This is a genomic window from Mycobacterium sp. E787 (assembly GCF_001668725.1).
Lineage (GTDB): Bacteria > Actinomycetota > Actinomycetes > Mycobacteriales > Mycobacteriaceae > Mycobacterium.
Window position 1 is genome coordinate 111974 of record NZ_LZKL01000055.1, and the last position, 56479, is coordinate 168452.

59 protein-coding genes (2 of these 59 cut by a window edge) are annotated in these 56479 nt (G+C 70.1%); 39 read left to right on the forward strand and 20 right to left on the reverse strand.

From position 1 onward, the window contains the following. Positions 1-553 carry the end of an FGGY-family carbohydrate kinase gene (locus tag A5705_RS11600; protein WP_068277574.1) on the forward strand. The gene continues 806 nt to the left of window position 1, outside the view, so only the last 553 of its 1359 coding nucleotides appear in the window; its start codon lies beyond the left edge, outside the window; its stop codon occupies positions 551-553. Between the two features lie 9 nt (positions 554-562). Next, on the forward strand, positions 563-1228 hold the full coding sequence (locus A5705_RS11605; protein WP_067873435.1) for a GNAT family N-acetyltransferase: 666 nt from the start codon (positions 563-565) through the stop codon (positions 1226-1228). Between the two features lie 195 nt (positions 1229-1423). Here A5705_RS11605 and A5705_RS11610 read toward each other — a convergent pair whose 3' ends face one another. After that, positions 1424-2329 carry a class I SAM-dependent methyltransferase gene (locus A5705_RS11610; RefSeq protein WP_068277576.1) on the reverse strand — a complete coding sequence of 302 codons (906 nt, stop codon included), beginning with the start codon at positions 2327-2329 and terminating at the stop codon, positions 1424-1426. Positions 2330-2523: 194 nt separating this feature from the next. Here A5705_RS11610 and secY point away from each other — a divergent pair, with 194 nt between their 5' ends. The 11 genes from secY to A5705_RS11665 are packed head-to-tail and all read left to right on the forward strand — an operon-like array spanning position 2524 to position 12168. Further along, positions 2524-3849, forward strand: coding sequence for a preprotein translocase subunit SecY (gene secY / locus A5705_RS11615; RefSeq protein WP_067873441.1), 1326 nt, complete (start codon positions 2524-2526; stop codon positions 3847-3849). Then, entirely contained in the window at positions 3846-4391 is a 546-nt protein-coding gene (locus A5705_RS11620) for an adenylate kinase (RefSeq protein WP_067873444.1), read from the forward strand. The genes secY and A5705_RS11620 overlap by 4 nt, the downstream gene beginning before the upstream one ends. Positions 4392-4393: 2 nt before the next feature. Then, on the forward strand, positions 4394-5194 hold the full coding sequence (gene map, locus A5705_RS11625) for a type I methionyl aminopeptidase (RefSeq protein WP_067873448.1): 801 nt from the start codon (positions 4394-4396) through the stop codon (positions 5192-5194). 48 nt (positions 5195-5242) lie between these two features. Next, the gene (locus A5705_RS11630; RefSeq protein WP_082956421.1) at positions 5243-5788 is read left to right on the forward strand and encodes a sigma-70 family RNA polymerase sigma factor; all 546 of its coding nucleotides are present in this window, start codon (positions 5243-5245) and stop codon (positions 5786-5788) included. A gap of 46 nt (positions 5789-5834) precedes the next feature. Continuing rightward, positions 5835-6602, forward strand: coding sequence for an anti-sigma factor (locus A5705_RS11635; protein ID WP_067873454.1), 768 nt, complete (start codon positions 5835-5837; stop codon positions 6600-6602). A gap of 57 nt (positions 6603-6659) precedes the next feature. Continuing rightward, positions 6660-8378, forward strand: coding sequence for a thiamine pyrophosphate-binding protein (locus tag A5705_RS11640; RefSeq protein ID WP_156763097.1), 1719 nt, complete (start codon positions 6660-6662; stop codon positions 8376-8378). Next, on the forward strand, positions 8359-9006 hold the full coding sequence (locus tag A5705_RS11645; RefSeq protein ID WP_067873457.1) for a hypothetical protein: 648 nt from the start codon (positions 8359-8361) through the stop codon (positions 9004-9006). Before A5705_RS11640 ends, A5705_RS11645 begins: the two co-directional genes overlap by 20 nt. 3 nt (positions 9007-9009) lie before the next feature. Continuing rightward, positions 9010-10029: a 3-oxoacyl-ACP synthase III family protein gene (locus tag A5705_RS11650; RefSeq protein WP_068277581.1), complete on the forward strand. Its 1020-nt coding sequence runs from the start codon at positions 9010-9012 to the stop codon at positions 10027-10029. Beyond that, positions 10029-11081, forward strand: coding sequence for an aminotransferase class I/II-fold pyridoxal phosphate-dependent enzyme (locus tag A5705_RS11655; RefSeq protein WP_068277586.1), 1053 nt, complete (start codon positions 10029-10031; stop codon positions 11079-11081). The genes A5705_RS11650 and A5705_RS11655 overlap by 1 nt, the downstream gene beginning before the upstream one ends. 8 nt (positions 11082-11089) lie before the next feature. Further along, entirely contained in the window at positions 11090-11599 is a 510-nt protein-coding gene (locus tag A5705_RS11660) for a MarR family winged helix-turn-helix transcriptional regulator (protein ID WP_067873463.1), read from the forward strand. 20 nt (positions 11600-11619) lie between these two features. Beyond that, entirely contained in the window at positions 11620-12168 is a 549-nt protein-coding gene (locus tag A5705_RS11665; RefSeq protein WP_068277589.1) for a TIGR03086 family metal-binding protein, read from the forward strand. Positions 12169-12178: 10 nt separating this feature from the next. Here the strand turns inward: A5705_RS11665 and mmsB are convergent, their stop codons facing one another. From mmsB to A5705_RS11685, 4 genes are all read right to left on the reverse strand, one after another. After that, positions 12179-13063, reverse strand: a complete 885-nt coding sequence (gene mmsB / locus A5705_RS11670) for a 3-hydroxyisobutyrate dehydrogenase (RefSeq protein WP_068277593.1) — start codon at positions 13061-13063, stop codon at positions 12179-12181. Positions 13064-13075: 12 nt separating this feature from the next. Then, complete coding sequence (locus tag A5705_RS11675) at positions 13076-14245, reverse strand: acyl-CoA dehydrogenase family protein (protein ID WP_067873472.1); 1170 nt, start codon at positions 14243-14245, stop codon at positions 13076-13078. A gap of 5 nt (positions 14246-14250) precedes the next feature. Continuing rightward, complete coding sequence (locus A5705_RS11680) at positions 14251-15771, reverse strand: CoA-acylating methylmalonate-semialdehyde dehydrogenase (RefSeq protein WP_068277596.1); 1521 nt, start codon at positions 15769-15771, stop codon at positions 14251-14253. A gap of 79 nt (positions 15772-15850) precedes the next feature. Then, on the reverse strand, positions 15851-16747 hold the full coding sequence (locus A5705_RS11685) for an SDR family oxidoreductase (RefSeq protein WP_068277599.1): 897 nt from the start codon (positions 16745-16747) through the stop codon (positions 15851-15853). Between the two features lie 83 nt (positions 16748-16830). On the opposite strand from A5705_RS11685, the gene A5705_RS11690 reads away from it, so the two are divergent. The 6 genes from A5705_RS11690 to A5705_RS11715 all read left to right on the forward strand — a co-directional run bounded on the left by A5705_RS11690 (position 16831) and on the right by A5705_RS11715 (position 20522). After that, the gene (locus A5705_RS11690; protein WP_067873482.1) at positions 16831-17403 is read left to right on the forward strand and encodes a TetR/AcrR family transcriptional regulator; all 573 of its coding nucleotides are present in this window, start codon (positions 16831-16833) and stop codon (positions 17401-17403) included. A 65-nt stretch (positions 17404-17468) separates the two neighbouring features. Continuing rightward, positions 17469-18005: an RNA polymerase sigma factor gene (locus A5705_RS11695; RefSeq protein ID WP_067873485.1), complete on the forward strand. Its 537-nt coding sequence runs from the start codon at positions 17469-17471 to the stop codon at positions 18003-18005. Next, positions 18002-18700, forward strand: coding sequence for a Rieske (2Fe-2S) protein (locus tag A5705_RS11700; RefSeq protein WP_067873489.1), 699 nt, complete (start codon positions 18002-18004; stop codon positions 18698-18700). The genes A5705_RS11695 and A5705_RS11700 overlap by 4 nt, the downstream gene beginning before the upstream one ends. Before the next feature lie 15 nt (positions 18701-18715). Beyond that, positions 18716-19192: a cupredoxin family copper-binding protein gene (locus A5705_RS11705; RefSeq protein WP_067873491.1), complete on the forward strand. Its 477-nt coding sequence runs from the start codon at positions 18716-18718 to the stop codon at positions 19190-19192. After that, the gene (locus A5705_RS11710; RefSeq protein ID WP_067873494.1) at positions 19189-20118 is read left to right on the forward strand and encodes a metallophosphoesterase; all 930 of its coding nucleotides are present in this window, start codon (positions 19189-19191) and stop codon (positions 20116-20118) included. Before A5705_RS11705 ends, A5705_RS11710 begins: the two co-directional genes overlap by 4 nt. Beyond that, positions 20115-20522 carry a hypothetical protein gene (locus A5705_RS11715; RefSeq protein WP_067873497.1) on the forward strand — a complete coding sequence of 136 codons (408 nt, stop codon included), beginning with the start codon at positions 20115-20117 and terminating at the stop codon, positions 20520-20522. Before A5705_RS11710 ends, A5705_RS11715 begins: the two co-directional genes overlap by 4 nt. Positions 20523-20548: 26 nt before the next feature. Here A5705_RS11715 and A5705_RS11720 read toward each other — a convergent pair whose 3' ends face one another. From A5705_RS11720 to A5705_RS11745, 6 genes are all read right to left on the reverse strand, one after another. Beyond that, the gene (locus tag A5705_RS11720; RefSeq protein ID WP_067873499.1) at positions 20549-22003 is read right to left on the reverse strand and encodes a PecA family PE domain-processing aspartic protease; all 1455 of its coding nucleotides are present in this window, start codon (positions 22001-22003) and stop codon (positions 20549-20551) included. A 122-nt stretch (positions 22004-22125) separates the two neighbouring features. Further along, positions 22126-22971, reverse strand: coding sequence for an SDR family oxidoreductase (locus A5705_RS11725; RefSeq protein WP_068277601.1), 846 nt, complete (start codon positions 22969-22971; stop codon positions 22126-22128). Between the two features lie 18 nt (positions 22972-22989). Continuing rightward, complete coding sequence (gene rfbC / locus A5705_RS11730; protein WP_067873509.1) at positions 22990-23598, reverse strand: dTDP-4-dehydrorhamnose 3,5-epimerase; 609 nt, start codon at positions 23596-23598, stop codon at positions 22990-22992. 1 nt (position 23599) lies between these two features. After that, positions 23600-24595 carry a dTDP-glucose 4,6-dehydratase gene (gene rfbB / locus A5705_RS11735; RefSeq protein ID WP_067873792.1) on the reverse strand — a complete coding sequence of 332 codons (996 nt, stop codon included), beginning with the start codon at positions 24593-24595 and terminating at the stop codon, positions 23600-23602. Between the two features lie 28 nt (positions 24596-24623). Next, positions 24624-25490, reverse strand: a complete 867-nt coding sequence (locus A5705_RS11740; protein WP_067873510.1) for an LLM class F420-dependent oxidoreductase — start codon at positions 25488-25490, stop codon at positions 24624-24626. A gap of 20 nt (positions 25491-25510) precedes the next feature. Then, positions 25511-26365, reverse strand: coding sequence for an LLM class F420-dependent oxidoreductase (locus A5705_RS11745; RefSeq protein WP_067873513.1), 855 nt, complete (start codon positions 26363-26365; stop codon positions 25511-25513). A gap of 222 nt (positions 26366-26587) precedes the next feature. On the opposite strand from A5705_RS11745, the gene A5705_RS11750 reads away from it, so the two are divergent. Continuing rightward, positions 26588-28393 carry a serine/threonine-protein kinase PknD gene (locus A5705_RS11750; RefSeq protein WP_255400359.1) on the forward strand — a complete coding sequence of 602 codons (1806 nt, stop codon included), beginning with the start codon at positions 26588-26590 and terminating at the stop codon, positions 28391-28393. Positions 28394-28427: 34 nt separating this feature from the next. On the opposite strand, the gene A5705_RS11755 is transcribed toward A5705_RS11750, so the two are convergent. Continuing rightward, entirely contained in the window at positions 28428-29912 is a 1485-nt protein-coding gene (locus tag A5705_RS11755; protein ID WP_067873519.1) for an ATP-binding protein, read from the reverse strand. Further along, entirely contained in the window at positions 29909-31576 is a 1668-nt protein-coding gene (locus A5705_RS11760; RefSeq protein ID WP_067873522.1) for an FAD-dependent oxidoreductase, read from the reverse strand. Before A5705_RS11760 ends, A5705_RS11755 begins: the two co-directional genes overlap by 4 nt. Positions 31577-31826: 250 nt before the next feature. Here A5705_RS11760 and infA point away from each other — a divergent pair, with 250 nt between their 5' ends. The 8 genes from infA to truA all read left to right on the forward strand — a co-directional run bounded on the left by infA (position 31827) and on the right by truA (position 36535). Continuing rightward, complete coding sequence (infA, locus tag A5705_RS11765) at positions 31827-32048, forward strand: translation initiation factor IF-1 (protein WP_003418601.1); 222 nt, start codon at positions 31827-31829, stop codon at positions 32046-32048. A 42-nt stretch (positions 32049-32090) separates the two neighbouring features. Further along, positions 32091-32204 carry a 50S ribosomal protein L36 gene (rpmJ, locus tag A5705_RS27150; RefSeq protein WP_003879483.1) on the forward strand — a complete coding sequence of 38 codons (114 nt, stop codon included), beginning with the start codon at positions 32091-32093 and terminating at the stop codon, positions 32202-32204. Positions 32205-32378: 174 nt separating this feature from the next. Continuing rightward, positions 32379-32753 (forward strand): 30S ribosomal protein S13, encoded by a 375-nt coding sequence (gene rpsM / locus A5705_RS11770; protein ID WP_066907568.1) that lies wholly within the window; start codon positions 32379-32381, stop codon positions 32751-32753. 3 nt (positions 32754-32756) lie between these two features. Further along, positions 32757-33176: a 30S ribosomal protein S11 gene (gene rpsK, locus A5705_RS11775; protein WP_067873528.1), complete on the forward strand. Its 420-nt coding sequence runs from the start codon at positions 32757-32759 to the stop codon at positions 33174-33176. 10 nt (positions 33177-33186) lie between these two features. Beyond that, positions 33187-33792, forward strand: a complete 606-nt coding sequence (gene rpsD / locus A5705_RS11780) for a 30S ribosomal protein S4 (protein ID WP_067873530.1) — start codon at positions 33187-33189, stop codon at positions 33790-33792. A 128-nt stretch (positions 33793-33920) separates the two neighbouring features. Continuing rightward, positions 33921-34964 carry a DNA-directed RNA polymerase subunit alpha gene (locus A5705_RS11785; protein ID WP_067873533.1) on the forward strand — a complete coding sequence of 348 codons (1044 nt, stop codon included), beginning with the start codon at positions 33921-33923 and terminating at the stop codon, positions 34962-34964. 70 nt (positions 34965-35034) lie between these two features. After that, on the forward strand, positions 35035-35685 hold the full coding sequence (rplQ, locus tag A5705_RS11790) for a 50S ribosomal protein L17 (RefSeq protein ID WP_067873535.1): 651 nt from the start codon (positions 35035-35037) through the stop codon (positions 35683-35685). After that, complete coding sequence (gene truA / locus A5705_RS11795; RefSeq protein ID WP_082956422.1) at positions 35615-36535, forward strand: tRNA pseudouridine(38-40) synthase TruA; 921 nt, start codon at positions 35615-35617, stop codon at positions 36533-36535. Before rplQ ends, truA begins: the two co-directional genes overlap by 71 nt. Before the next feature lie 52 nt (positions 36536-36587). On the opposite strand, the gene A5705_RS11800 is transcribed toward truA, so the two are convergent. Both A5705_RS11800 and A5705_RS11805 read right to left on the reverse strand, forming a co-directional pair. Continuing rightward, positions 36588-37214: a cutinase family protein gene (locus A5705_RS11800; RefSeq protein WP_369803284.1), complete on the reverse strand. Its 627-nt coding sequence runs from the start codon at positions 37212-37214 to the stop codon at positions 36588-36590. Positions 37215-37264: 50 nt separating this feature from the next. Next, complete coding sequence (locus tag A5705_RS11805) at positions 37265-38104, reverse strand: cutinase family protein (RefSeq protein WP_067873544.1); 840 nt, start codon at positions 38102-38104, stop codon at positions 37265-37267. Between the two features lie 129 nt (positions 38105-38233). On the opposite strand from A5705_RS11805, the gene eccB reads away from it, so the two are divergent. Beyond that, the gene (eccB, locus tag A5705_RS11810; RefSeq protein ID WP_304442245.1) at positions 38234-39625 is read left to right on the forward strand and encodes a type VII secretion protein EccB; all 1392 of its coding nucleotides are present in this window, start codon (positions 38234-38236) and stop codon (positions 39623-39625) included. On the opposite strand, the gene mycP is transcribed toward eccB, so the two are convergent. Both mycP and eccD read right to left on the reverse strand, forming a co-directional pair. After that, positions 39590-40864, reverse strand: a complete 1275-nt coding sequence (mycP, locus tag A5705_RS11815) for a type VII secretion-associated serine protease mycosin (RefSeq protein ID WP_304528555.1) — start codon at positions 40862-40864, stop codon at positions 39590-39592. The two genes, eccB and mycP, sit on opposite strands and share 36 nt — an antisense overlap. A gap of 14 nt (positions 40865-40878) precedes the next feature. Beyond that, complete coding sequence (eccD, locus tag A5705_RS11820; protein ID WP_231982409.1) at positions 40879-42225, reverse strand: type VII secretion integral membrane protein EccD; 1347 nt, start codon at positions 42223-42225, stop codon at positions 40879-40881. Between the two features lie 129 nt (positions 42226-42354). On the opposite strand from eccD, the gene eccCa reads away from it, so the two are divergent. From eccCa to A5705_RS11865, 9 genes are all read left to right on the forward strand, one after another. Further along, entirely contained in the window at positions 42355-45975 is a 3621-nt protein-coding gene (gene eccCa / locus A5705_RS11825; RefSeq protein WP_067873551.1) for a type VII secretion protein EccCa, read from the forward strand. Further along, positions 45972-47216 (forward strand): type VII secretion-associated protein, encoded by a 1245-nt coding sequence (locus tag A5705_RS11830; protein ID WP_067873798.1) that lies wholly within the window; start codon positions 45972-45974, stop codon positions 47214-47216. Before eccCa ends, A5705_RS11830 begins: the two co-directional genes overlap by 4 nt. 50 nt (positions 47217-47266) lie before the next feature. Further along, positions 47267-47578, forward strand: a complete 312-nt coding sequence (locus tag A5705_RS11835; RefSeq protein WP_082956424.1) for a WXG100 family type VII secretion target — start codon at positions 47267-47269, stop codon at positions 47576-47578. A gap of 10 nt (positions 47579-47588) precedes the next feature. Then, entirely contained in the window at positions 47589-47885 is a 297-nt protein-coding gene (locus A5705_RS11840; RefSeq protein WP_067873556.1) for a WXG100 family type VII secretion target, read from the forward strand. 215 nt (positions 47886-48100) lie between these two features. Then, on the forward strand, positions 48101-48544 hold the full coding sequence (gene rplM / locus A5705_RS11845) for a 50S ribosomal protein L13 (protein ID WP_067873559.1): 444 nt from the start codon (positions 48101-48103) through the stop codon (positions 48542-48544). Next, positions 48541-49038, forward strand: coding sequence for a 30S ribosomal protein S9 (rpsI, locus tag A5705_RS11850; protein ID WP_082956425.1), 498 nt, complete (start codon positions 48541-48543; stop codon positions 49036-49038). The genes rplM and rpsI overlap by 4 nt, the downstream gene beginning before the upstream one ends. Positions 49039-49177: 139 nt before the next feature. Next, entirely contained in the window at positions 49178-50515 is a 1338-nt protein-coding gene (gene glmM / locus A5705_RS11855) for a phosphoglucosamine mutase (protein ID WP_067873561.1), read from the forward strand. A 45-nt stretch (positions 50516-50560) separates the two neighbouring features. Then, a complete protein-coding gene (locus tag A5705_RS11860) occupies positions 50561-50848 on the forward strand; it encodes a hypothetical protein (protein WP_067873564.1) in 288 nt (95 codons plus the stop codon). Positions 50849-50850: 2 nt separating this feature from the next. Next, positions 50851-52230 (forward strand): hypothetical protein, encoded by a 1380-nt coding sequence (locus A5705_RS11865; protein WP_068277612.1) that lies wholly within the window; start codon positions 50851-50853, stop codon positions 52228-52230. Positions 52231-52235: 5 nt separating this feature from the next. Here A5705_RS11865 and A5705_RS11870 read toward each other — a convergent pair whose 3' ends face one another. Genes A5705_RS11870 through A5705_RS11880 form a run of 3 tightly spaced genes read right to left on the reverse strand, consistent with a single transcriptional unit; the run spans position 52236 to position 54394 of the window. Beyond that, positions 52236-53279, reverse strand: coding sequence for an LLM class F420-dependent oxidoreductase (locus A5705_RS11870; RefSeq protein WP_067873569.1), 1044 nt, complete (start codon positions 53277-53279; stop codon positions 52236-52238). A 46-nt stretch (positions 53280-53325) separates the two neighbouring features. Next, the gene (locus tag A5705_RS11875; RefSeq protein WP_067873572.1) at positions 53326-54165 is read right to left on the reverse strand and encodes a dienelactone hydrolase family protein; all 840 of its coding nucleotides are present in this window, start codon (positions 54163-54165) and stop codon (positions 53326-53328) included. Positions 54166-54190: 25 nt separating this feature from the next. Beyond that, on the reverse strand, positions 54191-54394 hold the full coding sequence (locus A5705_RS11880; protein WP_068277614.1) for an Rv1535 family protein: 204 nt from the start codon (positions 54392-54394) through the stop codon (positions 54191-54193). A gap of 595 nt (positions 54395-54989) precedes the next feature. Between A5705_RS11880 and glmS the strand changes: the two genes are divergently transcribed. Further along, positions 54990-56479 carry the 5' portion of a glutamine--fructose-6-phosphate transaminase (isomerizing) gene (gene glmS / locus A5705_RS11885; RefSeq protein ID WP_068277617.1) on the forward strand. 388 nt of this gene lie beyond the right edge of the window, so 1490 of the gene's 1878 nt are visible here — the first part of the coding sequence; its start codon is at positions 54990-54992; the stop codon falls past the right edge of the window.

Sequence of the window (56479 nt, forward strand, 5' to 3'; positions counted from 1 at the left end):
GGGCGGCCTGTTCCTGGGCTGGGTGGATCGCGTTGTGGCGCAGGCGGATCCGGGTGCCGCCGATCCGCGGCGGGTGCCCGTCTGGTCGCCCTACATCCGCGGCGAGCGCACCCCGTTCCACGACCCCGATCGCCGGGCCGTGCTCGACGCGGTGGACCTCACCCACGACGCCGCCGCGCTGCGGCGGGCCGCCTACGAGGCGTCGGGCTTCGTCGTCCGGCAGCTGATCGAACTGAGCGGGGCGCCGGTGGCGCGCATCGTTGCGGCGGGCGGGGGCACCCGGGTCGCGCCGTGGATGCAGGCCATCGCCGACGCCACCGGGCGCCAGGTGGAGGTGTCCGCGGTCGCCGAGGGGGCGGCGCTGGGCGCGGCCTTCCTGGGCCGCATGGCCGCGGGCCTGGAGACGTCGATCGCCGACGCCGCGCGCTGGGCCCGCATCGAGCGCACGGTCGATCCCGATCCCGCGTGGGCAGCGGCGACCGCGGACCGCTACCAACGCTTCCTTCAGCTGGGAAACCAGAGATCGTGCGCCATACCCCCGGCGGCGTTCTAGGCTGGTGCAATGACTGACCAGGACCGCAAAGCCGCCCGCCGCGAAATCGCCGACGCCCTGCTGAAAGCCCTCGAGCGTCGGCACGAGGTGCTCGACCTCATCGTGGATTCCGAGGACACGGCGGCCGCGGTCGAGGCGATCGTCGCATTGCTCGACACGTCGCACGCGGGCGCCGAAGCGGTGATGGGCATGTCCTTCGACCTGCTCACGAAGGATTCCCGCAAGAAGATCCAGGCCGACCTGGAGGACCTGAACAAGCAGCTGAGCTTCACGCTCGGCGAGCGCCCGGCGAGTTCGGGGGAGACCCTCGAGCTGCGGCCCTTCTCCGCCGAGGCGGACCGGGACATCTTCGCCGCCCGCACCGAGGACATGGGCGCCGCCGGCGACGGGTCCGGCGGACCGGCCGGCAACCTCGACGACGAGATTCGTGCGGCGCTGGGGCGCGTCGACGACGAGGAGGCCGCCTGGTTCGTGGCCGTCGACTCGGGCGAGAAGGTCGGAATGGTGTTCGGCGAGCTGGTCGCCGGCGAGGTGAACGTGCGGATCTGGATCCACCCCGAGCACCGGAAGAAGGGTTACGGCACGGCCGCGCTGCGCAAGTCGCGCACGGAAATGGCGTGGTGCTTCCCCGCCGTGCCGTTGGTCGTCCGGACGCCGCCGGCCAGGCCCGCCTGAGCTACGACACCGCGATTGCGATGGCCACGGCGTCGAGTGTGAGCCCACGGCTTTCGGTGTGAGGCCAGGGCTTTCGCTGTGAGCCCAGGGCCGAAAACCGGCCCGAATCCCGCCCCATACGCACACTCAACGCCACCAGTGCACACCCAACGCCGTCATTTCACACGCGTTGTCGGCTGTCGCGATCGCGAGCCCCTAGCCCAGCGTGGCGGTGACGGCGATGATGTTGCGCAGCTGGGATTCCTCGTCGGCCGGGAACACGCGCCCGTAATCGGCGAAGAACTCGCGCCGCGGCCGGGTGGTCACCCGCCAGCCCCGCTCGCCCAGGTAGTCGACGACATTGCTGCGCTCGCCGTCGAAGAACAGCCCCGACAGGTCGACGTCGCACCCCAGGTTCGCCCACCGGTCGTTGAATTGCCGCGCGCGTTCGGTCATGGTGCGGCCCGAGTCGCCGTGGTACTCGGTGGCCAGCTTGCTGCCGGGCGCGCTGAGCTCGGTGATGTTGTCGAACAGCCGGTCCTGCGCCTCGGGCGGCAGGTACATCAACAGGCCTTCGGCGCTCCACGAAGTCGGTTGCGACGGGTCAAAACCGCCGCGGCGCAACGCTTCCGGCCAGTCGTCCCGCAGGTCGACGGCGACGGTGCGCCGGTCCGCGGTCGCCTCGGCCCCCAGGTTGGCCATGGCCGCGGTCTTGAACTCGACGACCTTGGGCTGGTCGACCTCGTAGACGACGCTGCCGGGCGGCCAGGCCAGCCGGTAGGCGCGCGCGTCCAGACCGGCGGCCAGGATCACCGACTGGGTGACCCCGTCGCGGGCGGCGTTGAGGAAGAAATCGTCGAAGAAGCGGGTGCGCACCGCGATCGAATCGGTCTCCAGTCGCAGGTCCCGTTCGCCGTCTTGCGGGTCCGACGGCAGCACGTCGCCGTCGACCAGGCGGACGAAGAAATCGAGGCCGACCGCCCGCACGAGCGGCGCCGCGAACGGGTCGTTGATGATGGCGTCCGGCTCCGCGCTGGCCAGCGCGCGGGCCGCGGCGACCATGGTGGCCGTGGCGCCGACGCTGGAGGCCAGATCCCAGGTGTCTTGTTCGGTTCGCGTCATGATGCCCCCACTTACTTAGCAAATGCAACGAGTCACCGAAACTCTACGCCTCGCCGGTGTCGGCAAAGGGTGTCGACAGGACCTCCCCCGTTCAGCTGTTAGTCTCGTACACGGTTTGACGCGCTTGTATATATGGCAGCCGTACGTCCTGGCCTGCGGGTGTTAGGCGCGTGACGCAGGACGCAGGAGGAAGAGTGCTTTCGGCTTTCATCTCATCGTTGCGGACAGTCGACCTGAGACGGAAGATCCTCTTCACGCTTGGCATCGTCCTTCTCTATCGGGTCGGCGCCGCTCTGCCGTCTCCGGGTGTGAACTACCCGAACGTGCAGCAGTGCATCAAGGAGGCCAGCGGCGGCGAGGCGGGACAGATCTATTCGCTGATCAACCTGTTCTCCGGCGGCGCGCTGCTCAAGCTCACGGTGTTCGCCGTGGGGGTGATGCCCTACATCACGGCCAGCATCATCGTGCAGTTGCTGACCGTGGTCATCCCGCGCTTCGAGGAGCTCCGCAAGGAGGGCCAGTCGGGCCAGGCCAAGATGACCCAGTACACCCGCTATCTGGCCATCGCGCTGGCCATCCTGCAGGCCACCAGCATCGTGGCGCTGGCCGCCAACGGCGGGTTGCTGCAGGGCTGCTCGCTGGACATCATCGCCGACCAGAGCATTTTCACCCTGGTCGTCATCGTCCTGGTGATGACGGCCGGCGCGGCCCTGGTGATGTGGATGGGTGAGCTGATCACCGAGCGCGGCATCGGCAACGGCATGTCCTTGCTGATCTTCACCGGCATCGCGGCGCGCATCCCCGCTGAGGGCAAGTCCATCCTGGACAGCCGCGGCGGGGTCATCTTCGCCGCCGTCTGCGTCGCCGCGCTGGTGATCATCGTCGGCGTGGTGTTCGTCGAGCAGGGCCAGCGCCGCATCCCCGTGCAGTACGCCAAGCGCATGGTGGGCCGGCGCATGTACGGCGGAACGTCGACGTATCTGCCGCTGAAGGTCAACCAGGCCGGCGTCATCCCGGTCATCTTCGCGTCGTCGCTGATCTACATCCCGCACCTGATCACGCAGCTGATCCGGAGCGGCAGCGGCGGCGTGGGCAACAGCTGGTGGGACAAGTTCGTCGGCAGCTACCTGTCCGACCCGAGCGACCCGGTCTACATCGGCATCTACTTCGGCCTGATCATCTTCTTCACCTACTTCTACGTGTCGATCACGTTCAACCCCGACGAGCGTGCCGACGAGATGAAGAAGTTCGGCGGGTTCATCCCCGGCATCCGGCCGGGCAAGCCGACCGCCGACTACCTGCGTTATGTGCTGAGCAGGATCACGCTGCCGGGCTCGATCTACCTGGGCGCGATCTCGGTACTGCCCAACCTGTTCCTGCAGATCGGGAACGGCGGAGCGGTCCAGAATTTGCCGTTCGGCGGAACTGCGGTTTTGATCATGATTGGCGTCGGTTTGGATACGGTCAAACAAATCGAGAGCCAGCTCATGCAGCGCAACTACGAAGGGTTCCTCAAGTGAGAGTGGTTTTGCTGGGACCGCCCGGGGCGGGCAAGGGTACGCAGGCCCAAAAGCTCGCCGAGAAGCTGGGGATCCCGCAAATCTCCACCGGGGAGCTGTTTCGGGACAACATCGAGAACGGAACCAAACTCGGGCTGGAGGCCAAGCGCTACCTGGACGCCGGCGACCTGGTGCCCTCCGACCTGACCAACCAGCTCGTCGACGACCGGCTGGACGATCCCGACACCGCCAACGGCTTCATCCTCGACGGCTACCCGCGCTCGCTCGAGCAGGCCAAGGCGCTGCACGAGATGCTCGACCGCCGGGGCACCGACATCGACGCCGTGGTCGAGTTCCGCGTCTCGCAGGACGAGCTGCTGCAACGGCTCAAGGGGCGCGGCCGCGCCGACGACACCGACGACGTCATCCTCAACCGGATGAAGGTCTACCGCGACGAGACCGCGCCGCTGCTGGAGTACTACAGCGGCGAGCTGAAGACGGTCGACGCGGTCGGCACGGTGGACGAGGTGTTCGCCCGCGCGCTGCGGGCGCTGGGCAAGTAATCATGAGCGCGCTGGCGCGGCTGCGCAGCCGCAGGGTCGTGCCGCAGCGCAGCCCCGGTGAGCTCGACGCGATGGCCGCGGCCGGCGCGGTGGTGGCCTCCGCCCTGCAGGCGGTCCACGCGGCCGCGGTCGCCGGGGCGTCGACCCTGGGCCTCGACGAGATCGCCGAGTCGGTGATCCGCGAGGCGGGCGCCGTTCCCTCATTCCTCGGCTATCACGGCTATCCGGCGTCGATCTGCGCGTCGGTCAACGACCGGGTGGTGCACGGCATCCCGTCCGCCGCGGAAATCCTTGCGCCCGGGGACCTGGTGTCCATCGATTGCGGTGCGGTGCTCGACGGCTGGCACGGCGACGCCGCGATCACCTTCGGCGTCGGGAAGCTGGACGCGGCCGACGAGGCGCTGTGCGATGCGACCAGGGAATCGCTGCAGGCCGGCATCGCGGCGATGGTCCCCGGCAACCGGCTGACCGACGTCGCGCACGCGATCGAGACCGGCACGCGCGCGGCCCAGGCCCGGTACGGAATCGCGTTCGGCATCGTGGAGGGCTACGGCGGCCACGGCATCGGCCGGCACATGCACATGGACCCGTTCCTGCCCAACGAGGGTGCCCCGGGCCGCGGCCCGCTGCTGGCGCCGGGCTCGGTGCTGGCCATCGAGCCGATGCTGACGCTGGGAACCGGCAAGACGCTGATTCTCGACGACGCCTGGACCGTCACGACCGCCGACGGGTCGCGCGCGGCGCATTGGGAGCACACCGTCGCGGTGACCGACGCGGGGCCGCGCATCCTGACACTTGCCTAGTTGAACTGGCCGCCCATTCGACTCGTTTCAGTAGTCGGAGGTGATCGAGTGGCCCGGGTTGCAGGAACTTGGGGCGCGTCCGGGGCTGCCGAGGCCGCTCTGATGAAGGCGCTCTACGACGAACATGCCGCGGTCTTGTGGCGCTACGCGCTCCGGTTGACCGGGGACGCGAGCCAGGCCGAGGACGTCGTCCAGGAGACGCTGCTGCGGGCGTGGCAGCATCCGGAGGTCGTCGGCGACACCGAGCGGTCGGCGCGGGCGTGGTTGTTCACCGTCGCCCGCAACATGATCATCGACGACCGGCGCAGCGCGCGGTACCGCAACGTGGTGGGTTCGCTGGACGAAGCGGGGGCACCCGAGCAGTCCACACCCGACGAGGTGAACGCGGCCCTGGACCGCCTGCTGATAGCCGAGGCCATGACGCAGTTGTCCACCGAACACCGGGCCGTGATCGAACGGTCCTACTACCGTGGTTGGACCACCGCGCAGATTGCTGCGGACCTGGAGATCGCCGAAGGAACGGTGAAGTCGCGATTACACTATGCCGTGCGGGCATTGCGGCTCACTCTGCAGGAACTTGGGGTCACGCGATGACCATCCGCATGGTCATCGACTCCGAATACTTGATGGGTGACAGGAGATGGACGAGATGAGGACGCCGCTGACAGGCATCGGCCCGCCCGGTGACAGCGAGGTGTTTGGCCTGACCACAGGGGATGACCACCGCTACGCGATGTGGGATGCCGCATACGTGCTGGGGTCGTTGTCTGCCTCCGACCGCCGCGAATTCGAGTCGCACATGGCCGGCTGCCCCGCATGCCGGGAGGCCGTCGCCGATCTGAGCGGCGTGCCGGCCCTGCTGTCGCAGCTTGACCGTGCCGAAGTGGCCGCGATGGACGAACCGGGCCGTGCCGGCGCGGCGACACCCGAGATGTCACCGGAGTTGCTGCCGGCGCTGTTGGCGACGGTGCGCTGGCGCCGGCGCCGCACCCGGGTGGCGACCTGGGTCGCATCGTCCGCGGCGGCCGCGGTGCTGGGGGTCGGCGTGCTGGTCGGAGTGCAAGGGTATGTCTCGTCGCCCGCGCAGCAGCCGGCCGCGTCCTCGCAAACCATGGCGCAGGTCGGCACGACCCTGCTGGCCTCCACGGTGCAGCTGTCCAGCCAGCACTGGGGGACGTCGATCAACCTGAAGTGCGTCTGCCTGGCACCGATGAACGCCCACCACGACACGCTCGCGATGGTCGTGGTCGGCCGCGACGGCAGCCAGACCCGGCTGGCGACGTGGACGGCCGAGCCCGGCCACACCGCGACCCCCGCGGGCAGCATCTCGACGCCCGTCGACCAGATCGCCGCCATCCAGGTGGTTGCGGCCGACAGCGGTCAGGTTCTGCTGCAGCGCTCGCTGTAAACCCCTGCCAACACGGCGCGCGGTGAACTGAATTCACCCGCGCGCCGTGTTACAGGCATGCCCAGGAAGCAGCGGGTGGTCGACCACATCGTCGAGCGGCTCGCCTCGGCCGGCGTCGACCACATCTTCGGGGTGGACGGCGCCAACATCGAGGACCTGTACGACGCCGCGCATTTCCGCTCCGGCATCACGGCCGTGCTGGCAAAGCACGAGTTCTCCGCGGCGGCCATGGCCGACGGGTACAGCCGCAGCGGGGCCGGACTGGGGTCCGGCCTGGGAGTCGTGGCGGCGACGTCGGGCGGCGGCGCACTGAATCTCGTTGCGGCCCTGGGTGAGTCGTTGGCGAGCCGGGTTCCGGTGCTGGCCCTCGTCGGCCAAACGCCCACCGCCATGGACGGCCGGGGCGGCTTTCAGGACACCAGTGGCGTCAACGGATCGCTGGATGCGCGGGCGGTGTTCTCCGCGGTGTCGGTGTCGTGTGAGCGGGTGCTCAACCCTGCCGACGCGCCGCCGGCGCTGTCCAGGGCGATCGCGGCGGCGCGTACCGGCGGTCCGGCAGTGTTGTTGCTGCCCAAGGACATTCAGCAGGGCTACCTCGACTGCGAGCGCACCGGGTACGCCGTGCAGTCTTTGCGGCCCATCGGTAACCCGACCCCGCTCGCCGGAATCCTGCGCGACGCGGACGGCCCGGTCACCATCATCGTCGGCGAGCAGGTGGCCCGCGACGACGCCCGCGGCGAGCTCGAGGCGCTGCGTGCGGTGCTGCGGGCCCGGGTGGCGACCGTGCCCGACGCCAAGGACGTCGCCGGCACCCCGGGCCTCGGGTCGTCGTCGGCGCTGGGGGTGACCGGTGTGATGGGCCACCCGGGGGTGGCCGAAGCGGTGGCGGCCAGCGCCGTCTGCCTGGTGGTCGGCACCCGGCTGTCGGTCACCGCGCGCACCGGCCTGGACGACGCGCTGGCGGCCGTGCCGACGGTGTCGATCGGCTCGGCGCCGCCGTACGTCCCGTGCACGCACGTGCACACCGACGACCTGCGCGGCTCGCTGCGACTGCTGGCCCGGGAGCTGTCGGGTACGCGACGGCCCACGCGCGTGCGGGTGCCCGACCTGGTCCGGCGCACCGAGCTGGCGCCGCCGCCGTGCGACGGGCCGGGGGTGCGCTACCGCGACGCGATGGCGGTGCTGGACGGCTGCCTGCCCGACGGCGCGGACATCGTCGTCGACGCGGGCAACACCGGAGCGGCGGCCGTGCACTACCTGCCGGCCCGGCGGGGCGGCAGGTTCGCGGTCGCGCTGGGCATGGGCGGCATGGGATACAGCTTCGGCGCCGGCATCGGGATGGCCTTCGGTCGCGCCGGCAGCGGACGCCCCCGCGGGCGCACCGTCGTGATCGCCGGGGACGGCGCGTTCTTCATGCACGGCATGGAGGTGCACACCGCCGTGCAGTACCGGTTGCCGGTGACCTTCGTGGTGTTCAACAACAACGCCCACGGGATGTGCGTGACCCGCGAGCAGCTGTTCTATGACGACCTCTACAGCTACAACCGCTTCCGGTCCAGCCGGTTGGGCGCCGGGCTGGCGGCGATGTTCCCGGGCCTGGCTTCCGTCGACGTCGCCGACCTCGACGGCCTGGCGTCCGCGATGCGTGCAGCGCTGGACACCGGCGGCCCCGCCGTCGTCAGCGTCGAATGCGCCGCCGACGAGATCCCGCCGTTCGCACCGTTTTTGACCCCGACCATCAAGGAGAACCGGACCGATGTCGTTGCCAGCGCTTGAGGACATCCCCACGCCCCTCGACGGCGTGACCCGCATCGAGACCAGCCCGCGGGAGCAGGCCACCCCGATCATCATGGACATGATGCGGTCGGTGTACCCGCACGACCAGGTCTTCGGGGACTACTGCACCGTCAACGCCTACGTCGAGTGTCCGCCCGACGACCTGTACGGGTACATGGCCGACACCCGCAGCCTCGAGGAGTGGACGTACAGCCTGCGCGGGTTCACCCCCACCGGCGAGCCCGGCCTGTGGGTGGCCCACGACCGGCTCGGCTCGGAGACCGAGATCTATACCCGGACCGTCGCCAACGAACGTTCCCGCACGGTCGACTACCACTGCGCGTGGGATCAGGGCGAGCACCTGTGGATGGTCTACCTGATGCGCGTCGTCGACGCGCAAGTGGTCATCGACAGGCCGGGTTCCGTTGTGCTGTGGACGAACTGCCATCACCCGTTCTACGACCGCAACCCTTATCCGCACACCGCCCCGCCGCAGCGCCCGGTGTGGGTCGGCGACTTCTGGGACATGTTCGGCGCCGGCCACCTGCTGGAGCTGAAGAACCTCAAGGCCATCGCCGAGTACCGCCACCGCAACGGTCTGCCGGTGACCCCGAAATGGATGGGGTGAACCATGAACCAGCCGAGCGTCAGCCTGATCGACGTCTCCACCTATCTGCCCGGCGACCCGATCGGCGCCGACTACTACGCGCGATTCGCCGAATCCGACGACCTGCGTGACAATCTCATGTTCCGCGCGCCGGCGTTCCGCCATCACGTCGCGCCGGAGGAGAGCTCGATCGACATGATCGAACGCGCGGCGCAGGGCCTGATCGAGCGGCACGGCCACGACGTCGTCGAGGGCGCCGACGTGCTGATCACCCACACCCAGGTGCCGGACATGGCGTTCTATGGGCAGGGGGGCGGCATCGCGCACCGGCTGGGCATGCGGCCGTCGTGGGTGCTCGACCTGAACAACGGGGGGTGCGCGGCGTTCGTGTTGGCGCTCAACGTGGCCCGCAAGCTGCTGTCGTCGGGGGAGGGGCACAGCGCGCTGATCGCCGTCGCGCAAAACGCCGCCGGGCAGTTCTTCGACCAGCCCACGATCCGCCGCAAGGCACAGTCGGCGGTGCCCGGCGACGGGGCCGCGGTCGGTCTGGTGACGCTGTCGGACCGATCGCCCATCCTCGGCGTCGAATGCCGCACCTACGGCGAGTACGCCGGCGAGATGACGCTGTCCTACGACCCGCCGCGCAAGTGGTGGCAGGCCGGGCCGGGCGAGGGCAGCATCGGCTTCACCGAGAGCAAGATCACCAAGGTGCTGGCCCGTGGCAACCGCCAGGTGCCCGAGGTGGCGCTGGCGGTCTGTGACCGGATCGGCTTGTCGTCCAAGGACATCGACGTTCTCGTCACCAACCAGCCCAACCGGGTGTTTCTGCGCAACTGGCGCGACGCGCTCGAGCTGCCCCCCGAACGCCACCGGGACACCTTCGACAAGTGCGGCAACCTGTTCGGCGCCGGGATCCCGGTCAACCTCGATCACGCGATCTCCGACGGTCAGGCGAAGCCCGGCGATCTGGTCATGATGGCGGCCTTCGCCCACGCCGGGGACTTCGCGGGCGCCGCGGCGGTGCGCTGGGGCGGGCGCGGCTGATGCAACCCGTGCGCGGCCCCTTCGCCGACGAGCTCGACGACGCCTTTCCCACCGCGATCGACCCGCTTGCGTTGTCGCTCAACGAGAATCCGTTCCCGCCGCTGCCGGCGGTGCGGTCGGCGCTGATCCGCTCCATCTACGCGGTCAACCGGTATCCGGAGTTCCTTCCGGAGCGGCTGCGCGGCGTGATCGCCGGCCACGCCGGCGTGCCCGCCGGGCAGGTGGTGCTCGGCGCCGGCGCCACGGGCGTGGCGTTGCAGGCCCTGCAGGCGCTGGCCACGCCGGGTGACGCGGTCGCGATGGCTTCGCCGACATTCGACGGCTATCCGATCATCGCGCGGATGGCGCGGCTGAATTCGCTGACCGTGCCGCTCGATACGCACGGCCACAACGACCTCGACGGGCTCGCCGACGCCGCGGCCACCGCCCGGGTGGTGGTGGTGTGTCGCCCGCACAACCCGACCGGTGTGCTGGACCCCGCGGCCCGGGTGGTGCGGTTCCTGCGCCGGGTGCCGCGCGACACCGTCGTGCTGCTCGACGAGGCCTACATCGAATTCGTCGCGCCCGAGCACCGCATCGACGTCCCCGAGCTGCTCGCGAGGTTTCCCAATGTCGTGGTGTTGCGCACCTTCTCCAAGGCGTACGGGCTGGCCGGGCTGCGCATCGGCTACGGGCTGGCGTCCCCCGAACTGGCCGGTGCCCTGTGGTCCCAGCAGCTGCCGTTCGGGATCGCGCTCACCGGCCTGCTCGCGGTCGCCGCCTCGTACGCGGCCGAAGAGCAACTGCTGCAACGGATTCGGGCGATCAACGCCGAGCGTCGCTATCTGCGGATGCGGCTGAGCGCGTTGGGCATCTACACCACCGACGCCCACGCGAACTTCGTGTACCTGCCTTCGAGGGGTGGGCCGTGGCACGAAGTTTTCGCGGGCAGCGGCCTGCAGGTCCGTCACTACGCCGACGGCGGCGCGCGGATCACCGTGGGTAACCGCGCGTCGACGCTGGCGGTGGTCTCGGCGGTCGGAAAGGCCACGGTTGCGCCGCAGATGCGGTAAGAAGGGGCGTGGCCCCATCAAGCTCCAAGCGCGATCCGATCGCCGCGGCGAGGGCCAACTGGGAGCGCGCCGGGTGGGGCGACGTGTCGCAGGGCATGGTCGCGGTCACGTCGGTGATGCGCGCGCACCAAATCCTGCTGGCCCGGGTCGAGAACGCGCTGCGGCCCTACGACTTGAGCTTCTCCCGGTTCGAGTTGCTGCGGCTGCTGGCCTTCAGCCGGACCGGGGCGCTGCCGATCACCAAGGCGTCCGACCGGCTGCAGGTGCACGTGACCAGCGTGACCCACGCCATCCGCCGGCTGGAGGCCGACGGGCTCGTCCAGCGGGTGCCGCACCCCACCGACGGGCGCACCACGCTGGTGCAGATCACCGAGCTCGGGCGCTCCACCGTCGAGGACGCCACCGTCACGCTGAACGAGCAGGTGTTCGCGGACATCGGAATCCGGCCCGCCGAGGCCGAAGCGCTGGTGTCGTCCATCGACACGCTGCGGCGCAACGCGGGTGACTTCTCAGACTGACACGAGAGAAAGGCAGGACAGTGGACCCATTAGTTGCGCATCAGCGCGCCCAGGAGGCGTTCGCCGGTGTCCTCGCCCGCGTCGACCCCGACGAGTTCGGCGCCCCGACGCCCTGTTCGGAGTGGACGATCGGGGACCTGATCGACCACGTCATCGGCGGCAACGAGCGCGTCGGGCTGTGGGCGGCCAACCCCACGGAGCCGCCGGCCCGGCCCGGGGACGCCGTCGCGGCCCACCGGGCCTCCGCCCTGGCCGCCCAGGACGTCTTCGCCGGACCGGACGGAATGACCGGCATGTACAAACTGCCGTTCGGGGAAGTCCCGGGGCAGGTCTTCGTCGGGATGCGCACCTCCGACGTGCTGACCCACGCGTGGGATCTCGCCTTCGCCACCAATCAGTCCACCGATCTCGACCCGGAGCTGGCGGCCGAACAGCTGGCCGCCGTGCGCGTGTACGTCAGGCCCGAGTTCCGCGGCCCGGGCCGGCCATTCGGCCACGAGCAGTCGTGCTCGGCCGAGCGCGTACCCGCCGATCAGCTGGCGGCGTTCCTCGGCCGGAAGGTGCAGTGACGCAAAGGCTTCAGCCGTCGCGGAGCGCCTCGATCACCGCGCTGAAGTCCTTGTCCGCGTGATCTGCGGCAAACTTGGCGTAGATCTCCGCGGCGTGGGTGCCCAGCGGCGCCGCCGAACCGGTTGACGTCACCGCGTCCATCGCCAGGCCGAGATCCTTGTTCATCAGCGCGGTCGCGAAACCGGGCTTGAAGTCGTTGTTGGCCGGCGACGTGGGCACCGGCCCCGGCACCGGGCAGTTGGTGTGCACGGCCCAGCAGTTCCCGGTGGCGCCGGTGATGACGTCGAACAGGGACTGCGCCGAAAGCCCGAGCTTCTCGGCGAGCACGAACGCCTCGCCGATCACGATCTGCTGCACCGCCAGCACCATGTTGTTGCACACCTTGGCCGCCTGGCCCGCTCCGGCGGCGCCGCAGTGAATGACCTTGCCCGCCATGGGCTCCAGCACCGGCCGGGCCCGGTCCAGCGCGGCGTCGTCGCCGCCCACCATGAACGCGAGCGTCCCCGCGACGGCGCCCTTCACCCCGCCCGAAACCGGGGCGTCCAGCTGGGCCATCCCACGGGATTCCGCGAGCGCGTGCACCTCGCGGGCGTCGTTGACGGAGATCGTGGAGCTGTCGATGAACAGCGCACCGGGGCGCGCCGACGGAAGCACCTCGGCGTAGCAGCGTTTGACCAGCTCGCCGTTCGGCAGCATGGTCATGACCACGTCCGCGTCGGCCACCGCGGCGGTGGCGCTGTCGAAACCGGTGACACCGTTGGCGGTCGCGGCGGACAGCGCCGCGGGCACGGGATCGAATCCGCGGACCGCATGGTTGGCGGCAACGAGATTCGCCGCCATGGGCGCGCCCATGTTGCCCAGGCCCAGGAACGCCACCGTCAAGTGCTCAGTCATCTCCGGACCCTTCTAGGCGGTGGCTTGAGCGGCCCGGCATCGTGCTGCCTCGGCCCGGCCGATGACCACCCGCATGATCTCATTGGTACCTTCCAGGATTCGGTGCACACGCAGGTCGCGGACGATCTTCTCCAGACCATACTCGCGCAGATAGCCATAGCCGCCGTGCAGCTGCAGCGCCTTGTCGGCGACCTCGAAGCAGGTGTCGGTGACGTAGCGCTTGGCCATCGCGCACAGCTCGACCTTGTCCGGGTCGTCGGTGTCCAGCGCGTTCGCGGCCCGCCACAACATCATTCGCGAGGTCTCGAGGCCGGTCGCCATGTCGGCCAGGGCGAACCGGATGGTCGGCTCGTCGAGCAGGGGGGAGCCGAACGCCCGCCGCTCGCGCACGTAGGCACCCGCCTTGTCGAAGGCGGACTGCGCGCCACCCAGGGAGCACGCGGCGATGTTGAGCCGACCGCCGTTGAGGCCGTTCATCGCGATGCCGAAGCCGGTGCCCTCCCCGTCGGCGCCGCCGAGCATCGCGTCGGCGGGCACCCGCACGCCGTCGAAGACCACCTGGGCGGTGGGTTGGGCGTGCCAGCCCATCTTCTCCTCGTGCGCGCCGAAACTCAGCCCCTGGGTGCCCTTTTCGACGACGAACGCGGAGATGCCGCGCGGACCATCGCCGCCGGTCCTGGCCATCACCACGTAGACGTCCGAGGCCCCGGCGCCGGAGATGAACTGCTTGACGCCGTCGAGCACGTAGTCGCCACCCTGCTTGACGGCGCGGGTGCTCAGCGCGCTGGCGTCCGACCCGGCGCCCGGCTCGGTGAGGCAGTAGCTGGCGATGACGTCCATCGCGGCCAGCCGCGGCACCCAGAACTTGCGCTGTTCGGCGGTGCCGTAGCTGTCGATCATCCATGTGCACATGTTGTGGATGGATAAGAATGCCGCGATAGTCGGGCAGGCGATGGCCAGCTGCTCGAAGATGCGCACACCGTCGAGCCGGCGCAGCCCGCTGCCCCCCACGTCCTCGCTGCAGTAGATCGCCGCCATGCCGAGTTCGGCGGCCTCGCGCAGCACGTCGGTCGGGAAATGCTTGGTGGCATCCCATTCCAGGGTGTTCGGTGCGATGCGCTTGGCGGCGAACGCGGCCGCCGTCTCGGTGATGACCCGCTCGTCCTCGTTGAGGGTGAACATCGCGCCTAATTCATTGTCGGAATCACGAATTCGGCGCCGTCCTTGATGCCGGACGGCCACCGCGACGTGACGGTCTTGACCTTGGTGTAGAACTGGATCGACGCCGGGCCGTGCTGGTTGAGGTCGCCGAAGCCGGAGCGCTTCCATCCGCCGAAGGTGTGGTAGGCCACCGGGACCGGGATCGGCACGTTGACGCCGACCATGCCCACCTGCACGCGGGACACGAAGTCGCGGGCGGCGTCGCCGTCGCGGGTGAAGATCGCCACGCCGTTGCCGTACTCGTGCTCGGATGGGAGCGCGACTGCTTCCTCATAGGTCTTGGCCCTGACGATGCACAGCACGGGCCCGAAGATCTCGTCGGTGTAGATCGACATGTCGGGGGTGACGTGGTCGAACAACGTTGGGCCGATGAAGAATCCGCCCTCGAGGTTGGCGTCACCGAAGGTCAGGTCGTCGCTGGCGCGGTCCCGGCCGTCGATGACCAGTTCGGCGCCCGCCTGCACCCCCTGGCCGATGTAGTCGCGCACCCGGCTCAGTGCGGCCTCCGTGACCAGCGGTCCGTAGTCGGCCTTGGGGTCCAGGCTGTGGCCCACCCGCAGGTTGTTGATCCGGTCGATGAGCCTGGCGCGCAGTCGATTTGCGGTCTGCTCGCCGACCGGCACCGCGACGCTGATCGCCATGCACCGTTCCCCCGCGCTGCCGTACCCGGCGCCGATCAGCGCGTCGACGGCCTGGTCGAGGTCGGCGTCGGGCATCACGATCATGTGGTTCTTGGCGCCGCCGAAGCATTGCGACCGCTTGCCGGTGGCCGCGGCGGTCGCGTAGATGTACTGGGCGATGTCGGAGCTGCCGACGAAACCGACCGCCTGGATGTCCCGGTGGTGCAGGATGGCGTCGACGGCCTCCTTGTCGCCGTGCACCACCTGGAACACGCCCGGCGGCAGGCCCGCCTCTATGAAGAGCTCGGCCAGCCGCACCGGGACCGACGGGTCACGCTCGCTGGGTTTGAGGATGAACGCGTTTCCGCACGCCAGCGCCGGCCCGGCCTTCCACAGCGGGATCATGGCCGGGAAGTTGAACGGGGTGATGCCGGCGACCACGCCCAGCGGCTGGCGCAGCGAGTACACGTCGATGCCCGGCCCGGCGCCCTCGGTGTATTCCCCCTTGAGCAGATGGGGGATGCCGATCGCGAACTCGATGACCTCGATGCCGCGCTGGACGTCGCCGCGCGAGTCGGCCACCGTCTTGCCGTGCTCGAGGGACAGCAGCTCGGCCAGCTCGTCGATGTGCTCGTTGACCAGGTCGACGAACCGCATCATCACCCGGGCGCGGCGCTGCGGATTCCATGCGGCCCAACCCTTTTGGGCTTCGACGGCCGAGGCCACCGCGGCGTCGACCTCGGCCGTGCCGGCCATCGGCACCCGCGCCTGCACCTCGCCGGTGCTGGGGTTGAAGACGTCGGCGGTGCGGGTGGACTGGCCGGCGGTGCGCTTGCCGTCGATGAAGTGCGGGATCTGTGTGGTCATGGGGCCCTCGAGTGTCGTTGACGCGCTGAAGCGGATACTTGCATATCCTAGTAACCGCACTCGGGGGTTGGCAAGGCGCCTACCAGCTCGCCACGGACGCCTCGGGGTAGTTTCCGGCCGCCAGGTCCTCGAGCAGGCTTGGATGAGTGGGCTGCCAGCCGAACAGCTCGCGGGTCAGCGCGCTCGACGCCGGCTGGTCCATCGCGAAGACCGCGCCGAGGAACCCGAAGCTTTCCCCCGGGACCGACGCGGTGGGGACGTTGAGCCCGCGCCCGATGGCCTCGGCGAGCGCGCGCATCGGGTCGCCCTCGTCGGCGACGGCGTGGGCCACGGTGCCGGGCTCGGCCCGCTCGAGCACCAGGCGGAAGAGGTGGGCGGCGTCGAGGACGTGCACGGCCGGCCAGCGCTGGCTCCCGTCGCCCACGTAGCCGGAGACCCCGGTTCGGCGCGCGGCCTCGACGAGCAGCGACGCGAACCCGCATGGCCCACCGGCCCGGTGCACGGACCGCGGGAGACGGACCACCGCCGACCGGACTCCCTTGGCGGCCAGGTCCAGCGCGGCCTGCGCGTTGCGGCCGCGCCCGCCGACGGGCCCCTCGATCGACATCGAGTCGCGTTCGGTGGCAACCCGGCCCGCGATGGGGGGTGTGCCCGAGGCCATGACGAACGGCTTGCCGCTCCCGGCGAGGGCGGCGCCGAACGTCTCGACGGCGGCGCCCTCCTGGGCGACGGCCGCCTCGAAGTCGCCGAAATGCAGGAAGGCGAGGTGGATGACCGCGTCGGCCCGGGTGGCGCCCTCGGCCAGGCTCTCCGGATCGTTGAGGTCGCCGCGCAGCACCTCGGCCCCCATGGCCGCGGCCGCCCGCGCCGACGCGTCGGAACGCGCCAGTGCGAGGACCTCGTGGCCCGCGCCGATGAGCTCGGGGACGACCGCCGAGCCGACCCCGCCGGTGGCGCCCGTGACGAAAACGCGCATGAGAAACTCCTCGAGTGATGGGACTGATGTCCTATCACATTAGCAGGGTAATGGGATAAAAGTCTCATCGCTACGATGACCCCATGCCCCGATGGGAACCCGATGCGCGGCTGCGGCTGGTCGAGGCCGCTCTGCAGCTGTTTTCCGACCAGGGCTACGACAAGACCACGGTCGCGGAGATCGCCGATCGCGCCGGGCTGACGCGGAGCACGTTCTTCCGTTATTTCCCGGACAAGCGGGAGGTGCTGGCGGCCGGTCAGGAGACCCTGTCGCGGCTGCTGGTCGACGGCATCTCGTCGGCGCCGACGGGCGCCACCCCGCTGGCCGCGGTGGCCGCCGGGCTGCAGCGCGCGGCCGGTTCGATGACGCCGTTCAATCGCGAGCTCGCCCCCCGGCTGAAGGCGGTCATCGCCACCAGCACCGAGCTGCAGGAGCGCGATGCGCTCAAGCAGGTGGGCCTCGCCGCCGCCATGGCGGGCGCGTTGCGGGCACGCGGCGTGCCGGACCGGGCGGCGGCCCTGGCGGCCGAGTTGGGGGGGCTCGCATTCAAAGAGGCGTTCGCCGAATGGGTTACGGCAAAGGGCGACCAGAGCCTGGGTGAACTGGTGCGCGCCGCGCTCGACGACCTCCGCGCGGCGGCGGCCGACATCGGGTGAACATCGGCCGACGGCCGACGACATCTCGTGTAACCCGAGCTGATACTTATCGGTGAAGGAGGCACGTGGCGGCTCACAGCGAACCCGGCCCGCGTCCGCTGCGCGCGGTGCCCGATGACGGCTACCCGGACTGGGAGGCCGTCTACTCCGACAACGCGTCCTGGGTGTACCGCACCCTGTTCGCCCGGGTGGGCAACCGCGCCGACGCCGAGGACCTCACCGCGGAGGTCTTTCTGGCCGCGCTGCGGCCGCTGCGCCTGACCGCGAGCGTCGGCGAGGTGCGCGCCTACCTGCGGGCCACGGCCAGGACGGTCCTGGCCGCGCACTGGCGGGAGACCATGGGCCGGGAGATAACCTCGATCGACGACATCGAACAACCTCCCGACAGCGAGGAGGCGATCAGCACCGCGCCCCAGCGGGTGGCCAAGGTTCTCGCCCACCTGCCGGACCGCTATCGCCGGATTTTGGAAATGCGCTTTTTGCAAGGTAATTCGATCAAGGAGTCCGCCGCCGAACTGGGGATCAGCGTCGCCAACGCCAAAGTGCTCCAGCACCGGGCCCTGCGGCTGGCGGCACAGGTCAACGATGGAGGTCAGCGATGAACGCGCGGGGAATGCGCCGCTATGTCGACGACCTGCTGCGGGGCCGCCGGCCCAGGCCGTTTGCGGCCGACGACTTCGAGGCGGCTCAGATCCGGACCGCGATCGAGCTGCGGGCGGCCGGGCAGGGCTCGGATTCCGGTGCCGAGCCGCGCCCGGAGTTCCTCGCCGACCTGCACGGCCGGCTCGCCGAGCAGATGAACGGCGCGCCCGCGCCGGCGGCGACCAGGCATCCCACGACGCGCCGCATGGTGATCGTCGGCACGTCGGCCGCCGCGGCGGCCGCGGCGGCGGCGGTGTCCGTAGATCGGGCGCTGATGGCGAATCCCACCGAAAGCCCGGCCGCCGCGGGCGAACTCACGCCCAACGACGGAAGCTGGCAGCGCGTCGCGGCCAGCTCGGACGTGCCCGATGGCGTCATGCATCCGTTCGATCTGGGAACGGTGACCGGCTTCGTGCGCCGCGTCGACGGCAAGCCCGAAGCGATATCCGGCGTCTGCACCCATCAGGGGTGCAAGCTGTGGTTCGACGCGCCGGACGGGGCGCTGCGCTGCCCCTGCCACACGACGTCGTTCTCGCCCAGCGGTCAGGTGCTCGCCCACCAGCTGCCGATCTCGCCAAAGCCCCTGCCCGCGCTGATGGTTCGCGAGGTCAACGGCGTGATCGAGGTGTTCGCCCCCGCGCGCCGCGAGGTGTAACCCGCCGCCCTATCTCTGGGCATGGATATCGCCAAGCTTCGAAAACATCTGGTCGCGGTGCCGGCCGCGGGCGTGCTGTTGCTGGCCGGTTGCTCGTCGTCGCACCCGGCCGCGCAGCCGTCGGTGACCTTCGGCCCGGGGGCCGGCGGCACGCCGGGGATGACGGGCATGAGCGGGATGCCCAGCGCACCGGGCCCGACGCCGGGCCCGGCATCGGCGACGGGGTCACCGGCGGCCGCCGCGGGCGACCAGGTCAGCATCGACAACTTCGCGTTCGCACCCGCCACCCTGACCGTCAAGGCGGGCGCCACCGTCACGTGGACCAACCACGACGAGGAACCGCACACCGTGGCCGCGAGCGACGGGTCGTTTCACTCGCCCGGAATGGGCACGGGGGCAACGTATTCGCACACCTTCGACAAGGCGGGGAAGTTCGACTACGTCTGCTCGATTCATCCGATGATGCACGGCACGGTGGTGGTGACGGGATGAGCAACGACCCCAACACGATGACCCGCCGCCAGCTGATCCGGCACTCGGCGTGGTTCGGCGCCGCGGTCGGGTTCGCCGTGGTGGGCGGCGAGGTCATCTCACACGTCGCCGGCACCGCGGCCGCCGAGCGGGCAAGCGCCCGGCCGACGCTGCGATTCGCCCAGGTGAGCGACAGCCACATCGGCTTCTCCGGGCCGCCGAATCCGGACGTGGCCGGCACATTCGGCCACGCGATCGACGAGATCAACAACCTCGGCTACACACCCGATTTCGTGATCCACACCGGCGACCTCACCCACCTGTCCAGCCCGGAGCAGTTCGACCAGGTGAAGCAGATGCTGACCAAGCTGCAGACGCCGCACGTCTTCACCGTGCCCGGCGAACACGATTCGGTCGACGACGCGGGACAGAAGTACCGCAGCGTCTTCGGCGCCGGAACCCGCGGCGACGGCTGGTACAGCTTCGACATCGCCGGGGTCCACGTGATCGCCCTGGTGAACACGCTGAACCTGAAGAAGCTCGGGCATCTGGGCACCGATCAGCTGGCGTTCGTCGAGAAGGACGTCGCGGGGTTGTCGAACGACACGCCCATCATCGTGTTCAGCCACATCCCGCTGTTCGCGATGTACCCGGACTGGGGCTGGGGCACCGACGACGCCGCCCAGGCGCTGAGCTACCTGAGCCGGTTCTCGTCGGTCACCTGCCTCAACGGGCATGTGCACCAACTGTTTTCCAAGACCGAGGGCAACGTGACGTTCTACAGCGGCACGACGACCGCCTACCCGCTGCCGCACCCCGGCGACGGGCCGGCGCCCAAGCCGGTCACGCTGCCGGCCGGCAAGCTGCGCGACGTCCTGGGGATTCGCGAGGTCAACTACACCAAGGGGCAGACCGCCCTGGCACTGAAGGAGACGACGCTGCAATGAAACTTCTGCTGCGACTCGGCCTGGCCGCCGCGCTGGCCGTCAGCGCCTTCAGCCACGCCTATCTGTACATTCATGGCTACCAACACATTCCGCGGATCGGCACCGCCTTCTTGGTCCAGGCCAGCGTCTCGTTCTCGCTGGCCCTGCTGATCGCCGCGGGCGGTCCGTGGTGGCTCTCGTGGGCCGCCGCCGCGATGGCCGGCGGCTCGCTGGTGGCCTTCGTCCTGTCGAGAACCGTGGGGCTGTTCGGGTTTTCCGAGCGAGGGTGGGACCCGGCGCCCCATGCGGCGCTCACCGTGGTGGCCGAGGTGCTGTGCGTGGCGCTGTGGGCGGCCGCATTCGTCCGGTGGCCGCGCCCGAGCGCGGCGGGCCTACGCGCGAAGGCGAGTGCCGCCGCACCGTAGCCGGCAAGCGGTAGGGTAGCGACACCTCACGCGTCGAAAATTGTTGTCCCGGTGCCTCCGGGGCTGTACGAGAGGTAGATCGGATCTTGTAGGAACGGAGCGATCCCGGTATTGAAGTTGCCACCCAGCAAACTCGACACGACGGACGTCTGTTGCGAACCGGCCGTCGTCGTGTACAGCAAGGTCGCCCCGTCGGGGGTGTAGACGGAAATGGTGGTTCCGGCCGGCAGGTAACCGCCGGCATTTGGAGGGTTGAGATTGTCCGGGACGTATCCGTACAGGCCGCCTGAATCGATGAACGCGCCGGAAGTCTGTTGGAGCGCCCCGTTGTTGATACGCACGTCCAGGGTGGCGGACGGGGCGCCGGTCACGGAGCCGATGGCGGGCAACGGGTTTGTGCCGAACTCCATTACGCCCTTGGGTTCATCGATCAGCACACCCTGACCGAAACTGCCGGGCAATGCCGTCACCGGGCTGCTGCCGAGTGGTCCGGGGGGATTGACCCCGACGCCCAAGATGGCCGGCACTTGCGAAGTCGGAACCGGATTGGAAAAGAACAAGTCGATGGTTTGGGTCGCGGAAGTGGCCACGGCGACGGTGGTCGGCCGGGTCACGATTCCATTCCCGAAATTCACTGTCGTGGTGTAGGTGTTGTAGTTCACGGTCAAGGTATTGCCGGGTTCGCCGTAGACGACGCTGCCGCTCCCGGTGGGCGGGCCGAGGGTCGCCGTGTTCACGTCCTGGGGCGGGAGAATGAGCCCCCGCGACCCGGTATCGACCACCACGGACGCGGTCGGTCCGCCGCCCACCGACAGGTTCGCCACGATGTCGTTGTTTTGCACCGTGATTGGGACCGTGGCAATGCCGGGGGCGCCGGCGGCGCCGGCCGCACCGCCCAACAGGCCGCCCCGGCCGCCGGCGCCGCCAAGCGCGGCGGGCCCACCCATCCCGCCGTTCCCGCCGTTTCCCCACAGGCCGGCGGACCCGCCCGCCCCGCCGGGCGCGCCGGTGGCGGTGCTGTTGCCGCCGTTGCCGCCGTTGCCGGACAGGAATCCGCCGGCGCCGCCGGGCGTCCCCACCCCTTGGGCGTTCGTCGTCCCGTCGGCGCCGTTGCCGATCAGTGGGCGTCCGAAAAGCGCGTTCGTCGGCGCGTTGATCAGGCCCAGCAGGTCGTCCTGGAGGGTCTGCAGCGGCGAAGCATTGGCGGCGTCGGCGGCGAGGTAGGCGCCAGCACTCGCGTTGAGCGTCTGCACCAACCGGGTGTGAAATGCCGCCGCCTGAGCACCCAGCGCGTGATACCCCGAGGCATACCGGGAAAACAGGGCCGCGACGGCTTTCGACACCTCATCACCGGCCGCCGCCAGCAACCCCGTTGTGGGTGCGGCCGCCGCGGCCTGGGCGGCGCTGATCGCCGAGCCGATGCTCGCCAAACGCGTTGCCGCATCGTCCATTACATCCGGAACCGCAAGTACAAACGACATCCGACCCCCTCCGAGCAATGGCTCACACGTGAAGCGGTCGCGGCCCGACTACAGCGACAAGCGTGATAGTAGCGCCGCTGGTTGGCGAAAGTGCTTGTTTTCAAGCGTGATTCGGTCGCGCTTCAGGAGGCGGTGGAATCCATTTTCCGCATGCGCCGCAGCGTGAGCCTGGCGGCCTGCGCCGACACGGCCGGGGAGAGGCGCTCCAGATACCACAGCGCCCTCCACCAGGCCGGCACGATGATGATCGCGTCCCCGCGCGCCACGGCACGAAGGACACGTTCGGCGAACCGTTCCGGCGCCATCGGCCGCATCGGCTCCCAGAATTTGAGCAGCGCCTCGTCGCCGGCGCCGGTCTTGGTCATCCGTCCGTACACGCCGCCGGTGAGGATCGGCGTCCGGATCGCCCCGGGGCACAGCACCGACACCGCGACGCCGTGGCGCCCGGCCTCCAGTCGCAACGCGCGCGACAGCGCGACGACGGCGTGTTTGGCGGCGGTGTAGCTGACGGCGCCGGGGGAGGCGAGCAGGCCGGCCATCGAGGCGGTGTTCACGATGTGGCCCGAGCGCTGCCGGATCATGATCGGGTACACCGCCTGGATGCCGTGCGCCACGCCGTGCAGGTTGACGTCGAACACGTCGTTCCAGTCCTCGAGCGCGTAGGAGTCGACCTCGCCGCCCACGCCGATGCCGGCGTTGTTGAACAGGTAGTCGATCCGCCCGGATTGGCGCACCGCCTCGGCGACGGCGCTCTCGAACGCCGGGTAGTCGCGCACATCGAGTTCGATCGCGTGCGCCTTCGCGTTACCGCTGCCCAGGCGTTCCGCCAGCTCCTGTGCCGGCCCGAGCTGGCGATCGGCGATCCAGACCTCGGCGCCCTCGTCGACCCGCCTGGTCGCCAGCGCCGCGCCGATTCCGGACGCGCCGCCGGTGACGAATGCGATCTTGCCCAGAAAGCTCGACGCCATGGGCGAGAGAATACTCGCCTATCTGTCGCGCAACCCGGCGACGAAAGCCTGGGTCTCCTCCCAGGTGGGCAGGAGGCCGGACGCCCGCACTTCCTCGAAGCTGGGCGCCGCGGCGTCGCGGTCGGACAGCGTGGGGGTGGCGCCGTCGACCAGCGGCCAGTCGATGGCCAGCTCCGGATCCGTCGCGCAGATGGTGTGCTCGCGGTGCGGGTTGTATTCCGACGAGCACAGATACATGATCGTCGAATTGTCTTGCAGCGCAAGGAAACCGTGGCCCAGTCCCTCGGAGATGTAGACCGTGCGGCGGTCCTCGTCGTCGAGCAATACGGAGTCCCACTGGCCGAATGTCGGGGAGCCGATGCGGGTGTCGACCACGACGTCGAAGACCGAACCCGACACGCAGGTCACGTATTTCGCCTGGCTCGGGGGCACCTGCGCGAAGTGCACGCCGCGCAGCACGCCGGCCGAGGACACCGAGCAGTTGGCCTGCCGGACGTCGAGCCGATGGCCGGCGAACTCGGTGAACGCGCGGTCGGTGAGCCATTCGAAGAACAGGCCACGGGAATCGCCGTGGATGGTCGGGGTGATCTCCCAGGCGCCGGGGACTTTGAGCTCGCGCACCGCCATGTCACTGACCCCGTTCTTCGTAGCGGCCCTCGGTGGCGTCCTTGAGGGGTCGCCACCACGACTCGTTGGCGCGATACCAGTCGATGGTGGCGCGCAGCCCTTCCTCGAAGTTGGCATGCTTTGGCGTCCAACCCAATTCGTTGTACAGCGACGTCGGGTCGATCGCGTACCGCAGGTCGTGGCCGACGCGGTCGGTGACGTGGTCGAAGTCGTCGGGGTCGCGTCCCAGCGCCTGCAGGATCGCGCGCATGACCGTCAGGTTGTCGCGCTCGCCCTCGGCGGCGATGAGGTAGGTCCGGCCGTTCTCACCCTTTTCCAGGATCCGCCGGACGGCGCTGTTGTGGTCGTCGACGTGGATCCAGTCCCGAACGTTGGTGCCCGCGCCGTACAGCTTGGGGCGGCGCCCGGTGAGCACGTTGGTGATCTGGCGCGGGATGAACTTCTCGACGTGCTGATACGGCCCGTAGTTGTTCGAGCAGTTGGAGATCGTCGCGCGCACGCCGTAGGACCGCACCCAGGCCCGGACCAGCAGGTCGCTGGCGGCCTTGGTCGCCGAGTACGGGCTCGACGGGTTGTAGGGCGTCGACTCGGTGAACCGGCTGGGCTCGTCGAGCTCCAGGTCGCCGTAGACCTCGTCGGTGGAGACGTGGTGCAGCCGGACGTCGTGCCGTCGCACGGCCTGCAGGATCGCGAAGGTCCCGACCACGTTGGTCTGCAGCGTCGTCCACGGGTCTTCCAGGGAGTTGTCGACGTGGGTCTCCGCGGCGAAGTGCACGACCGCGTCGGACTCGGCGACCAGCGCGGCGACCAGCGCGGCATCTGCGATGTCGCCCTTCACCACCGTGATGGCGTCCTCGATGTCGGCCAGCGACTCGCGCCGCCCGGCGTAGGTGAAGGCGTCGAGCACCGTCACGGCGTCCTCGGGGTGCTCGCGCACCGTGCTGTGCACGAAATTCGCGCCGATGAAGCCGGCTCCACCGGTGACCAGCAGTCGCATGGTCACCCACCCTAACCGAGCCGGGTGATCAGTTTGGGGGAGTTAGTCCCAACGGGCCGGCCAGCTCGCGCAGCGCCGACACCAGCGCCTCCTCGTTCGGCGCGCCGAGCACCTGGATCGCCACGTGGTCGGCGCCGGCCTCGCAATGTTCACCGAGGCGCCGCGCGATTGCCTCCGGGGTGCCGTAGGCCACCACCGCGTCGATCAGCCGGTCGCTGCCGGGCCTGCGCACGTCGTCCGGGGTGAATCCGAGCCGCAGCCAGTTGTTGACGTAGTTGCTCAGCCTCAGATAGCGCTCGGCCGTCTGCCGGCCGATCGCGCGGGCCTCGTCGGGGTCGGTGGTGAGTACCACCTTGTGCTCGGGCGCCAGGAACACCGAGTTGCCGACCTGTTCGCGCGCCTTGGCCGTGTGTTCCGGCGTGGTCAGGTACGGGTGGGCGCCGGCGCTGCGTTCGGCGGCCAGCCGCAACACGCGCGGCCCCAGTGCCGCGAGCACCCGCCGGCTGGTGGGCACCAGCGCGGCGTCGAGCGCGTCGAGGTAGCCGACCAGGGCGTCGTAGGGCTTGGTGTACTCCTCGGTGCTCTCGCGGTGACCCACCCCGACGCCGAGCAGAAACCGCCCCGGGTGGGCGCTTTCGATGCGCGCGAAGGATTCGGCGACCTCCGGCGCCGGCGCGGACCAGATGTTCACGATTCCCGTCGCCAGCTGCAGTGACGTGGTCTGCGCCAGGGCCGGGTCGACCCAGGCCAGGTCCGCGTCCGGCGAGCCGCCGACCCAGAGAGCGCCGTAGCCGAGCGACTCGATCTTTGCGGCCAGTTCGGGCGTGATCGACCGGGTGGGCAGCCACACCCCGAACCGCCCCAAATCGGGTTTCAGCGCCACTGCCTCGGTCATCGTCTCCCCCTCGATGTCTGTCAGCTCAGTCCGAGCGGCCCCGCCAATTCGGCCAGCGCCGAGACCAGGTTTTCATCCTTGGTCAGGACCTGCACGGGGACGTGGTCGGCGCCCGCGTCGAGGTGCTGTTTGAGCCGCGCGGCGATCTGCTCGGGCGTGCCGTAGGCGACCACCGAGTCGACCAGGCGGTCGCTGCCCGGGCGGGTGACCTCGTCGTCGGCGAAGCCCAGCCGCTTCCAGTTGTTGCGGTAATTGGCCAGGTTGAAGTAGATGTCGAGCGCCCGCCGGCCCACCGCGCGGGCCCGGTCGGCGTCGGTGGTGAGCACCACCTTGTGTTCGGGCGCCAAAAACGCCGACGCGCCGATCAGCTCGCGGGCCTGCGCGGTGTGCTCGGGCGTGGTGAGGTAAGGGTGGGCGCCGGCGGCGCGTTCGGCCGACAGCTTCAGCACCCGCGGACCCAGGGCCGCCACCACGCGCCGGTGGGCCGGCACACCATACTCGTCGAGCTGGTCCAGGTAACCCACCAGCGCGGCAAGCGCATCAGCGGGTTTGCGGTACTCGGTGTGCGCCTCGGGGTGGCCGACGCCGATGCCCAACAGGAAGCGGCCGGGATAGGCCTTGTCGATGCGGTGGAACGACTCGGCCACCGGCCCCGCGGCCGCCGTCCAGATGTTCACGATGCCGGTGGCCACCTGCAACGTCGTCGTGGCCTCGAGGAGGGGCTCCACCCAGGCCAGCTCGGCGGGCGGGGAACCGCCCACCCAGACGGCGCCGTAGCCCAGGGATTCGATTTCTTTGGCTTGCTGGGGCGTCACGCCGCGTCCGAACGATCCGAACCGGCCGAGATTGGGTTTACTGGGAGCGGAGTCGGTCATGGTTTTCCCAACCCGCCCGCCGCCCCGCCCTATTCCTTGCCGGATGCGCGGCTTGCCCGCGTGTCTGATTCGCGCGGTCGGGCAAATCCCGGTGCAATTCCCGCCGACCCCGCACAGCAGACCCGCCGAACACCTGCCACCATGGTCGGGGGCGCGTTATGGTGCTGAAACGGTGCTCCGGGAGGCGTTCTGCAAGAAATTTCGTTCGGGCGCTACCAGCTCATCGAAGTGCTGGGTCGTGGCGGCATGGGCTTGGTGTGGCGGGCTTACGACACCGTCATCGACCGGATTGTCGCGCTCAAAATATTGTCCGCCGACATTTCCCGCGATGAGGTCTTTCAGCATCGGTTCCGGCGCGAGGCCCATGCGGTTGCGCAACTGAACAGTCCGCACATCGTCCCGATCCACACCCACGGGGAGGTCGAAGGACGGCTGTTCCTGGACATGCGGCTGGTCGAGGGCCGAGACCTGCAGTCCGTCTTGGACAGCGGGCCGCTGACGCCGGCCCGGGCGGTGCACGTCATCGAGCAGATCGCCAAGGGACTGAATGCGGCCCACAGGGTGGGGCTGTTGCACCGCGACGTGAAACCGTCGAACATCCTGCTCGACGACGAGGACTATGCCTACCTGATCGATTTCGGGCTCGTCCGCACCGCCGACGAGCGGGGTTTGACGACGACGGGCGGCATGGTGGGGACTTTCCGCTACATGGCCCCGGAACGGTTCCAAACCGAAGACACCGGCGCCCCTGCGGTTGACGCCCGCTCGGATGTTTACGCGTTGGCCTGCGTTCTGTATGAGTGCTTGACCGCGGAGCACGCAATCGGGGGCTATACCCTGGAGCAACAGATCGGCAACCACGTGGTCGCCCCGCCGCCACGGCCGTCGGACTCCAACCCGGCGCTGCCGCGAGGCTTCGACGCGGTTATCGCCAAGGGCATGGCCAAGAGGCCGAGCGACCGCTACGACACCGCGCCGGAGCTGGCGGCAGCCGCCCGCGAGGCCCTCACCACGCCGAGCTCGCCGCCCCCGGTTGAGCCACTCGCGGCCCCGCACAACGCAGCCACTAAAAACAGTGAAAACCCCGAAAACATTGAAAACCCCGCCAACCCCGTCGACCGGCCGTCCCCGACGAGCGCACCTGCGGCGTCTTCGCGGGTCGCGCCGTCTCGCCCGTGGTGGGTGCGCAGATCTGTGCGCATCTCGGTAGCCGCCCTGCTCGCCGTCGTTGCCGTGGTGGTTGCTCTGGTTGCCGTCAGCGAGCGCGGTGGCGGCCCCCTGGAGACGGCCTTGCCCTTCAGCGGCCTGCGTGAGCCCGAAGGCGTCACGGTGGATCGTGGCGGCACCGTGTTCGTCGCCGACACGCTGCACAACCGGGTGCTGGGCTTGACCGCGGGTTCGAAGGAGCAGACCTTGCTGCCGTTCGAAAACCTGAGCTTTCCGACCGGTGTGACAACGGACGACACCGGCGCCGTGTACGTCAACGACGCCGGAAACAAGCGGGTGGTGGTGCTCGCCGCCGGCTCGAAGAAACAATTTCAGCTGCCGTTCAACGACCTCGGCAACCCGACCGGCCTGACCGTGGACCGCGCCCACACCGTCTACGTCACCGACACCCAAAAGAATCGGGTAGTTGCCCTTCCCGCCCACTCGACCACGGAAACCGTCCTACCCTTCACCGGTCTCAACGCTCCCACCGGTTTGGTGGTAGCCGACAACGGAACGATCTATGTAGCCGACGGCGGGAACAACAGGGTCCTGGCACTGGCCCGCGGCTCGACCGTCCAAAGCACGTTGCCCTTCACCGGCCTCTCCACTCCCGGCGGGGTGACGGTGGACACTCACGGTGCGGTGTACGTCACCGACAGTGCGCACAATCGGGCCCTGAAGCTTCCGCCGGGCTCGAGCGAGCAAGTCATCCTGCCGTTCGCCAGCCTGGACTATCCCTGGGGGCTCGCGGTTGGCGTCGACGGCACGGTCTACGTGGCCGGCCACAACAACAAGATCGTGGCGCTGCCGCAGCGATAGGGAATGGTCGTCCCCAACCCGCGCCGCGACGCCCCTATTCCGGAAGATCCGGCTCCTGGGCCGGCGGCGCGTCCAGCGGCAGCAGCACGATGAACCGCGTGTCGCCCGGAACCGATTCCACGCGCAGGTCGCCCCGATGGTTCTTGACGACGATGTTGAACGCGAGGTCCAGCCCCAGGCCCGTGCCTTCCCCGAACGGTTTGGTGGTGAAGAACGGTTCGAAGATGCGCTCGCGCACGTCGTCGGGGATCCCCGGCCCGGTGTCGCAGATCTCGATTCGGGCCATGTTGCCCTGCCGGCCGGTGCGGATGGTCAGTGTGCCGCCGCCGTCGCGCATCGCCGCGATCGCATTGTCGATGATGTTCGTCCACACCTGGTTGAGATCGCCTGGATAGCAAGGGATTTGGGGAAGCGACCGGTCGAATTCCTTGACCACCCGGACGGCTTTGTCCTTGTTCGGGTCCCGGCCCAACCGATCGGCGAACATCGTGAGCGTGCTGTGCAGCAGTTCGTGCACATCGGCCACCTGGAAGGGCGCCCGGTCCATCTGCGAATACTGCTTGGCGTCGGCGACCAGCGCCGAGATCCGCTTGCTCGCCTCGAGGATCTGGTTCAGCAGCAGTTCGCCTTCGACGGTGTAGGTCAGCCAGCGGACGGCCTTCTCCAGCGACGTCGACGCGCCGGGCTCCGCCGTCGCCGCGGCTATCCGTTCCAGCCAATCGGTGTCGATGCCGCCCTCGACGAAGGTCGGTGCGATGTCCCAACCGCCCTCGACGCCGTGGTCCTCGAGCCACTCACCGACCGCGTCCTCCAGGTCGGCCGTCTCGATCGCGGTCATGTCCCCCGAGGCGGACTTGGCGACCTGGGCGGCGACCTCCTCCTGCAGGCGCACCAGCGCGCGCAGCGCGTCCGGGGTGACCGTGCCGTCGGCGAGCATCGCGAGTTTCTGCCGCATCCCGGCGACCCGCTCGCGCAGCTCGGACGCCGCGCGGACGGTGGCCGCGGCCGGGTTGTTCAGCTGATGGGTCAGCCCGGCGGACAACTGGCCCAACGCGAGCAGCTTCTCCCGGTTGTCGATGATCCGGCGGGTGCGCTCCAGGCCGACCGCCATCCCGTCGAGCAGGTGGACGGCCATCGGGAACTGGTCCTTCATGAACTGGGCGAACGCGGGCGCGTCGAGCACGAAGAAGCGCGACGGCTTGGTGACCGACACCGACGCGTCGTAGCTCTGCCGGTGCAGCTGACCGGTGAACGCCCGCCACGCGCCGCAGTACACCCCGCGTTGCGAGGTCCGATTGGTCTCGATGTCCTGGCCGCCGGAGAGCTTCGACATCGCCAGCTCGCCCTCGATCAGGACGTACAAGCAGGTCGCCGGCTCACCCTCGACACAGATCGGGCCGGGCTCGTAGTTCTCGATGTGCCCGTTGGCGCACAACACCGCGAGTTGCTCGTCGGACAGGGCCTCGAAGAGGAACAGGCTGCGCAGCTCGTCGGGCTCGCAGGGCGTCTTGGCCGTCATGCTTCGGCGAGGTAGCGGTGCACCAGCATCACGGCCATCGATCCCTCGCCGACGGCGGCCGCGACGCGTTTGGCGGACTCGGCGCGCACGTCGCCGGTGGCGAACACGCCCGGCACGCTGGTCTCCAGGTGGTGCGGCGGGCGGTCCAGCGTCCAGCCGCACACGTTGCGCAGGTCCGGTCCGGTGAGGACGAAGCCGCGGTCGTCGCGGGCGACCACCCCGTCGAGCCACTCGGTGCGCGGCGCGGCGCCGATGAAGATGAACATCCGGGCGCAGGTGACGTCCTCGGTGGCGCCCGTCCGGTTGTCGACCAGGGTCAGCCTCTCCAGGTGGTCGGCGCCGACGGCGCGCTGCACCTCGGTGCAGGTGCGCACGGTGATGTTGGGTCGCTGCTTGATCTGTTCGATCAGGTAGTACGACATCGACGCGTCCAGCGACGGGGCGCGCACCACGATGGTCACGGACTTCGCCTCGCGGGACAGATACATCGCGGCCTGGCCGGCCGAGTTGGCCCCGCCGATGACGTACACCTCCTCGCCCGCGCACTCCGTCGCGACGGAGACCGCCGCGCCGTAGTAGACGCCGCGGCCGGTCAGCTCGTTGCATCCGTCGGCGCCGAGCTGGCGATACGCGACGCCGGTGGCCAGGATGACCGCGTGCGCGTCGACGGAGCCGCCGTCGGCGAACCGCACGGTGCGCTTGGAGCCGTTGACCTCCAGCGCCGTGGCGGCCCGCGCGGTGATCAGCTCCGCGCCGAACTTCTCGGCCTGCCGGCGCGCGCGTTCGGCCAGCTGGCCACCCGAGACCCCGTCGGGAAAGCCGAGGTAGTTCTCGATGCGCGAGCTCTGGCCGGCCTGACCGCCAGTCGCGGTGCGTTCGATCAGCACCGTGCGCAGGCCCTCCGAGGCGCCGTAGACCGCGGCGGCCAGGCCCGCGGGCCCGCCGCCGATGACGATCAGGTCGTAGAACTCCTGCGACGGCGTCGTGGTGAGGCCCAGCGTGTCGGCCAGCTGCGCGTCGGTCGGTTCGACGAGGGTGTCGCCGCGCTCGGTGACGACGACCGGAAGCCGCAGGCAATCCGCGCCGGCGGCCTTCAGCAACCGCTCGCCGTCGGGGTCGTCGGCCATGAACCACGAGTAGTGCAGCCCGTTGCGGGCCAGGAAGTCGCGCACCTGCCAGGATCGCGCCGACCACCGGTGCCCGATCACCTTGGTGTGCGGGATGGGATGTTCCGGCGCCGCCCGCCAGGCGTCCAGCAGCCCGTCGATGACGGGATAGAACTTCTCCTGCGGCGGGTCCCACGGCTTGAGCAGGTAGTGGTCCAGGTCCACGACGTTGATCGCATCGATGGCGGCGTGGGTGTCGGCGTAGGCGGTCAGCAGCACGCGCCGGGCGGCCGGGTAGAGGTCCATCGCCCGCTCGAGGAACTCGATGCCGCTCATCTGCGGCATCCGGTAGTCGGCGATGAGCACCGCGACGGTCTCGCCGCGCAGCTTGAGCTCCTTGAGCGTTTCCAGGGCGTCGGGGCCGGAGTCGGCGCGGACGATGCGGTGCCGGTCAGCGTATTGGCGGCGCAGGTCCCGGGCCACCGCGCGGGAGACCGCGGGGTCGTCGTCGACGGTCAGCAGCACGGGTTTGCGGGGGGCGGCGGCGGGATTCGTCATCGGCCTCAAGTATGCGCTCGTCAGGCGACGTGTGGCGGGTCGAGGAGGCGGCGCCGATTCAGCTGCCGGCGATTTTGGTGGGGGCGAATTACCAGGTATCGTGGACCAACGGTGCGGCATCCGCGCCGACTTTTTGCGTGCCCAGTCCCTAGGAATTTCCTGTCACCGGCTCACGTTTCAAGTCGGGCGAATGTTGCGCTCATCCGGGCGCTGACGTGAACGAAACGAATGACGAGGATTTCTGACAAGTATGGCCAAGAAGGACGGTGCCATCGAGGTCGAGGGCCGCGTGGTCGAACCCCTGCCCAATGCGATGTTCCGCATTGAGTTGGAGAACGGTCACAAGGTGCTCGCCCACATCAGCGGCAAGATGCGGCAGCACTACATCCGCATCCTGCCCGAGGACCGGGTGGTGGTGGAGCTGTCTCCCTACGACCTGTCCCGGGGCCGCATCGTGTACCGGTACAAGTGACAGCCCGAATTCGGACAACGAGAAGAACAGGATCGACCAGCCGTGAAGGTGAACCCGAGCGTCAAGCCAATCTGTGACAAGTGCAGGGTGATCCGTCGGCATGGGCGGGTCATGGTGATCTGCTCCGATCCGCGCCACAAGCAGCGCCAGGGCTAGAGCTCCCGCCTGCTGAACAACTAAATGATGACCTCCCAGCACCACTGAACGGCTGGCATATCCAGATATGGGCCAGTTCAGCCACGCCCGGACGGAGGCCGGGCCCCACCCCCGAAGGGGCCGGGAACGGGCTGGGATCAGACCTCCGCACGAGATTAAGAGGAAACGCCACCTATGGCTCGACTAGTAGGCGTCGATCTCCCACGCGACAAGCGGATGGAGATCGCGCTGACGTACATCTTCGGCGTCGGCCGTACCCGCGCCAACGAAATCCTGGCCGCCACCGGCATCGACAAGGACCTGCGCACGCGGGACCTCACCGATGACCAGGTGACCCACCTGCGTGACTACATCGAGGCCAACCTCAAGGTGGAGGGTGACCTGCGCCGGGAGGTCCAGGCCGACATCCGCCGCAAGATCGAGATCGGCTGCTACCAGGGTCTGCGGCACCGCCGCGGCCTGCCGGTGCGCGGCCAGCGGACCAAGACCAATGCGCGCACCCGCAAGGGCCCGAAGCGCACCATCGCGGGCAAGAAGAAGGCCAGGTAATCAATGCCACCGAAGAAGGCGAGCGGCTCGGCCCCCAAGAAGGGGCAGCACAAGACCCGGAAGCGGGAAAAGAAGAACATCCCGCACGGCGCCGCGCACATCAAGAGCACGTTCAACAACACGATCGTGACGATCACCGACCCGCAGGGCAACGTCATCGCCTGGGCGTCGTCGGGCCATGTCGGCTTCAAGGGCTCGCGCAAGTCGACGCCGTTCGCCGCGCAGCTGGCCGCGGAGAACGCCGCCCGCAAGGCCCAGGAGCACGGGGTCCGCAAGGTCGACGTGTTCGTGAAGGGCCCGGGTTCGGGCCGTGAGACCGCGATCCGCTCGCTGCAGGCGGCGGGCCTGGAGGTCGGGGCGATCTCCGACGTCACGCCGCAGCCGCACAACGGATGCCGTCCGCCGAAGCGCAGAAGGGTCTAGGGAAAGAATCATGGCTCGTTACACCGGACCCATCACGCGCAAGTCGCGCCGGCTGCGCACCGACCTCGTCGGCGGCGACCAGGCGTTCGAGAAGCGTCCCTACCCGCCCGGCCAGCACGGCCGCGCGCGGATCAAGGAGAGCGAGTACCTGCTGCAGCTGCAGGAGAAGCAGAAGGCCCGCTTCACCTACGGCGTGATGGAGAAGCAGTTCCGCCGCTACTACGAGGAGGCCGTCCGGCAGCCCGGCAAGACGGGTGAGGAACTGCTGCGCATCCTCGAGAGCCGGCTGGACAACGTCGTCTACCGCGCCGGCCTGGCGCGCACCCGACGGATGGCCCGCCAGCTGGTGAGCCACGGGCACTTCAGCGTCAACGGCGTGAAGGTGGACGTCCCCAGCTACCGGGTGTCGCAGTACGACATCGTCGACGTGCGGGACGGCTCGCTGAACACGGTGCCGTTCCAGATCGCGCGGGAGACCGCGGGTGACCGCCCGATCCCGGGCTGGCTGCAGGTCGTGGGGGAGCGGCAGCGCATCCTGATCCACCAGCTGCCCGACCGCGCGCAGATCGACGTGCCGCTCACCGAGCAGCTGATCGTCGAGTACTACTCGAAGTAAAGACCCCTGTACCAACCTGGTTCAGGTCTGCGACGATCGCAAGCGCGGCGAAGCCGGGCGCGGCGGGTCGGAGCGGACAACACGGCGGCATCAAATAGCGGGTGCCGAGAAGGAGAAGAAGAAACACCATGCTGATCTCACAGCGACCCACACTGTCCGAGGAAGTCCTCACCGACACCCGGTCCCAGTTCGTCATCGAGCCGTTGGAGCCGGGATTCGGTTACACCCTGGGCAATTCGCTGCGGCGCACGCTGCTGTCGTCGATCCCCGGCGCGGCCGTCACCAGCATCCGCATCGACGGCGTGCTGCACGAGTTCACCACCGTGCCCGGCGTGAAGGAAGACGTCACCGACATCATCCTGAACCTCAAGGGCCTGGTCGTGTCCTCGGAGGAGGACGAGCCGGTCACCATGTACCTGCGCAAGCAGGGTCCCGGCGAGGTCACCGCGGGTGACATCGTGCCGCCGGCCGGTGTGACCGTGCACAACCCCGACATGCACATCGCGACCCTGAACGACAAGGGCAAGCTCGAGGTCGAGCTCGTCGTCGAGCGCGGCCGCGGCTACGTCCCGGCGGTGCAGAACCGGGCCTCGGGCGCCGAAATCGGCCGCATCCCGGTCGATTCCATCTACTCGCCGGTGCTCAAGGTCACCTACAAGGTGGACGCCACCCGTGTCGAGCAGCGCACCGACTTCGACAAGCTGATCCTGGACGTGGAGACCAAGAGCTCGATCACCCCGCGCGACGCGCTGGCCTCGGCCGGCAAGACGCTGGTCGAATTGTTCGGCCTGGCACGCGAACTCAACGTCGAGGCCGAGGGCATCGAGATCGGGCCGTCGCCGGCCGAGGCCGACCACATCGCGTCGTTCGCGCTGCCGATCGACGACCTGGACCTGACCGTGCGGTCGTACAACTGCCTCAAGCGCGAGGGCGTGCACACCGTCGGCGAACTGGTCAGCCGCACCGAGTCCGACCTGCTGGACATCCGCAACTTCGGCCAGAAGTCCATCGACGAGGTGAAGGTCAAGCTGCACCAGCTGGGCCTGTCGCTCAAGGACAGCCCCGCGACCTTCGACCCGTCGGAGGTCGCCGGCTATGACGTCGCAACCGGCACCTGGTCCACCGAGGCCGCCTACGACGACCAGGACTACGCGGAAACCGAACAGCTGTAAAGGCCTACAACAGAATCCCGTCCCGGCCCTACCTGATACGGGGGTCGGCCCCCACTGAGGAGATAGTGCAATGCCCAAGCCCACCAAGGGCCCTCGCCTCGGCGGGTCGTCTTCGCACCAGAAGGCCCTGCTGGCCAACCTGGCCACGTCGCTGTTCGAGCACGGCCGGATCAAGACGACCGAGCCCAAGGCCCGTGCGCTGCGGCCGTACGCGGAGAAGCTGATCACGCACGCCAAGAAGGGCACGCTGCACAACCGTCGGGAGGTGCTCAAGAAGATCCGCGACAAGGACGTGGTGCACGCCTTGTTCGAGGAGATCGGGCCGTTCTTCGCCGACCGCAACGGCGGCTACACCCGCATCATCAAGGTCGAGGCGCGCAAGGGCGACAACGCCCCGATGGCCGTGATCGAGCTGGTGCGGGAGAAGACCGTGACCTCCGAGGCGGACCGGGCGCGCCGGGTGAAGGCGTCGAAGAAGACGTCCGACGCGCCGGTGGCGGCCGCGGCGGCGCCGCAGGCGGCGGTCGAGCCGGAGGCGGCGGAGGGCCCGACGGCCGACGAGCTGACCGAGCCCGCCGAAGAGGCCGTCGAGCCGGCCGAGACCGGGGCCGGCGAGGCCACGGAGGCCGAGGCCGCCGCCGCCGAGAAGCATGACGAGGCTGTGGCCGCGAGGGCCGAAGCCGAGGCCGCCGAGGCGAGCGACGAGGCTGACGAGAGTTAACGACCCGGATTCTCAGGTCCGTCTGCGGCTCGACATCGCCTACGACGGAACGGAATTCGCGGGCTGGGCGGCCCAGGCCGGGCAGCGGACCGTCGCCGGCGTCCTCGACGAGGCGCTGACGACGGTCTTCCGCGTTCCGGTGCGGCTCCGCGCCGCCGGGCGCACCGACACCGGGGTCCATGCCACCGGGCAGGTCGCCCACGTCGACGTGCCCGCCGACGCGTTGCCGAACGCCTACCCGCGCGCACTCCGGACGGGTGAGCCGGAGTTCCTGCCGCTGGTCCGCCGGCTGGGCCGGTTCCTGCCGACCGACGTGCGCGTGCTCGACATCGCCCGCGCCCCAGCGGGTTTCGACGCCCGATTCTCGGCGTTGCGACGCCATTACGTGTACCGGCTGTCGACGGCGCCGTATGGGGTGCAGCCGCAGCAGGCCCGCTACGTCACCGCCTGGCCCCGCGACCTGGACGTCGAGGCGATGGCCGTCGCGTCGCGAAACCTGGTGGGGCTGCACGACTTCGCGGCGTTCTGCCGTCAGCGGGAGAACGCCACCACCATCCGCGATCTGCAGCGGTTGGACTGGTCACGCGACGACGACCTGGTCACCGCGCACGTCACCGCCGACGCGTTCTGCTGGTCGATGGTGCGGTCGCTGGTCGGGGCGCTGCTGGCCGTCGGCGAGCACCGGCGCCCGGTGTCCTGGTGCCGCGAATTGCTTTCGGCCACGGACCGCTCCAGCGACTTCGCCGCCGCGCCGGCACACGGGTTGACGATGGTCGGCGTCGATTACCCGCCCGACGACCAACTGGCCGCGCGGATCCTGATCACCAGGGACCTCCGCACGCCGGGCTAGAGGCGATCGGGAGCCCGGCTCAGTCGGGCGACGCGGGTCGCCGCCATCGGGGCTAGACCCTGCCCGCGACGAAACTTGCGGCCTGGTTGGTCAATCCGGGCACGTAGCCCAGGTGCGCACTCCATTTGTTGCCGTTCGAGCAGATCGGGTCGCCGGGGTTGCACAGGTCGATGGTCTTGCCGTCGAAATCCGGCGTGAGCGCGCTCATCAGCCCGCCGGCCCGCGCGGACGGATTTCCGAACAGGGCGACGGCGGCGACGTGATCGGCCGCGGCGGCGGGCAGGGGCTGACGGAAGCCGAGCCCGGGAAGCGGTGCGGCGGTGACGATGTCGATGACGGCGGCGCCCTGCGAATACCCGCCGAGCACCATCTTCGTCTTCGGGCAGTTGTTGGCCATCTGCTGGATGTGGTTGCTGGCGTCGTTCGCGCCGTCGGTGGCGGCCAGAAAGTCCTTGTTGGCGGGATAGTTAACCCCGTACGCCCCAACGCTTTTGCGGGTGTCCTGGCGCAACGAGTTGACGAAGGCCTGGCCCACCTTCCCCACACCCGGCGGCTCGTCGGTGCCCCGGGCGAACACCACCTCCACGTCCGGGCACGACGCGGAGGCCAGCGGCAGCAGCTTCGGGACGACGAAAAGCGCGACCGCCGCAAGGAATGCGGCGGTCAGCCCCAAGCGGATAAGCCTCACACGACGAGGCTACGGGCCCAGGATCAAGCCCCGGTAACGATTTAGACAAGCGGCGCTTGAGGATTCACCGGCGCCGGCGCGCCCGGCGCGTTCGGCGCCGGGACGTTACCGGGCACCGACGGGCTGGTACCAGGCGCCTGCGGGCCGTAACCCGGTGCTTGCGGCGGGTAGCCGGGCGTCTGCGGCCCGTAGCCGGGCACCTGCGGGTTGGTCCCGGTCATCAGCCTGGATGCGACGAACGCGGCGGCCTGCGTGGTGTACGCCGGGACGTAGCCCTCGGTGTGGCCGCTCCACTCGTTGCCCTGACCCGCGTGGCAGATCGGGTCCTGCGGATTGCACAGGTCGATCGCCTTGGAGCCCAGCAGCGCGCTCTGGGCCGGCAGCGTTCCGCCGGCGCGGTCGGCCACGTCGCCGAAGGTGGCGACGGCCGCGATGTTGTTCGCGTATTGCGGCGGCAGGGAGTTGCCCCAGTTGATGCCGCCGATGGGAACGCCGGCCACGATGTCCATCACCGAGGCGCCCTGCGAGTAGCCGCCCAGCACGATCTTGGTGTTCGGGCACGTCTCCACGCTTTTCTTGACGCGGTCGATGGTGTCGTTGGCGCCGTCGCCGCCGTGCAGCTGCAGCTTGCTGGCCGCGTAGTTGACCCCGTAGGGCAGGATGTTCAGGCCGGTCTGCTGGCGCAGCGAGTCGACGAAGGCGTCGCCGACGCGGCCGAGGCCGGGCGGCTCGTTGGTGCCGCGGGCGAAGATGACCTCGACGTCCGGGCAGTCGAAGGCGGAGGCGACCGGCGTCGCCGTCGGGGACAGGAGCAGGCCGGCGGCGGTGAGCACTGCAGAAACCCCCGGGCCCACCCAGCGACCGATGCGGTGGGAAGACACGCCGGAATAGTACCCGCAACCAGCGAAGAGGGGAAAATTCGCCGGCCTGTGGACAACCGCGGGCGCCCGCGCCTACCTGCGGTTTGACTGGAGCGGGGAGACGGATTCCACAAATTTGCCGGGGGTATTTTGGACAGTTCGCAGCTGCGCCGGCCGACGAGCCGGTTGCAGGTCAGCGGCTACCGATTCCTGCTGCGCAGGCTGGAGTGCGCCCTGCTGGGGCGTGACATCGACGCCGCGGACGAACCGCTGCGCACCCAGAGCGCATCGCTCGCGGTCGGGTGCGTTGTCGCGGCCGTCGCGCTGGCCGGGTGCGCGTTGCTGGGTGCGCTGCGGCCGCAGGCGGATTTCGGGCAGGCCCGGATCGTCATGGGCCGGGAATCCGGGGCGCTCTACGTGCGGGTGGGCGACGTCTGGCACCCCGTACCGAACCTGGCCTCGGCGCGGTTGATCGCGGGGACGGCCGCCAACCCGCAACCGGTGCGGGAGTCGGATTTGGCAGGCACCAAACGCGGTCCGCTGCTGGGCATTCCGGGTGCGCCGCAGTTCATCGGCGAGACGCTGCCCGCGGACGCGTCCGTGTGGACGATCTGCGATGCCGACGCGACTGGCGCGACGACCGTCGTCGTCGGGCCGGCTGCCGAATCGCCGGTCCACCGCCTGGCTTCCGGGCGTGCCCTCCTCGTCGCGGGCGCGCCGGACTCGCCGGCCTACCTGCTTTACGACGGTCAGCGGGCGGTGGTGGACCTCGCCGATGCCGCGGTGGTGCGCGCGCTGCGGCTGGAGGGCCGCGCGCCGCGGCTCGTGTCGCAGGCGTTGCTGAACGCGGTGCCCGAGGGCTCGCCGATACGGACCCCGCGGATTCGCGCGTCGGGCGCGGCGGTGCCCTGGCTGCCCGGCTTCACGGTCGGCAGCGTGCTGCGCGTCCCGCGCGGCGATGCCGACGAGTATTACGTCGTTTTGCCCGTCGGAGTCCAGCGGATCGGGCGGGTGGCCGCCGAACTCCTGCGCTTCGGCGATTCGCACGAAACCGCCAACGCCATCACCGTCGCGCCCGATGCGATCCGCGCCGCGGCGGTCGCGAACACGTTGCCGCTGGCGGGTTTCCCGGACCGGGCGCCGGAGCTGGACGGCGGCAGCATCCTGTGCGTCACCGCGCGGCCCGGGACATCGGGAAATTTCGACATCGCGTTCCTGATCGGTAGCGGCCTGCCGGTGCCGGCCGGCCGGGCTGCGGTGCCCCTGTCGCAGGCCGACGGTCGCGGTCCGGCGCTGGACGCGGTGTTCCTGCCGCCCGGCCACAGCGCCTATGTGCGGGACGGCAACCGAGCCGGCGCGCGCTATCTGGTCACCGACACCGGGGTGCGCTTTGCGATCCGCGACGACGACGCGGCGCGCGATCTTGGTCTGCCGGCGCCTATTCCGGCGCCATGGTCGGTGTTGGCGGCCCTGCCGCCGGGGCCGGAACTGAGCAGGCAGAGCGCGTCAGTCGCGCGCGACACGGTTGGGGGAAGCCCGTAGCCGTCCGGCCGCCAGGAGGCCCAGCAGCGCAACGAGACCGACGGCCGCGCCACGCAGCGCGACGCCGCGGGCCCGCGAATCCGGCGGGTGCTGCGGCGGCATGATCACCGGAAGCGGCGCCGGTGTGGGTGTGGTGATCGCGGTCGCGGGCGGGCCGGAGTCGGTGCTCATCGCCGCCAGCACGTCGATGACGCCGTTGCCCACCGTCGGATCCCACCCGCCGGGCGGGTGGTGGGCGGTCGACTCGATGCGCTGCATCACCTGCCGCGCGGTCAACGCGGGGAAGCGGGCCCGGATCAGCGCGGCCAGCCCGCTGACCACCGGAGCCGCATAGCTGGTGCCCGAAACCGGTTGTGCGCCGAACACACTCACCGCCTCGCCGGTGGCGGCGACGTCCACCCAGGGTCCGGCAAGCGTGAAGGCCGACGGTGCGCCTTCGGCGTTGACGGAACCCACGGTGAGCACCAAGTCGTCGTACCAGGCCGGGCTGGCTACGACGGTGATCGTCTGCCACGTCGCGTCGGGGCGCTGACGCGGGCACTGGCCGGCGCCGTCGGCGTTGCCCGCGGCGGTCACGACGACGGCGTTCTTGACGTCGACGGCATACGCGAGCGCGGCGCCCAGGGCCCGATCGTCGGGTGCCGAGCCGACGGGAACGCAGGCCACGGAGGAGATGTTGATCACCGACGCGCCGAGATCGGCGGCCGTTCGGACGGCCTTGGCCATCGTCTCGACGTCGCCGACCCCGGCGCGGGAGCGGTCGGTGGCGGGGGCGAATCTGGAACTGGACTGGCGGATGCTGATCACGGTGGCCTCGGGCGCCACCCCGGTGAAGCCGTCGGCCCCGGGATCGGGCGCAGCCGCGATGATCCCGGCCACCAGGGTGCCGTGCGCGTCGCAATCCTGGGCGCCGTCGCCGGTTGAAACGTAGTCGCCGCCCGGCACGACGGCGGGTAGCCGGGGGTGGGGCGAGACGCCGGTATCGATGACCGCCACGCGTTGTCCGGCACCGCGGGTGAACTGCCAGGCCCGGCGCAGGTCGACGAGATCGGGGAGGTGGGTGCCGTCTTTCGCCGAGGCCGCCGTCAGCGGCGCGCAAACCTCGCGCTGCAGGGTCGGCCACGGCGGCGCGGGCAGAGCCGGCTCGGGCAGCCACTTGTCGTCGATCGAAGGCGGCGAAACCGCCTGCGCGGCAGGCACTCCCAGCAGGGGAAGCGACGCAAGCGCCGACACCGCCATGAGGCGTGACACGCTCACCCGAGATGCCATCCGCGAGCGGCGCTGTAGAGGCCGCATACCCAGCACGTCGCGGGCACCATCGCGACCAGGGTCAGACCCTCCAGCGCGTCGACACCGCGGCGTATCAACGGTGAGGTCGATATGGCCGCCGCGACGAACCCCAGGTGCATCGCCGCGGCGGCCAGCGCCGCCGTCAACGCCGCCGTCCACGCGCCATGTGGCGTGCCGGCGGCAACGACGGCGAAAGTTGTTGCGGTAATGACCGTCCCGCAGGCGACGAACACCAGCCTCCTGGTCCCGTTGCCCGAACGGGCCCGCAGCAGCAGAGCCGCGCCGGTGAGTGCGCCGACGGCGATGTGCTGCGGCCGCGGTGCGCCGCCGAGCACGGTGACCACCGCACCGACGGTGGCCACGGACGCGAACGCGGCGAGCAGACTGGTCAGGCAGGTGTCGGCACGGATCGCCTTGGCGTCGAGGTCCGCGGCGGGCGGGCGCTGCGGTGACAGCCCGGCAAGAACGATCGACACCCGCGCCGCCACGCCGAGCAGACCCAGGGACACCGACGCGGACACCGACCCGATGACGCGCGGCGGTGCGGCGGTGATCACGCCGGCCAGGGCCGCCGCGGCGATGATCGTTGCGGCGCACGATACGGCGGTCAATGTGATGACGCCGCAGCCCGATGCGCGCATCGCCGCCATTGAGGCGACGACGGCCGCCGTCGCACCCAGCACCACGCTGGGGAGCCCGGGGGCGCCGGGCACCGCGAGGCAACCGGCGACCGCGGCGAAGGCGGTGGCGATCAGGCTCAGCGCCAGCCCGGCGAACGCATCCCCGTAGGTGCGGTGCGCGATCGCCGCACCGATCAGTGCCCCCAGGGCCGCGGATGCCGTGACGGCGAGCGTGGCGCCGGTGACATTGGCGCTGAACGCGTTTCGGATGAGCGCCAGCGCACCGATGCCGGTGAGCGCGATCGCCGCGATCGCGCCCGTCAGGCGGGTCGCCTGCCGGGAGTGGCTCCACGGCCGGGCCGTCGAGTCCAGCGTCGCCGCCACGGCCTCAGCCGGGTCCGCATAACGGGGAGCGGGCGGCGGGTCAGCGGAGTCGGTCAAGACGAGCACCTCGCCGTCTTGGATCCCGTTCTGGGCCAACGTTCCTCCCAACGGGGCCGCACCGGGCCGGGACAACCGGTAGCGCCTCGCCACCAGTTCACCGGCACCCTCATTCCCGCGGCCGCCGAGGATGTCGACGATCGACGGCATCAGGACGGCGACCGGGACGCCGGCCGGCAGGGCGACGTCGGCGACGGCGGCGCCGGCGTGGATCGCCACGCGGCGCAGCGCCAGATCGGATCCGGGCAATGGTGATCCCTTCGGTCGGACTACCGGCACCGTAGGCGGCTCCCGATCTCCCGGCATCCGGTTATCCACAGCCGACTTGCGGCCGGTTTCGGCGCTGCTACCGTCGCCCGACGGTGGGAAGGGGTCGAGATGACTCAATGCTTTGTGCCCGTGGGGCGGCGGCCGGCGCCTGCGGTCGCAACCGCGGACATCGCTGTCGAGGCGCCGCCGAGCCCCCCGCCGCCTCGATCGCCCGGCTGGCTGCCGGTTGCCGCCTCGATCGCGGGTCTCGGTGTGATGACGGCCGTGTTCTTCTCGGGGTCGACCGCCGCCCGCAATCCGATTTTCCTGGCGTTCCCGGCGATGACGCTGGCATCCGTCGCGGTGGCCGCGGGCCGCGGCCGCAGGCAGGGGCGCGGCATCGACACCGACCGGGTCGAGTACCTCGGCTATCTCAGCCGGCTCCGCGCAACGGTCACCGAAATCGCTACCGCGCAACGACTGTCGCTGCGCTGGAGCCACCCCGACCCCGACACGCTGTGGACCCTGATCGGCGGTCCCCGCATGTGGGAGCGCAGAGCGTCCGATCCGGATTTCTGCCTCGCCCGGGTCGGGATCGGGAACCTACCGCTTGCCGCCCGGTTGGTAGCGCCGGACCCGCCGGCCCGCGATGCCTCGGATCCGGTCACCGCGACGGCACTCCATCGCTTCCTGACAGCCAACGCGGTCCTCGCGGACGCGCCCGTCACGGTCGCCCTGTTCGGGGTTGCAACGGTGACGGTCGACGGAGATGTGGCCTCGGTACGTGCACTGCTGCGCGCGATGATCTGCCAGCTGGCCGTGCTGCATCCGCCGGATCGCTTGCTCATCGCAGCGGCCGTCGGTGATCCGAATCGGCGGCACTGGGACTGGCTGAAGTGGCTGCCGCACAATCAACATCCGACGGCCACCGATGCGGTCGGGTCCGCGCGGATGGTGTATCCGAGCCTGCCGGAGGCGCGGCGTGCGCTCGCCGATGCGGTCCCCCACGCGATCGTGGTCGTCGACCTGGGTGAGCGGGCGACGTCCGGTGCGATCACGGGGTGCACCCTGCTCGAGGCCGGTTGCCACCGCCCCGGCGCCCCGGTGACGATTCGGCGGGACGACGAACCCCAGCCGTTGCCATGTCCCGACCGCATGGAACTGGTCGACGCGCTGACCTGTGCCCGGCGGCTCGCCGCGTATCGGGCGGGCGCGGCGGACGGCGCGTGGTCCGACCTGGCGGCCCTGGGAGATCTCGCCGACTTCGACCCGATCACGTTGTGGCACAACCGGAACCACCGTGAGCGGTTGCGCGTCCCGCTGGGCACCGCGCTCGACGGCACACCGATCGAACTGGACATCAAGGAGGCGGCCGACAATGGCATGGGCCCGCACGGGCTGTGCGTGGGAGCCACCGGGTCGGGCAAGTCCGAGCTGCTGCGCACCATCGCGCTGGGGATGGTGGCCCGGAACTCCCCGGAAGAGCTCAATCTGCTGCTGATCGACTTCAAAGGGGGCGCAACGTTTCTCGACCTGGCGCGGGCGCCGCACGTCGCCGCCGTCGTCACCAACCTCGCCGACGAGGCGCCGCTGGTCACCCGCATGCGCGACGCGCTGGGCGGCGAGATGGACCGCCGGCAACGGCTGCTCCGGGCGGCACGCTGTGCCAGCGTCGCGGCATACGACCGCGCGCGCCGGGCCGGCGGCCAGCTGGCCGCCCTGCCGACGCTGTTGATCATCATCGACGAGTTTTCCGAAATGCTCAGCCAGCATCCCGAGTTCGCCGACATGTTCGTCGCGATCGGCCGGCTGGGCCGGTCGCTGGGCATGCATCTGTTGCTGGCCAGCCAGCGGCTCGACGAGGGCCGCCTGCGCGGCCTGGAAGCCCACCTGGCCTATCGGATATGCCTGAAGACCCTGACCGCCGGCGAATCACGCGCGGTGCTGGGAACGCTTGACGCATACCAGCTGCCGAACGCGCCGGGCGCGGGGTTTTTGAGCACCGGCAGCGGCGAGTCGATTCGGTTTCAGGCCGCGTTCGTTTCGGGGCGGTTGACGGCGACCGGCCCCGCGCACGCGCCGACGCCTCCGGCGCGGGTGTTCAGCTCGCGGGCGGCCGGCCGGGTTACCCGCGCCGTCGGGACCGAGGGCACGCGGACCGTGCTGGAGTGCGTCCTCGACCGGGTGGCCGGACACGGGCCGCCCGCGCACCAAGTCTGGCTGCCCCCGCTCGGGGCGGCACCGGCACTGGACGACCTGCTCCGCGACCGCGCACCGGCGCTGGACGGCCTCACCGTGCCGATCGGTGTCGTCGACCGTCCCTTCGAGCAATGCCGCGCGCCGCTGTTGGCCGAATTGTCCGGAGCGGCAGGCAATGTCGCGTTCGTCGGGGCGCCCCGATCCGGCAAGTCGACGGCATTGTGCACGCTCATCACGGCGTTGGCGGCCACCCACGGTCCGGGACGGGCGCAGTTCTACTGCCTGGACTTCGGCGGCGGGGCGCTGGGCTCCGTGCGAACCGTGCCGCACGTCGGCGCCGTCGCCGGCCGGGCCGAACCCGAGCTGGTCCGGCGGGTGGTCGCCGAGATCGAAGCCATCGTCCGGTACCGCCAGGAGCACCGAAATGTTGTCTCGGGTGACGGCGATCGCCTCAGCGACGTCTTCCTCGTCGTCGACGGCTGGGCGGGCCTGCGTCGCGAGTTCGAGGAACTGGAGGCGCCGGTCAGCGCCCTTGCGGCCCAGGGTCTTTCGTTCGGCGTTCATGTGGTGTTGTCGGCGTCGCGCTGGGCCGAGATCAGGCCGTCGCTGAGGGATCAGATCGGCACCCGCATCGAGTTGCGGCTGGGCGACCCGGCGGATTCCGAGATCGACCGCAAACGGGCGCAGCAAGTACCCCTCGACAGGCCGGGCCGCGGACTATCCCGCGAGGGCCTGCACATGGTCCTCGCGCTGCCCACCGACAGGTTCCGTACCGATGGTCCCGCCGCGCCCCCGATAGCGCTGCTTCCCCGGCACGTCGACCACGACGTCGTGGTGCAGCGAGCGGGTGCCGAGATCGGTGCGTGCGTCCTGCTCGGCCTTCAGGAGCGCGGATTGCGTCCGGTTTCAGTCGATTTCGGGCGCCACGCGCACCTCCTGATCCTCGGGGACACCGGGTGCGGAAAGACCGCCACGTTGCGGACCCTGTGCCATGAGATAGTCCGGACCAAGACCGTCGCGGAGGCCCAGCTGCTGATCGTCGATTTCCACCGCTCCCTGCTGGGCGTCGTCGAGTCGGAACACCTCGCGGGCTACGCCGGGTCGCCGGCCGCCTTGGGCGCGACGGTGCCGGATCTGCTCGATTCCCTGCGCCGGCGGATGCCCCCGTCGGACGCCAGCCCGGCGCAGCTCAGTGCCGGGTCCTGGTGGTCCGGGCCCGACCTCTATGTCCTGATCGACGACCACGACCTGGTCGCCACGGCCGCGGGCAACCCGCTCGGGGCCGTCGTCGACTACCTGCCGTACGCAAAGGATCTGGGGCTGCATCTCGTGGTGGCGCGCCGCGGCGGTGCAGAGCGCGCCCTGTTCGAGCCGCTGTTGACGGGGCTGCGTGACCTCGGCTGCATGACGTTGACGATGAGCGGGCGCCCGGACGAAAGCACGCCGTGGGGGGCCGGGCGCCCGCAGCGCCTGCCGCCGGGCCGTGGCGTTCTGGCGACCCGCGCCGGTGACGACCAGCTTGTCCAGGTGGCGTGGGTCCCGCCGCCGTGACACGCCATCGGGCCGTCATCGAGGCCGGGCCCGGAACGATCCGCCGATTATGTTGTGGGACAAGTGGTGTGGCGGGCGGCGATGTCTCGGAGACCGTGCGGGTGGCGCTGGGCGCGATTGACGATCGGGTCGCACTGGTCGGTGGGCGACCGGTCGCCGTCGGTTCGCTGTGGCGCGCCGCGCTGAGATCACTGACGTGTGCGGACTGCGACGGCGTGCTCGTGGTGCATCCGTCCTGGTGGCCGCCGGCCCGTGTCGACGTGGTGACCAGGGCCGCCACCATGCCGGGGGTTGACGCGCTGGCGCGTCCGCGGTCGTGGCTGCTGGCGCGCGCGTCGGACGCCCGCGGCGAGGCGACGGTGGTCGTGGAGGTCGCCGAGCGGCTGGTGGCGATCACCGGCGCCGAGGTCGCCGCGATACCGCGCGTTGCCGACGAGCATTCGGTTGCTGAGGAGGTGGCCACGGTCATCGCCGGCGATGCCCATCACCCGTCGGCGGTCGTCCTGATCGACGCGCCCGGCACGGTTGCCGGGGGTCCGACCCTCGCCGCGTTGATCGCCGGGGCGGTGCGCGGTAGCGGGCGGGCGGTGGTGGAGATCGGTGACGCCGAGCTGGCTCGGTCGGTGCCGGACGAGGTGCCCGCCCCACCCGAGGCCGGGGCAGGCGCCGCAACCGGAGACGCCCGGTCCCGCGCGCGGACCGTGGCCGGGCTTGCGGCGGCCGTCGTCGCGCTGACGGCGTTGCCGCTGGCGATCTCGGGCGGGGCGCCCCGCCGCGGGGGCGGACCGCCCCCGGCCACGGTGCTGCCGGTGCCGACGACATTGCTCGTCGAGGGCCGCGTCGCGTTGACGGTGCCCGCGAACTGGTTGGCGCAGCGGGTGGTGACCGGCCCCGGGTCGGCGCGGGTACAGGTCACCTCGCCGACGGATCCCGAGGTGGCGTTGCACGTCACGCAGTCGCCGGTGCCCGGCGAGACGCTGGGGGCCACCGCCGAGCGGCTGAAGCGCGCGATCGACGCGGAGGCCACCGGGGTGTTCGTCGATTTCAACCCTTCCGGGAGCAGCGCGGGCCGCCCGGCGGTGACGTACCGCGAAGTGCGCGGCACACACCACGTGCGCTGGTCCGTGCTGCTGGACGGTCCGGTCCGGATCAGCGTCGGCTGCCAGAGCCGCCCCGGCGGCGAGGAGGCCGTTCGGGAGGCGTGCGAGCAGGCGGTGCGGTCCGCCCACGCGATCGGATGAGTCGGCGAATCGGGCGGAACCGAATACCTCCCCGCGCGGTCCAATCTGATATGGCGAACACTCTCAGCACCGACCTTGGCGTGATGCGCACGGTGGCGGCCTCGACGGACGCGCGCAACGACGAGATCCGGGCAATGCTGCAGGCCTTCATCGGACGCATGGGCAGCGTGCCGCGCTCCGTGTGGGGTGGGATCGCGGCCGCGCGGTTCAAAGATGTGGTGGACCGCTGGAATGCCGAGTCGACGCGGCTTTACCACGCCCTGCACACGATCGCCGAGACCATCCGGCACAACGAGGCCGCGCTGTCGGAGGCGGGCGAGGAGCACGCCCGCCGCATCGCCGCCGCCGGCGGGAACGTGTGAGGGAGGGAACGTGGACCAGGTGCTGTCCTACAACTTCGGCGAGATCGAATACTCGATCCGCCGGGAGATCCACGCGACCGCGACCCGCTTCAACGCGGCGCTCGAAGAGTTGAACTCGCAGGTCGCGCCCCTGCGGGAGCTGTGGACCCGCGAAGCGGCCGCCGCGTACCAGGCCGAGCAGTTGAAGTGGCACCAGGCGGCCACGGCGCTGAACGAGATCCTGGTCGAGCTGGGGAATGCGGTGCGCGACGGTGCGGAGGAGATGGCGAACGCCGACCGGCGGGCGGCCGGCGTCTGGGCACGATAAACGTGATGGCCCCTGTGTGGTCCCGGCGGGGGAGAGCCGCCGGGACCACACAGTCATTTTGACCTGCGGGGACGCGCATCGGTAAGCTGCTCGGTTGGCGTGCGGTACGCCGGGGTCTCGGGTCAACGTCGGTCGCCGAGATGAACCCCACCGTGAACGCCTGACCGGCACCCGGCTCGACCCGGGATCCACCTCGAGAAGAGAAGGTAAGCGCTGTGCCCACCTACGCGCCAAAGGCGGGTGACACCACACGGTCGTGGTACGTCATCGACGCCACGGACGTGGTGCTTGGCCGCCTTGCCGTCGCGGCAGCCAACCTGCTGCGCGGCAAGCACAAGCCGACGTTCGCGCCCAATGTCGACGGCGGTGACTTCGTCATCGTCATCAACGCCGAAAAGGTCGCCCTGTCCGGCGACAAACTGCAGCAGAAGATGGCTTTCCGCCACTCGGGGTATCCCGGCGGTCTGCACAAGCGCTCGACCGGCGAGCTGCTGCAAAAGCACCCGACCCGCGTCGTGGAGAAGGCGATCGTCGGCATGCTGCCCAAGAACAAGCTCAGCCGTCAGATCCAGCGCAAGCTTCGCGTCTACGCGGGCCCGGAGCACCCCCACACCGCTCAGCAGCCGGTGCCGTACGAGATCAAGCAGGTGGCGCAGTGACCGAAACAACCGAGGCCTTGGAGACCCCGGCGACCCCGGAGACCCCGGAGACGCCGGAGACCCCGGCCGAGGCTCCCGCCGCCCGTCCCGCCGAGTCGTTCGTGTTCGAGCGGCCCATCCAGACCGTCGGCCGCCGCAAGGAGGCCGTGGTGCGGGTGCGCATCGTGCCCGGCACCGGCAAGTTCGACCTCAACGGCCGCAGCCTGGAGGACTACTTCCCCAACAAGGTGCACCAGCAGCTGATCAAGGCCCCGCTGGTGACCGTGGACCGGGTGGAAAGCTTCGACGTGTTCGCCCTGCTGCATGGCGGCGGCCCGTCGGGGCAGGCGGGCGCGCTGCGCCTGGGCATCGCCCGGGCGTTGATCCTGGCCTCGCCGGAGGACCGGCCCGCCCTGAAGAAGGCCGGCTTCCTCACGCGTGACCCGCGTGCCACCGAGCGCAAGAAGTACGGGCTGAAGAAGGCGCGCAAGGCGCCCCAGTACAGCAAGCGCTGATCAACGCTCGCTTTTCGGCCGCGACTTGGCAACTTTTGCGCAAGTCAGCGGCGTGTCTGCGCACCAAAACGCATGGTTTCGGTCAGAAAAGAACGGGCACGTTAGGTGAACGACCGCCAACTGTGAGAGGTTTTTCGGCATGGGTCGACTATTCGGCACCGACGGTGTTCGCGGGGTCGCCAATCGCGAGTTGACCGCCGAGCTGGCGCTGGCCCTGGGCGCCGCGGCGGCGCGGCGACTGGCGAGTTCCGTTGGGCCGGGCCGGCGGGTCGCCGTGATCGGGCGCGACCCCCGGGCCAGCGGCGAGATGCTGGAGGCGGCCGTGATCGCCGGGCTGACCAGCCAGGGAGTCGACGCGCTGCGGGTCGGGGTGCTTCCGACACCGGCTGTGGCGTACCTGACCGGTGCCTACGACGCCGACTTCGGGGTGATGATCTCCGCCTCGCACAACCCGATGCCCGACAACGGCATCAAGATCTTCGGTCCCGGCGGCCACAAGCTGGACGACGACACCGAGGATCAGATCGAGGAACTGGTTGCGGCGGGACCCGGCTTGCGCCCGGTCGGCGCCGGGATCGGCCGCCTTGTCGACGCCGAGGACGCCGACGACCGCTACCTGCGCCACCTGTCGAAGACGTGCACGCTGCGGCTGGACGGCCTGACCGTGGTGGTCGACTGCGCCCACGGTGCCGCATCGTCGGTGGCGCCGCGCGCCTACCGCGCCGCGGGCGCGCGGGTGATCGCGATCAACGCCGAGCCGAACGGGCTCAACATCAACGACGGCTGCGGCTCGACGCACCTGGATGCGCTGAAGGCGGCCGTCGTCGAGCACCGCGCCGACCTCGGCCTGGCGCACGACGGCGACGCCGACCGCTGCCTGGCCATCGACGCCAACGGGAACCTCGTCGACGGCGACCACATCATGGTCGTGCTCGCGCTGGCCATGCGGGAGGCCGGCGAACTGGCCTCCGACACGCTGGTGACCACCGTGATGAGCAACCTCGGGCTGCACCTGGCGATGCGCGCGGCCGGCATCACCGTGCGCACCACGGGCGTCGGCGACCGCTACGTTTTGGAGGAGTTGCGGGCCGGCGACTACAGCCTCGGCGGCGAGCAGTCCGGCCACATCGTGATGCCCGCGGTGGGCTCCACCGGCGACGGCATCGTCACCGGGCTGCGCCTGATGACGCGCATGGTGCAGACCGGCTCGTCGCTGGCGGACCTCGCCTCGGCGATGCGGGCGCTGCCCCAGGTGCTGATCAACGTCAAGGCCGCCGACAAGGCCACCGCCGCGGCGGCCCCCTCGGTGCGGGCCGCCGTCGAGCAGGCCGAGGCCGAACTGGGTGACACCGGGCGAATCCTGTTGCGCCCCTCGGGAACCGAGCCGATGATCCGGGTCATGGTGGAGGCCCCCGAAGAGGCCATCGCGCAGCGCGTCGCGGCCGGTGTCGCCGAAGCGGTGAGCTCCGCGCGCTGATCCTTCCGCTGGAACCCCGGCGCGGTGTCGGGCGTCGGATTAGGCATGGAATTCGATAGCCCCGGGGTGTACAGGGTCTCCGACCAGCTGGACGCGGCCGCGGAACTGCTCGATCGTGCCGTGGGAGATCACTTGGCGCGGTTGGCTTTCGGCGCGGCGAGCGCCGGCCGGGCGCACACCGCTCGCGGGGATGCCCTGCGTGTCCAGCTGGACCGCTTGACGGCCGAGGTGACGCAGTGGTCCCGGGCGGCAACCGCGGCCGCGGCCGCGCTGCGCGCCGGCGCCGACCGCTACGCCGACGCCGAACTGTACACCGCGGCGCGGATCGCCTGATCGTGGCCGAGCGGTTGGACGTCGCCGAGCGCCTCGCCGAGGGCCGGCCCGCCGTCGAGCACACCCAGGCCTACGTGCAGGCCTGCCACGCGCTCGGTTACCGGTACCCCGAAATGACGTCGCATCCCTTCCGGATTCGCGATTGGTACGACAGCGAAGATGGCCTCGACCTTCGCACCCTCGATCGCGACTGCGCGGAACTGCGGGCCGCGGGCGCGGCGGTCATGGAGGCGCTGCGGATCCAGCGCGCGCAGATTTCCGAGCTGGCCACGGCGTGGGCGGGCGCGGGCGGGGACTCCGCGGCCCGGTTTCTGGAGCGTCACTGCGACGCCGCGAGCGCGGTGGCCCTCGAGGTCCGCGCGGCGGCTCAGCGGTGTGAGTCCCTGCGGGACAACCTGTGGTACCTCGTCGACTCGAAGGTCGCGACGGCCATCGCCATCGACGATCGCACGCGGGCCCAGCAACCGGCGTGGTTGGCCGCCGCAGCCGCGGTGACGTCCGGCGCGGGGGACCGGGCGAGCGCCGAGGAGGTGGTCCGTGAGCAGATACAGCCCTACGTGGACAACGAGATTCGCGACGACTGGCTGACGACGATGCGCTCGACGGTGGACGGTGTCGACACGTCCTACGACATGGTCATCGACCGGATGGCGGTCACGCCACCGGCGCGCTTCGAGGTGCCCGGCGATTTCGGGCCCGACTATCGGCCGCGTCCGGCGGGCCCGCCGAGCCCGGCGGCAGGCGTGGCGGCGCCCCCGGCAGCCGTGCCGGCTCCCCCGGCAGGCGCGCCGGCTCCCGCGGCCGCGCCCGCGCCCGCCGCGGCTGCCGGGCCGCCGGTCGATCCTGCACCCGCGCCGACATTGGCCTCGGCCGCGCCGGCAACAAACCCCGCGATCCCGGCTCCGGCACTGCCCGAGCTGGGGACCGCCTCCGGCATGCCGGCGGGCGACCTGGGCGGCGGCCTGAGTGGGCTGGGCGGGCTCGGCGGGCTGGCCAACCGGATCGTCGAGGCCATGGGCTCCCTGTTGGGTCCGGCGGACCAATCAGGCGAGGAGGGCACCGTCGATGGCGAGGAGCCGTTCCACCCCGATGACGACGCCGACGATGACCCCGAGGACAAGCCCGGTCAACCCGACGAGCCGAAAGATGCCGACCACACACCCGACGACGAGGCGCTCAAGCCCGCCGACCGGGCCGTGCCGGTCGATGCGTCGGCGCCGGGCGCCGCGCCAGCCGCACCGGACGGTCCGCCCGCACCGGTCGACGCACCGCCGGCCCCTGCCGCGCCGCCGGCCCCGGCCCCGCCGCCGGCGCCTGTTGGCAACGAGTCGAAAACGCCGTGCGAGATCGCCGCGGACCAGCTCCCGCAGGCGGGAAGTTGATGCCCTCAGGCCGGCCGCAGCGCGAGCACGTCCTCGACGAAGCGCACGCCTTCGCCCGCGTCGGCGGCCAGCGGGCTCACCAACAGGGTCGTCACGCCGGCCTCGGCGAAGGCGGCCAGGCGTTCGGCGACGTACCCGCGGGGGCCGACGAGGGACATCCCGCGGACCAGCTCGTCGGGCACCAGGTCGATGGCCTCGGCCTTCCGGCCGGACAGGTACAGCTCCTGGATCCGGTCGGCGACCTCGCCGAAGCCGTAGCGGGTGGCCAGGTTGTGGTAGAAGTTGCGGCCCTTGGCGCCCATCCCGCCGATGTAGAGGGCCAGCTGCGGCTTGACCCAGGCCAGCCGCTCCTCGACGTCGTCGCCGACGGCCAGCGACGCGTGCACCATGACGTCGAGCGGCCCCAGGGCGGGATCGCGTTTGGCGGCCCCGGCGGCCAGCGCCTCGCCCCACACCAGATTCGCCTTCTCCGGAAGGTAGAACACCGGCTGCCAGCCCTCGGCGATCTCGGCGGTGAGCTCGACGTTTTTCGGGCCCAGCGCCGCGATCGTGATCGGAATGCGTTCGCGCACAGGGTGATTGATGAGCTGCAGCGGTTTGCCCAGGCCAGTCCCGCGGTCGGCGGGCAGCGGGATCTGGTAGTGCTTGCCGGCGTACTGCACCCGCTCGCGGCGCCAGACCTGCCGACAGATCTCCACAATCTCGCGGGTGCGGCCCAACGGGGCGTCGAACTCCACGCCGTGGAACCCCTCCATCACCTGGGGCCCGGACGTGCCGATGCCGAGCCGAAATCGCCCGTCGGACACGAAATCCAGGCCCGCGGCGGTCATCGCCAGCAGCGACGGCGTGCGGATGTAGATGGGAAACACCCCCGACGCGAGTTCGACGGTGCTGGTCTTGGCGGCCAGATACCCGAGCTGGCTCACGGCGTCGAAGGAATATGCCTCGGCCACCACCGCGATGTCGATGCCGGCCTTTTCGAGTTCGACGATGCGGTCAACGCCTTCGTGAAACCCGCCCGAGTAGTCCAGGGCGATCCCGATTCGCATCAACGACAGATACCACGGCGTCGGTGGCACGCCCCTGTGGGGAGTGTCACTTCAGCAGCGCGACGACCTTCTCTTCGAGGGCGACCGGCTCGGCCTCGGGATCCACCGGATCGGTCCGCGGCAGCTTGGCGTCGGGATCGGTGAAGTCGCGGTAGGTCTTGTCCCCGCCCAGCGCGTTGAGCAGGTAACCGGTCAGCAGCGCGCGCACCGAGCGCTGCGTGCGCCGGTCCGGCCCGGCCAGCCCGAACACCGTGGTCAGCCGGCGGCCCTCGACCAGCCCGCCGGGTTCGGCCTTGTGCACGATGCGCAGGGTCGCGGTGTCCCACGCGGCGTCCAGGGCCAGCGCGTTGGAATTCAGCGATTTCGGATCCCCCGGCGCGGTCAGGATCAACCCCGGGACCCTCAGCGTCGCGGCGGGTTGCTCGGCGGGGGGGCTGGTGACCGACGGGAAGAGCGCCGCCACGGCCGCGGGCTTGGCGGGCATGCCGGCCGCCGCGAACACGGCCGCCGAGCCGCCGAACCCGTGGCCCACGACGCCGAGCTTGGCCGGATGCACGCTGATGTTGCCCGGCCCGAGGCGCACACCGGCCACGATGTCGAGGGCGGTGCCGAGGTCGAAGGCGAAATTGAGCACGGACGGCGCCAGGCCCCGCTGGGTGTCGGGCGCCCCGGCCACGATGCCCCACGACGCCAGGTGCTCCAGCAGGCCGGAATAACGAGCGGCGCCGGCGAGCCAATCGTGGCCGAACGCGACGCCCGGCAGATTGAGCCCCGCCTCGGGCGTGTACACCACGCCCGGCAAACCTGCAAAGGCCAGGTCACCGCGCAAAACCCGGTGCGGGCCACGGCGGCTGAGGGCTGCGACGAGCTTGCGGATGCGGGCCACCCGTCGACGTTAGCGCATGGAGCCGCTAGGCAGTGACCTCGATCAGACCCACCCGCCACAACGCCGCGTACAGGTGGCGCAGTGGGATGCTCAGCAAACGAGAGGCCGCGTCCACCATCGGGTCGCCGCCGGCGACCGGCGGGCGAGGGGTCCGCTTCGGCGCGGGCGCAACGGTCGGCCGTGACGCGGCCTGGACAGTCACCACCTCGTCGATCAGAACTGCGGTCATGGTTCCCTCCTGGAAGATCCACGGGGCCGTGAGATCTATTCGAATGCGGCCAGATCTCCGATTCCCTGATTAGGTTTTAACATTTGCTAGACGGCTATTTTCGTAAGGTTTACGGATAGTTGAACTATTGACATTGACTTGTATCTAAAGTGACGTGGTAAGGATTCTCGGCCGAATTTGATGCGGTGCGCCGGCGTGGCAATTAGGGGGCTGACCATTTGATTTGCCGATAGAGTCCGCCGCAAATTCGTCCCGGTCCTGATCGGGCGAGAGCCACCCCCGTCGTTTCTTCCGCCAGCAGTGGGTTGTTGCCAGCTTGGGTCCCACATTTCGCAGTGTAAGGCGGGCAGTTGCTGGGCGCCGGAAGCCAACGGGAACGACACGAATACATCGGGTGAAATAAGCCCTGATCGTTTGTTAAATCGGTGTGAATGCATCCCTGCGGTCCTTCCCGGCGCCGGTGTCGCTGACCACAGCGTCGCGCCCCGGCCTGGAGGGATCCTCAACGGATGCTTGGTGGCGGCGCGCCCGCGGTATCCGCAGGTCGGGCCCGTGCTGGCGGGTCCGCGGCGATCGCTGCACTACCCTGTTCAGGATGTGCGGGATTGTCGGCTACGTCGGGCAGCGCCCGGCCTGCGAGGTCGTCATGGACGCGCTGCGCCGGATGGAGTACCGCGGCTACGACTCAGCGGGAATCGCGCTGGTCGACGGCCGGGGCAAACTGATCGTCCGGCGTCGCGCCGGCCGGTTGGCCAACCTGGAAGAGGCCATCGAAGAAACCGAGCAGACGACGCCCGGGGCGCTCGCCGGCACCACCGGCCTGGGCCACACCCGCTGGGCCACCCACGGCCGCCCCACCGACCGCAACGCCCACCCGCACCGCGACGCCGCCGGCAAGATCGCGGTCGTCCACAACGGCATCATCGAGAATTTTCCGGCCCTGCGCCACGAGCTGGAGGCGGCCGGCGTGGAGTTCGCCAGCGACACCGACACCGAGGTGGCGGTGCACCTGGTGGCCCGGGCCTACCGGCACGGCGACACCGCGGGTGACTTCGTCGCCTCGGTGCTGGCGGTGCTGCGCCGGCTCGAGGGCCACTTCACCCTGGTGTTCGCGAACGCCGACGAGCCGGGCACCATCGTGGCCGCGCGCCGCTCGACCCCGCTGGTCGTCGGCATCGGCGACGGCGAGATGTTCGTCGGCTCCGACGTGGCGGCGTTCATCGAACACACCCGTGACGCCGTCGAACTCGGCCAGGACCAGGCCGTGGTGATCACGGCGGACGGCTACCGCATCACCGACTTCGACGGCAACGATGACGCCGCGAGTGCCCGCGTTTTTCATATCGATTGGGACCTGGCCGCCGCCGAGAAGGGCGGCTACCCGTACTTCATGCTCAAAGAGATCGCCGAGCAGCCCATCGCGGTGGCCGACACCCTGCTGGGGCACTTCGTCAACGGCCGGATAGTGCTCGACGAGCAGCGCCTGTCCGACCAGGAACTCCGCGAGATCGACAAGGTGTTCGTGGTGGCCTGCGGCACCGCGTACCACTCGGGGCTGCTGGCCAAGTACGCGATCGAGCACTGGACCCGGCTGCCGGTGGAGGTGGAGCTGGCCAGCGAGTTCCGCTACCGCGACCCGGTGCTGGACCGCAGCACCCTGGTCGTGGCCATCTCGCAGTCGGGGGAGACCGCCGACACGCTGGAGGCGGTCCGGCACGCCAAGGAGCAGAAGGCCAAGGTGCTGGCGATCTGCAACACCAACGGCTCGCAGATCCCGCGCGAATGCGACGCGGTGCTCTACACGCGCGCCGGCCCGGAGATCGGCGTGGCCTCCACCAAGACCTTCCTGGCGCAGATCGCCGCCAATTATCTGGTCGGCCTGGCGCTGGCGCAGGCCCGCGGCACCAAGTACCCCGACGAGGTCGAGCGCGAGTACCGCGAGCTCGAGGCGATGCCCGACCTGGTGGCCCGCGTGCTGGCGATGATCGAGCCGGTGGCCGCGCTGGCGCACCGGTTCGCCCAGTCCTCGACCGTGCTGTTCCTGGGCCGCCACGTCGGCTACCCGGTGGCGCTGGAGGGCGCCCT

Bases quoted from the DNA above. Each gene is read 5' to 3' on its own strand.
- A5705_RS11605 (WP_067873435.1), top strand. From the start codon at position 563: ATGACTGACCAGGACCGCAAAGCCGCCCGCCGCGAAATCGCCGACGCC.
- A5705_RS11610 (WP_068277576.1), bottom strand. From the start codon at position 2,329: ATGACGCGAACCGAACAAGACACCTGGGATCTGGCCTCCAGCGTCGGC.
- map (WP_067873448.1), top strand. From the start codon at position 4,394: ATGAGCGCGCTGGCGCGGCTGCGCAGCCGCAGGGTCGTGCCGCAGCGC.
- A5705_RS11635 (WP_067873454.1), top strand. From the start codon at position 5,835: ATGGACGAGATGAGGACGCCGCTGACAGGCATCGGCCCGCCCGGTGAC.
- A5705_RS11640 (WP_156763097.1), top strand. From the start codon at position 6,660: ATGCCCAGGAAGCAGCGGGTGGTCGACCACATCGTCGAGCGGCTCGCC.
- A5705_RS11645 (WP_067873457.1), top strand. From the start codon at position 8,359: ATGTCGTTGCCAGCGCTTGAGGACATCCCCACGCCCCTCGACGGCGTG.
- A5705_RS11650 (WP_068277581.1), top strand. From the start codon at position 9,010: ATGAACCAGCCGAGCGTCAGCCTGATCGACGTCTCCACCTATCTGCCC.
- A5705_RS11655 (WP_068277586.1), top strand. From the start codon at position 10,029: ATGCAACCCGTGCGCGGCCCCTTCGCCGACGAGCTCGACGACGCCTTT.
- mmsB (WP_068277593.1), bottom strand. From the start codon at position 13,063: ATGACTGAGCACTTGACGGTGGCGTTCCTGGGCCTGGGCAACATGGGC.
- A5705_RS11675 (WP_067873472.1), bottom strand. From the start codon at position 14,245: ATGTTCACCCTCAACGAGGACGAGCGGGTCATCACCGAGACGGCGGCC.
- A5705_RS11680 (WP_068277596.1), bottom strand. From the start codon at position 15,771: ATGACCACACAGATCCCGCACTTCATCGACGGCAAGCGCACCGCCGGC.
- A5705_RS11685 (WP_068277599.1), bottom strand. From the start codon at position 16,747: ATGCGCGTTTTCGTCACGGGCGCCACCGGCGGGGTCGGCTCGGCGGTC.
- A5705_RS11690 (WP_067873482.1), top strand. From the start codon at position 16,831: ATGCCCCGATGGGAACCCGATGCGCGGCTGCGGCTGGTCGAGGCCGCT.
- A5705_RS11700 (WP_067873489.1), top strand. From the start codon at position 18,002: ATGAACGCGCGGGGAATGCGCCGCTATGTCGACGACCTGCTGCGGGGC.
- A5705_RS11710 (WP_067873494.1), top strand. From the start codon at position 19,189: ATGAGCAACGACCCCAACACGATGACCCGCCGCCAGCTGATCCGGCAC.
- A5705_RS11715 (WP_067873497.1), top strand. From the start codon at position 20,115: ATGAAACTTCTGCTGCGACTCGGCCTGGCCGCCGCGCTGGCCGTCAGC.
- A5705_RS11720 (WP_067873499.1), bottom strand. From the start codon at position 22,003: ATGTCGTTTGTACTTGCGGTTCCGGATGTAATGGACGATGCGGCAACG.
- A5705_RS11725 (WP_068277601.1), bottom strand. From the start codon at position 22,971: ATGGCGTCGAGCTTTCTGGGCAAGATCGCATTCGTCACCGGCGGCGCG.
- rfbC (WP_067873509.1), bottom strand. From the start codon at position 23,598: ATGGCGGTGCGCGAGCTCAAAGTCCCCGGCGCCTGGGAGATCACCCCG.
- rfbB (WP_067873792.1), bottom strand. From the start codon at position 24,595: ATGCGACTGCTGGTCACCGGTGGAGCCGGCTTCATCGGCGCGAATTTC.
- A5705_RS11740 (WP_067873510.1), bottom strand. From the start codon at position 25,490: ATGACCGAGGCAGTGGCGCTGAAACCCGATTTGGGGCGGTTCGGGGTG.
- A5705_RS11745 (WP_067873513.1), bottom strand. From the start codon at position 26,365: ATGACCGACTCCGCTCCCAGTAAACCCAATCTCGGCCGGTTCGGATCG.
- A5705_RS11755 (WP_067873519.1), bottom strand. From the start codon at position 29,912: ATGACGGCCAAGACGCCCTGCGAGCCCGACGAGCTGCGCAGCCTGTTC.
- A5705_RS11760 (WP_067873522.1), bottom strand. From the start codon at position 31,576: ATGACGAATCCCGCCGCCGCCCCCCGCAAACCCGTGCTGCTGACCGTC.
- infA (WP_003418601.1), top strand. From the start codon at position 31,827: ATGGCCAAGAAGGACGGTGCCATCGAGGTCGAGGGCCGCGTGGTCGAA.
- rpsM (WP_066907568.1), top strand. From the start codon at position 32,379: ATGGCTCGACTAGTAGGCGTCGATCTCCCACGCGACAAGCGGATGGAG.
- rpsK (WP_067873528.1), top strand. From the start codon at position 32,757: ATGCCACCGAAGAAGGCGAGCGGCTCGGCCCCCAAGAAGGGGCAGCAC.
- rpsD (WP_067873530.1), top strand. From the start codon at position 33,187: ATGGCTCGTTACACCGGACCCATCACGCGCAAGTCGCGCCGGCTGCGC.
- A5705_RS11785 (WP_067873533.1), top strand. From the start codon at position 33,921: ATGCTGATCTCACAGCGACCCACACTGTCCGAGGAAGTCCTCACCGAC.
- rplQ (WP_067873535.1), top strand. From the start codon at position 35,035: ATGCCCAAGCCCACCAAGGGCCCTCGCCTCGGCGGGTCGTCTTCGCAC.
- truA (WP_082956422.1), top strand. From the start codon at position 35,615: ATGACGAGGCTGTGGCCGCGAGGGCCGAAGCCGAGGCCGCCGAGGCGA.
- mycP (WP_304528555.1), bottom strand. From the start codon at position 40,864: ATGGCGGTGTCGGCGCTTGCGTCGCTTCCCCTGCTGGGAGTGCCTGCC.
- eccCa (WP_067873551.1), top strand. From the start codon at position 42,355: ATGACTCAATGCTTTGTGCCCGTGGGGCGGCGGCCGGCGCCTGCGGTC.
- A5705_RS11835 (WP_082956424.1), top strand. From the start codon at position 47,267: ATGGCGAACACTCTCAGCACCGACCTTGGCGTGATGCGCACGGTGGCG.
- glmM (WP_067873561.1), top strand. From the start codon at position 49,178: ATGGGTCGACTATTCGGCACCGACGGTGTTCGCGGGGTCGCCAATCGC.
- A5705_RS11860 (WP_067873564.1), top strand. From the start codon at position 50,561: ATGGAATTCGATAGCCCCGGGGTGTACAGGGTCTCCGACCAGCTGGAC.
- A5705_RS11870 (WP_067873569.1), bottom strand. From the start codon at position 53,279: ATGCGAATCGGGATCGCCCTGGACTACTCGGGCGGGTTTCACGAAGGC.
- A5705_RS11880 (WP_068277614.1), bottom strand. From the start codon at position 54,394: ATGACCGCAGTTCTGATCGACGAGGTGGTGACTGTCCAGGCCGCGTCA.